Origin of the sequence: Catenovulum agarivorans DS-2 (assembly GCF_000568405.1) — a bacterium.
Taxonomy (GTDB): Bacteria; Pseudomonadota; Gammaproteobacteria; order Enterobacterales; family Alteromonadaceae; genus Catenovulum; species Catenovulum agarivorans_A.
Genome location: NZ_ARZY01000001.1, coordinates 288358 through 346028, shown reverse-complemented (window position 1 = coordinate 346028; position 57671 = coordinate 288358). Strand labels below are relative to the sequence as shown.

The 57671-nt window shown below is 40.5% G+C and carries 51 protein-coding genes (2 of these 51 only partly in view); 11 read left to right on the top strand and 40 right to left on the bottom strand.

Features of this window, described 5'->3' with window-relative positions; genetic code table 11:
• Positions 1 to 3012, bottom strand: the 5' portion of a protein-coding gene (locus DS2_RS01545; RefSeq protein ID WP_035012820.1) for a hypothetical protein. Its footprint begins 1593 nt before the window's first position; 3012 of the gene's 4605 nt are visible here — the first part of the coding sequence; it begins with the start codon at positions 3010 to 3012; its stop codon lies off the left edge, out of view.
• 137 nt (positions 3013 to 3149) lie between these two features.
• Here DS2_RS01545 and DS2_RS01540 point away from each other — a divergent pair, with 137 nt between their 5' ends.
• Positions 3150 to 4481 (top strand): dicarboxylate/amino acid:cation symporter, encoded by a 1332-nt coding sequence (locus DS2_RS01540; RefSeq protein WP_035012819.1) that lies wholly within the window; start codon positions 3150 to 3152, stop codon positions 4479 to 4481.
• Positions 4482 to 4513: 32 nt separating this feature from the next.
• Here the strand turns inward: DS2_RS01540 and DS2_RS01535 are convergent, their stop codons facing one another.
• The 6 genes from DS2_RS01535 to serB form a co-directional block, all read right to left on the bottom strand.
• Positions 4514 to 5827, bottom strand: coding sequence for an RsmB/NOP family class I SAM-dependent RNA methyltransferase (locus DS2_RS01535; RefSeq protein WP_235188515.1), 1314 nt, complete (start codon positions 5825 to 5827; stop codon positions 4514 to 4516).
• Positions 5828 to 5840: 13 nt separating this feature from the next.
• Entirely contained in the window at positions 5841 to 6596 is a 756-nt protein-coding gene (locus DS2_RS01530) for a Nif3-like dinuclear metal center hexameric protein (RefSeq protein WP_035012818.1), read from the bottom strand.
• An 18-nt stretch (positions 6597 to 6614) separates the two neighbouring features.
• Entirely contained in the window at positions 6615 to 7154 is a 540-nt protein-coding gene (locus DS2_RS01525; protein ID WP_035012817.1) for a cell division protein ZapC domain-containing protein, read from the bottom strand.
• A gap of 53 nt (positions 7155 to 7207) precedes the next feature.
• Positions 7208 to 8218, bottom strand: a complete 1011-nt coding sequence (gene pyrD, locus DS2_RS01520) for a quinone-dependent dihydroorotate dehydrogenase (protein ID WP_035012815.1) — start codon at positions 8216 to 8218, stop codon at positions 7208 to 7210.
• Between the two features lie 50 nt (positions 8219 to 8268).
• Positions 8269 to 13098: an NAD-glutamate dehydrogenase gene (locus DS2_RS01515; RefSeq protein ID WP_035012814.1), complete on the bottom strand. Its 4830-nt coding sequence runs from the start codon at positions 13096 to 13098 to the stop codon at positions 8269 to 8271.
• 80 nt (positions 13099 to 13178) lie between these two features.
• The gene (gene serB, locus DS2_RS01510) at positions 13179 to 14213 is read right to left on the bottom strand and encodes a phosphoserine phosphatase SerB (protein ID WP_035012813.1); all 1035 of its coding nucleotides are present in this window, start codon (positions 14211 to 14213) and stop codon (positions 13179 to 13181) included.
• 103 nt (positions 14214 to 14316) lie between these two features.
• Between serB and DS2_RS01505 the strand changes: the two genes are divergently transcribed.
• Entirely contained in the window at positions 14317 to 14883 is a 567-nt protein-coding gene (locus tag DS2_RS01505; RefSeq protein WP_152537517.1) for a hypothetical protein, read from the top strand.
• Positions 14884 to 14900: 17 nt separating this feature from the next.
• Here DS2_RS01505 and tsaA read toward each other — a convergent pair whose 3' ends face one another.
• The 18 genes from tsaA to DS2_RS01415 all read right to left on the bottom strand — a co-directional run bounded on the left by tsaA (position 14901) and on the right by DS2_RS01415 (position 31603).
• Complete coding sequence (tsaA, locus tag DS2_RS01500; protein ID WP_035012810.1) at positions 14901 to 15626, bottom strand: tRNA (N6-threonylcarbamoyladenosine(37)-N6)-methyltransferase TrmO; 726 nt, start codon at positions 15624 to 15626, stop codon at positions 14901 to 14903.
• Positions 15613 to 16848, bottom strand: coding sequence for an outer membrane protein assembly factor BamB (gene bamB / locus DS2_RS01495; protein WP_051479507.1), 1236 nt, complete (start codon positions 16846 to 16848; stop codon positions 15613 to 15615). The genes tsaA and bamB overlap by 14 nt, the downstream gene beginning before the upstream one ends.
• Positions 16848 to 17477, bottom strand: coding sequence for a YfgM family protein (locus tag DS2_RS01490; RefSeq protein WP_035012809.1), 630 nt, complete (start codon positions 17475 to 17477; stop codon positions 16848 to 16850). Before DS2_RS01490 ends, bamB begins: the two co-directional genes overlap by 1 nt.
• 11 nt (positions 17478 to 17488) lie before the next feature.
• The gene (hisS, locus tag DS2_RS01485; RefSeq protein ID WP_081754144.1) at positions 17489 to 18763 is read right to left on the bottom strand and encodes a histidine--tRNA ligase; all 1275 of its coding nucleotides are present in this window, start codon (positions 18761 to 18763) and stop codon (positions 17489 to 17491) included.
• A gap of 90 nt (positions 18764 to 18853) precedes the next feature.
• A complete protein-coding gene (gene ispG / locus DS2_RS01480) occupies positions 18854 to 19972 on the bottom strand; it encodes a flavodoxin-dependent (E)-4-hydroxy-3-methylbut-2-enyl-diphosphate synthase (RefSeq protein ID WP_035012808.1) in 1119 nt (372 codons plus the stop codon).
• A 2-nt stretch (positions 19973 to 19974) separates the two neighbouring features.
• Positions 19975 to 20856 (bottom strand): RodZ domain-containing protein, encoded by an 882-nt coding sequence (locus tag DS2_RS01475; RefSeq protein WP_035012807.1) that lies wholly within the window; start codon positions 20854 to 20856, stop codon positions 19975 to 19977.
• Complete coding sequence (pilW, locus tag DS2_RS01470; protein ID WP_051479506.1) at positions 20853 to 21650, bottom strand: type IV pilus biogenesis/stability protein PilW; 798 nt, start codon at positions 21648 to 21650, stop codon at positions 20853 to 20855. Before pilW ends, DS2_RS01475 begins: the two co-directional genes overlap by 4 nt.
• A complete protein-coding gene (locus DS2_RS01465; RefSeq protein ID WP_035012806.1) occupies positions 21634 to 22758 on the bottom strand; it encodes a bifunctional tRNA (adenosine(37)-C2)-methyltransferase TrmG/ribosomal RNA large subunit methyltransferase RlmN in 1125 nt (374 codons plus the stop codon). The genes pilW and DS2_RS01465 overlap by 17 nt, the downstream gene beginning before the upstream one ends.
• Before the next feature lie 85 nt (positions 22759 to 22843).
• Positions 22844 to 23272 carry a nucleoside-diphosphate kinase gene (gene ndk / locus DS2_RS01460; RefSeq protein WP_035012805.1) on the bottom strand — a complete coding sequence of 143 codons (429 nt, stop codon included), beginning with the start codon at positions 23270 to 23272 and terminating at the stop codon, positions 22844 to 22846.
• A gap of 108 nt (positions 23273 to 23380) precedes the next feature.
• Positions 23381 to 23719 carry an ISC system 2Fe-2S type ferredoxin gene (fdx, locus tag DS2_RS01455; RefSeq protein ID WP_035012803.1) on the bottom strand — a complete coding sequence of 113 codons (339 nt, stop codon included), beginning with the start codon at positions 23717 to 23719 and terminating at the stop codon, positions 23381 to 23383.
• Between the two features lie 2 nt (positions 23720 to 23721).
• Positions 23722 to 25587, bottom strand: coding sequence for a Fe-S protein assembly chaperone HscA (gene hscA / locus DS2_RS01450; RefSeq protein WP_035012802.1), 1866 nt, complete (start codon positions 25585 to 25587; stop codon positions 23722 to 23724).
• 24 nt (positions 25588 to 25611) lie between these two features.
• Complete coding sequence (gene hscB / locus DS2_RS01445; RefSeq protein WP_035012801.1) at positions 25612 to 26130, bottom strand: co-chaperone HscB; 519 nt, start codon at positions 26128 to 26130, stop codon at positions 25612 to 25614.
• Positions 26131 to 26151: 21 nt separating this feature from the next.
• A complete protein-coding gene (gene iscA / locus DS2_RS01440; RefSeq protein WP_035012800.1) occupies positions 26152 to 26475 on the bottom strand; it encodes an iron-sulfur cluster assembly protein IscA in 324 nt (107 codons plus the stop codon).
• 21 nt (positions 26476 to 26496) lie between these two features.
• Positions 26497 to 26880 carry a Fe-S cluster assembly scaffold IscU gene (gene iscU / locus DS2_RS01435; protein ID WP_035012799.1) on the bottom strand — a complete coding sequence of 128 codons (384 nt, stop codon included), beginning with the start codon at positions 26878 to 26880 and terminating at the stop codon, positions 26497 to 26499.
• 17 nt (positions 26881 to 26897) lie between these two features.
• Positions 26898 to 28112 carry an IscS subfamily cysteine desulfurase gene (locus DS2_RS01430; protein ID WP_035012798.1) on the bottom strand — a complete coding sequence of 405 codons (1215 nt, stop codon included), beginning with the start codon at positions 28110 to 28112 and terminating at the stop codon, positions 26898 to 26900.
• Positions 28113 to 28145: 33 nt separating this feature from the next.
• Entirely contained in the window at positions 28146 to 28652 is a 507-nt protein-coding gene (gene iscR / locus DS2_RS01425) for a Fe-S cluster assembly transcriptional regulator IscR (RefSeq protein WP_035012797.1), read from the bottom strand.
• Positions 28653 to 28867: 215 nt separating this feature from the next.
• Positions 28868 to 29836: a GGDEF domain-containing protein gene (locus DS2_RS19550; RefSeq protein ID WP_051479505.1), complete on the bottom strand. Its 969-nt coding sequence runs from the start codon at positions 29834 to 29836 to the stop codon at positions 28868 to 28870.
• A 129-nt stretch (positions 29837 to 29965) separates the two neighbouring features.
• Positions 29966 to 31603 (bottom strand): alpha-glucosidase, encoded by a 1638-nt coding sequence (locus DS2_RS01415; protein WP_035012796.1) that lies wholly within the window; start codon positions 31601 to 31603, stop codon positions 29966 to 29968.
• 246 nt (positions 31604 to 31849) lie between these two features.
• Between DS2_RS01415 and DS2_RS01410 the strand changes: the two genes are divergently transcribed.
• Positions 31850 to 33571, top strand: coding sequence for an alpha-amylase family glycosyl hydrolase (locus DS2_RS01410; RefSeq protein WP_035012795.1), 1722 nt, complete (start codon positions 31850 to 31852; stop codon positions 33569 to 33571).
• 101 nt (positions 33572 to 33672) lie between these two features.
• On the opposite strand, the gene DS2_RS01405 is transcribed toward DS2_RS01410, so the two are convergent.
• From DS2_RS01405 to DS2_RS01380, 6 genes are all read right to left on the bottom strand, one after another.
• On the bottom strand, positions 33673 to 33972 hold the full coding sequence (locus DS2_RS01405) for a PilZ domain-containing protein (RefSeq protein WP_035012794.1): 300 nt from the start codon (positions 33970 to 33972) through the stop codon (positions 33673 to 33675).
• A gap of 100 nt (positions 33973 to 34072) precedes the next feature.
• On the bottom strand, positions 34073 to 37975 hold the full coding sequence (gene hrpA, locus DS2_RS01400) for an ATP-dependent RNA helicase HrpA (protein WP_035012793.1): 3903 nt from the start codon (positions 37973 to 37975) through the stop codon (positions 34073 to 34075).
• A 60-nt stretch (positions 37976 to 38035) separates the two neighbouring features.
• Entirely contained in the window at positions 38036 to 38452 is a 417-nt protein-coding gene (locus DS2_RS01395; protein WP_035012792.1) for a CBS domain-containing protein, read from the bottom strand.
• 98 nt (positions 38453 to 38550) lie between these two features.
• The gene (locus DS2_RS01390; RefSeq protein WP_035012791.1) at positions 38551 to 39006 is read right to left on the bottom strand and encodes a flavodoxin domain-containing protein; all 456 of its coding nucleotides are present in this window, start codon (positions 39004 to 39006) and stop codon (positions 38551 to 38553) included.
• A complete protein-coding gene (gene truC / locus DS2_RS01385) occupies positions 39003 to 39737 on the bottom strand; it encodes a tRNA pseudouridine(65) synthase TruC (RefSeq protein ID WP_035012790.1) in 735 nt (244 codons plus the stop codon). Before truC ends, DS2_RS01390 begins: the two co-directional genes overlap by 4 nt.
• Positions 39738 to 39746: 9 nt before the next feature.
• Complete coding sequence (locus tag DS2_RS01380) at positions 39747 to 40064, bottom strand: YqcC family protein (protein ID WP_035012869.1); 318 nt, start codon at positions 40062 to 40064, stop codon at positions 39747 to 39749.
• Positions 40065 to 40129: 65 nt separating this feature from the next.
• On the opposite strand from DS2_RS01380, the gene DS2_RS01375 reads away from it, so the two are divergent.
• The 5 genes from DS2_RS01375 to DS2_RS01355 all read left to right on the top strand — a co-directional run bounded on the left by DS2_RS01375 (position 40130) and on the right by DS2_RS01355 (position 43305).
• Entirely contained in the window at positions 40130 to 41164 is a 1035-nt protein-coding gene (locus DS2_RS01375) for a DUF3549 family protein (RefSeq protein ID WP_035012789.1), read from the top strand.
• Positions 41148 to 41459: a DUF3301 domain-containing protein gene (locus DS2_RS01370; RefSeq protein ID WP_035012788.1), complete on the top strand. Its 312-nt coding sequence runs from the start codon at positions 41148 to 41150 to the stop codon at positions 41457 to 41459. The genes DS2_RS01375 and DS2_RS01370 overlap by 17 nt, the downstream gene beginning before the upstream one ends.
• A gap of 12 nt (positions 41460 to 41471) precedes the next feature.
• Positions 41472 to 41882 carry a hypothetical protein gene (locus DS2_RS01365; protein WP_035012787.1) on the top strand — a complete coding sequence of 137 codons (411 nt, stop codon included), beginning with the start codon at positions 41472 to 41474 and terminating at the stop codon, positions 41880 to 41882.
• A gap of 136 nt (positions 41883 to 42018) precedes the next feature.
• Entirely contained in the window at positions 42019 to 42378 is a 360-nt protein-coding gene (locus DS2_RS01360; protein WP_051479504.1) for an energy transducer TonB, read from the top strand.
• A gap of 9 nt (positions 42379 to 42387) precedes the next feature.
• Positions 42388 to 43305, top strand: coding sequence for a hypothetical protein (locus DS2_RS01355; protein WP_035012786.1), 918 nt, complete (start codon positions 42388 to 42390; stop codon positions 43303 to 43305).
• Here the strand turns inward: DS2_RS01355 and DS2_RS01350 are convergent.
• A complete protein-coding gene (locus tag DS2_RS01350) occupies positions 43302 to 44141 on the bottom strand; it encodes a LysR family transcriptional regulator (protein ID WP_035012785.1) in 840 nt (279 codons plus the stop codon). The genes DS2_RS01355 and DS2_RS01350 overlap by 4 nt on opposite strands.
• Before the next feature lie 129 nt (positions 44142 to 44270).
• Between DS2_RS01350 and DS2_RS01345 the strand changes: the two genes are divergently transcribed.
• Together DS2_RS01345 and DS2_RS01340 are read left to right on the top strand one after the other, a co-directional pair.
• Entirely contained in the window at positions 44271 to 44501 is a 231-nt protein-coding gene (locus DS2_RS01345; RefSeq protein WP_035012784.1) for a hypothetical protein, read from the top strand.
• Positions 44494 to 45462: an HPP family protein gene (locus DS2_RS01340; RefSeq protein WP_035012783.1), complete on the top strand. Its 969-nt coding sequence runs from the start codon at positions 44494 to 44496 to the stop codon at positions 45460 to 45462. The genes DS2_RS01345 and DS2_RS01340 overlap by 8 nt, the downstream gene beginning before the upstream one ends.
• A 9-nt stretch (positions 45463 to 45471) precedes the next feature.
• Here DS2_RS01340 and msrB read toward each other — a convergent pair whose 3' ends face one another.
• The 5 genes from msrB to malQ form a co-directional block, all read right to left on the bottom strand.
• Positions 45472 to 45876: a peptide-methionine (R)-S-oxide reductase MsrB gene (gene msrB, locus DS2_RS01335; RefSeq protein ID WP_035012782.1), complete on the bottom strand. Its 405-nt coding sequence runs from the start codon at positions 45874 to 45876 to the stop codon at positions 45472 to 45474.
• Entirely contained in the window at positions 45876 to 47402 is a 1527-nt protein-coding gene (gene gndA / locus DS2_RS01330) for an NADP-dependent phosphogluconate dehydrogenase (RefSeq protein WP_035012781.1), read from the bottom strand. The genes msrB and gndA overlap by 1 nt, the downstream gene beginning before the upstream one ends.
• A gap of 210 nt (positions 47403 to 47612) precedes the next feature.
• On the bottom strand, positions 47613 to 49718 hold the full coding sequence (glgX, locus tag DS2_RS01325; RefSeq protein WP_051479503.1) for a glycogen debranching protein GlgX: 2106 nt from the start codon (positions 49716 to 49718) through the stop codon (positions 47613 to 47615).
• Between the two features lie 21 nt (positions 49719 to 49739).
• Positions 49740 to 51929, bottom strand: coding sequence for a 1,4-alpha-glucan branching protein GlgB (glgB, locus tag DS2_RS01320; RefSeq protein ID WP_035012780.1), 2190 nt, complete (start codon positions 51927 to 51929; stop codon positions 49740 to 49742).
• Positions 51930 to 52175: 246 nt separating this feature from the next.
• Complete coding sequence (gene malQ, locus DS2_RS01315; protein ID WP_035012779.1) at positions 52176 to 54356, bottom strand: 4-alpha-glucanotransferase; 2181 nt, start codon at positions 54354 to 54356, stop codon at positions 52176 to 52178.
• A gap of 269 nt (positions 54357 to 54625) precedes the next feature.
• On the opposite strand from malQ, the gene gap reads away from it, so the two are divergent.
• The gene (gene gap / locus DS2_RS01310) at positions 54626 to 55624 is read left to right on the top strand and encodes a type I glyceraldehyde-3-phosphate dehydrogenase (protein WP_035012777.1); all 999 of its coding nucleotides are present in this window, start codon (positions 54626 to 54628) and stop codon (positions 55622 to 55624) included.
• 118 nt (positions 55625 to 55742) lie between these two features.
• Here the strand turns inward: gap and DS2_RS01305 are convergent, their stop codons facing one another.
• The 3 genes in view from DS2_RS01305 to edd are tightly spaced (at most 11 nt apart) and all read right to left on the bottom strand, a layout consistent with a single transcriptional unit that may run on beyond the window.
• Positions 55743 to 56381 (bottom strand): bifunctional 4-hydroxy-2-oxoglutarate aldolase/2-dehydro-3-deoxy-phosphogluconate aldolase, encoded by a 639-nt coding sequence (locus tag DS2_RS01305; protein WP_035012776.1) that lies wholly within the window; start codon positions 56379 to 56381, stop codon positions 55743 to 55745.
• Positions 56382 to 56392: 11 nt separating this feature from the next.
• Complete coding sequence (locus tag DS2_RS01300) at positions 56393 to 57340, bottom strand: glucokinase (RefSeq protein WP_035012775.1); 948 nt, start codon at positions 57338 to 57340, stop codon at positions 56393 to 56395.
• Positions 57341 to 57343: 3 nt separating this feature from the next.
• Positions 57344 to 57671, bottom strand: partial view of a phosphogluconate dehydratase gene (edd, locus tag DS2_RS01295; RefSeq protein WP_035012773.1) — the 3' portion only. 1493 nt of this gene lie beyond the right edge of the window; the window shows 328 of its 1821 coding nt (coding positions 1494–1821); the start codon falls outside the window, past its right edge — the gene reads right to left on this strand; its stop codon occupies positions 57344 to 57346.

Genomic DNA, 57671 nt, shown 5'->3' with positions numbered 1-57671 from the left:
AAAACGCACCGTTTGGCCTTCTTTGTGGTTACCAAATTCATCGACGACTCTAAAATTTAATCGTGCTTTTTCATTACTTCCATTACCTTTTAGGCCGATTGTTGGGTTTTCAGCTAGGTCTACCACTTGTCCGTTAATTTCAACAGATTCAAAAATAACTGAGTCTGCGGAAACCTCACCAAGCTTGAGAATACCTGTAGCTAATAATGAACGCGAACCGATATCTGCCGTCGCAGTTATCTCATCTTGAATAGCACATCCATCCGCAACATAAACAGCTTTAGCAACACCATTAAACGCAGTTACTGTGGAGTCAATTCGAGCTTTTGGATCAGATTCTGATGCACACGCTGAACTAAAGGTTACTTCAACTGGTTGTAAATACGATTGTTTTGTTTCAGCATCTATTATATTTACCTGTAGAACAGCTGTACGGCCCGGGGCTAGTTCGTCTATATCTACACCGTTTACATCTTTGGCTACAATAGTATTTTTAAAATCACCTTCGATTTCATTACCCATTTCGATATTGACAGCTCCGATATCGACTGTTGCTGTTACACTGCCTGAAGCCGTTGATGTTGGCAACGTAACTGTAATCAACCCTGCGCCAGGAACTTCTCCCATAGATATATCGGCGGTGGCATATCCATCCTCATTAGTTAGCACGCGCCCAGTAGATGGGTTTAGAATCCCATTGTCAGTTTCAATATTAACTAATAAATTTGGTATTCCTTGGTTATTATCGGTAACGTGAACAATTATAGTCCTCGGTGAATTGAGACCCACTCTGTTATCTGGTTCATCACAATCACCTTTTTCCTTATCATTACCTTCGCTGCTGCAGTCATAAACTTCAACTGTAACAGAGAAAGCTTTGTCTTGTTTTATTTCATCACCTGCAGAATCAAATGTGGTGATGGCGACTGCATCTTGATAATTAACCTGCGCTTGCCCAGCCCCTCGAACATCACCAGCAGTTAATACGACTCTGGCCTCTCCTTGGCTATCAGTTCTAGCAGTCGCGATGTTTGGAAAAATAGTTCCAAGGCTGCTTGAGAAAGTTAACAAAGCATTCTCTACAGGGGCATTTTTGTTATCGGTTAATTTTGCCCATAGCTCAACCGGTGCGTCTTTACTGACTAAAAAGGTTGGGTTTTCACTACCCGGCTCGTAAGTTTTTAAAGTTAGCTTGTATTGGTCTGTAACAATACTCGCATCATCTCCAAGCGTTTCAAAAATAATTGGCGCGGATGTTACTTGCCCATTTGGCAAGGTAGCTGAAGCCGTTACTTGTCCGCCAGTACGAACGCTGCCCGCTGTCAAGGTTATACGAGCTTGGCCATTTTCATCAGTCACAGCTACGGCACTTGACGGTGAAAGCACCCCAACAGAGCCATTGTTATAACTCACTAAAAACTGTTCACTATCGTCAATTGGCACACCATTTTTTAACACTGATGCAACAACGATTGCAGGATTGTCTTCACTGATAGTATAAATACCGTTAATTTTTGGAAATGCCTCTTCATTTCCATTGTCATTTAATTTGAATAAGTCTATATCGATAGTGTAATTCTCAGCACTCGATATTTGGCCATCACCAGCGCTAATATATGTGATGGTTTCTGATAAATTTTGGCTGGCTAACGTAGCCGTTATCGAACCTTCGCCAGCAACGTCTGTTGCTGCCAAAACAGTTTGAGCTTGTCCGTTTGCATCAGTCACAAGCGCGCCACTAGATAAATTTGCAGCATTAGTATTAAAAGTAAGGATAGCATTTGGTTTAGGCTCGCCATTGACTTTCAATGTTGCGGTTGCTGTTAAAGGTTGAGCGGCAGACAATTGTACATTTGATTCACCTTGTGCATTAGCTAAATTTAACTCAAGTACATATATCTGTTTTTCTAATACATACGCTTGCTCACTCTCAAACCCGTTGAGGGCTGGCAGAGAAACAGTAATAACACCATCGGCTTGAGGTGCACTTAACTCAAAATAGCTTTTACCAACGTTGTCTGTTGTTTGGGTAGAAAATACGACATCACTCGATACTTTCACTTCAAAGTTTTCAATTGGAGACGCAGTTCTTTTGTGCGTTAGCGTGGCCTCTAAAAAATACTTCGAGTCATCTTTTGCGATTGCTGAAATTTGGTTGCAACTAGAAAAATCACCTGCATTGGAATCAAAGTCACTCGTACATTTCAACAGTGTGGTCAACAAGTTATATTCAAATTGTGTTACTTCTACACCATTTACATCAATACTTTCATTTTGACTTGTAATAGAGATAGCTGCTCCACTTTCTTCTCCAACACTTGTTAATTCGAAGATTGCAATACCCTTGCTATCGGTATTCTTCTCACCAATTTCAGGTTTAGATTTAACGCTAGGAGGCAATGATAGACTAACCAATGAGCTTGGTTTAGGCACACCATTGTCGGATAAACTTACCACTAAGTTTACGGCTTGTTTTCCAAATATGCGTTTGGTTGTTGTACAACCTGATAAGTTGTCTAATGAGGCGTTCAAAGTTTCACTACAATAATAAAGGTCTGCAGTTAACTCAATTCCCTCCTCTGAATTAATTCCATCACCTAATGAACTAAATTCCAATGTATCAGAAAGGTCACCTTGGCCATCGGCATCTAGCGTAGCAGTGAGTATCCCTGCACTTTCAACTTGGCCTGGAAATAACTTGATTGTAGCTAAACCGTTTTGTACCAATACGCTGCCTGAAGACGGGGCTAAATTACCGGTATCTGAAACAAAGTTTATCCGAATATTGTTGGCAGCTTTACCATTTTCAGTAACCGTAGCAGTTACAGTTAACGGATTATCTTGACTGGTTACTCGAGAGGACGTACCTTGTGAATCAACCGCGCTTAAACTTATTTGGTAGGTTGGCTCTTCAGAGTCTCCATTACCATTTTCTAAACTACCACCGCCTCCACAGGCCACCATTAACATAGCCAATATAGAAACGAACCAATAGCGATACTGCTTTAGCATTCTCTGCACTCCATGGTCTTAAGTTTTAAATTGTTGTAATCTCGGTAATATTAGCTCATAACTTTATATAGTAACAATCGTTAAAGGTTAAAATAATTAACTATTTTACAATTTGGTAAAGATTTTAGGGGAACAGTTTGCAAAATATAAATAAAAACCTAACGCTACATATTTTAATTGCGATGATTTTGGGGGTAGTTGTTGGACGGCTTTTTAGTTTTTGGGTATCGGAAAGCCAAGATACAGTGGTCAACCTGTTCATCTTTGAGCTTTCAATGAAACAATTTTTTGTTGAAGGGCTATTTAATGTTGGTGGTAGTATATTTATTACCAGTTTAAAGATGCTGGTTGTACCTTTGGTATTTATTTCATTGGTTTGCGGTGTGTGTTCGTTAAATGATTCAGCCAAAATTGGCCGCCTCGGAGCCAAATCGATCGGGCTTTATTTATTTACTACTGCTATTGCTATCACCTTTGCAATCTCTATTGCACTATTGATATCCCCCGGCGAAGGCATGAACTTAACAACTGATCAGACCTATCAAGCTAAAGAAGCACCGAGTTTTGCCCAAGTTTTGATTGATATGTTTCCATCAAACCCTGTTAATGCGATGGCTGAAGGCAATATGCTGCAAATTATCGTATTTTCTTTGTTATTTGGTGTTGCAATGGCCTTATCTGGCAAAGCAGGTGAACGTATTGCTAGTTTATTTGAAGACTTAAATAAAATTGTGATGCGCATGGTTACCATTTTAATGGACCTTGCTCCATACGGTGTGTTTTGTTTAATGGCAAAACTATTTACATATTTAGAGCTTAGTGAAATTGTTCAGCTAGCCCAATATTTCTTTACCGTTCTATTGGTACTGCTTGTACATGCAACCGTTACTTACCCGAGTTTGATGGTGTTGTTAGGTAAGCTAAATCCTGTACCATTCTTAATCAAGATGAAAGATACATTAATGTTTGCTTTTAGCACTGCCAGTAGTAACGCAACTATGCCAATCACTTTAAATACTGTCACCAAAAAATTAGGCGCAAATAACTCAATTGCTTCTTTTACCATTCCACTTGGCGCAACGGTCAACATGGATGGAACAGCAATAATGCAAGGGGTAGCGACCGTGTTTATAGCCCAAGTGTATGGTATAGATTTATCTTTTGCCGACTATGTCGCTGTATTAATTACTGCCACTTTAGCGTCTATAGGGGCTGCAGGCGTGCCCGGTGTTGGCTTGATTTTACTCGCGATGGTATTTCAACAAGTTGGGTTACCAGTTGAAGGTATCGCACTTATTTTGGGTGTAGATAGATTGTTAGATATGACCCGTACAGCGGTTAATGTTACGGGTGATGCTGCTGTTACCTGCTTGATTGCGAAATCTGAAAGCCAGTTAGATGAAAAGCGCTTTGCTGCCAGCGAAACTCAGCTGACAAATATGGCAGGTGACAATGAAAAAACGGCATAAGCCGTTTTTTCATTAATTTTTATTGCATTTACTTATGCAGTTCTGGTTAGAACTGCAACAAACATAGTGTCTGACTCTTGCTCAAAGCCACCGAGTGTTTTTTGAAAGTCTAACTGAAAGTTTTTAAATTTATCTAAAAACCAACTGACTTGAGCTTCGTTCTCAGCAAGTTGCCAACTGCAAGTCGCATAAACTAATTTACCGTTTTTACGCACTGACGCCTGGGCATTAGCCAAAATAGTTTGTTGAATGGCAATTTGCTCTTCGGTGTCTGCTTGCGAGAAACGCCACTTAGCGTCAGGGTTACGCCGCCAAGTTCCAGCCGACGTGCAAGGCGCGTCAACTAGTACCCGATCAAATCCATTTTGCCTTTTTACATCATTGGGTAAATTTAAAGCTTGTTTACCATCCCAAGTAAAGGTACGAATATTAAAGTACCCTGCTCGTTTAGCTCGCTTTTTAAGTTCATCAAGTTTGTAGCTATGCAAGTCGGTTGCGGTTACTGATCCTTTGTTTTGCAAGTGGTCGGCCAGCGCCATCGTCTTACCACCCGCGCCGGCACAGCAATCCCAAACTTTCATACCCGCTCGCACGTCTACCGCTTGAACAATCTGCTGACTCGCAAGATCTTGAACTTCAAATTGGCCTAATGCAAACTGGCTGGTACGGGTCACATCAGCACCGCCATTAACGCTCAACACACCGTGGTTATAGTCGGCTTTAATGTCTTGTGATTTTAGCTCTTTAAATAATTGTTCTGAGTCAACCCCCACTAAAGGCCGCAAATATATGGGTAGTGACATAGCTTGATTTTTAATAAAAGATTTCAGTTCTTCATCCGACCATGACGAAGCTATCGCTCTTTGCGTTAAAATAGGTAACCAACTCGGACGCACACCATATCGCAATGCCAATAACTCAAGTTGAGAATTAATTTTACCCAACAGGCTTTTAAACCACTGCAAGCGTTTATTTTCACCATTGGTGACGCTCGGCTCTTCACCTTGCAATAAGGTCAACCAAAACCAGAATTCTTTGCTTTGAATGTACTGAGCGTTCGACAAATGCCAGTTGCGGTCCCATGCTATTGGATCTAATAACTCACCCTGGCTAAAACTTGCTTCAAAATAGTCTGCCGCTTGAACAAACTTAACCGCAACAAATAGCTCACGGCTGATGGCAAGTTTGTCTTGTCTAGCTAGGTTCCCACTGTGTTTAAATTGTGCTTTTAACCAGCGGTCAAAAGGCTTGAGTTCATCTAATTCGATCCACTTTGACCACAAAGATTTGCGCGCCATAGTGACAATTAATTGCGGATGTGGCGATTTTTTACAGCGTCGTTTCATTTAGGCTCTCGGCTTACGCAGGATTATAAATATCGATAAATTCAACGTCGATATCAGTTTGTTGAGCCAAATGTTCACCCAATGCTTTAATACCGTATCGCTCTGTAGCATGGTGACCTGCAGCAATAAAATGTATCCCCATCTCTGCTGCTATATGTACAGTTTGTTCGCTGACCTCTCCAGTTATAAATAAATCAGCACCTGCGTTGGCCGCTTGTTCGATAAAAGATTGCCCGCCCCCCGTGCAAATCGCAACTTTGTTGATTAAGAAATCACCGCCTGATACGACCAAAGGCTTGCGTTGAAGAGACTGCTCCACAACATGTGCAAAAGTTTTTAAATCTATTGCCTTGTCGGTTTGAGCTTGCATCAAGACGCCTTGAGGTTTTATGCCATCAATTGCGGAGATACTGTTTAAATTAAACAATTGCGCAAGCTGGACATTATTACCAACTTCAGGGTGAACGTCTAATGGCAAATGATAAGCAAATAAACTAATGTTGTGTTTGATTAACTTTTGAATGCGCTGATACTTCATGCCGACTAGCGTAGGTGTTTCATTTTTCCAAAAATAACCATGATGTACTAAGATTGCATCAGCATTTGCTTCAATCGCTGCATCTATAAGTGCTTGGGTGGCACTCACTCCAGTTACCACTTTATTTATTGGTTTGTTGCAATCTACCTGTAATCCATTCGGGCAGTAATCAGTAATGAGTTCTGGTTTTAACCAGCTATTGATCAAATGTTCGAGTTGTTGTGTTTGCATAGATTATGTAAATTGGACTTAAGCTTGGTATTTTCCACGGGTGATAGTTGATTTAGGTAGCGACGAGATTCTATCTTGAAGAACTTTAATGCATTCAAATTGCTTCATTATTTTGCGCTCATCTAACTGTAAAGATTTTGACAATAACATTAAGTTAGCACAGTCTTTATTTTCTTCCAGTATTAAAAATTCAGCGCTAGCATATTGTGACTGTAACAATACAACCTGCTCAAACATAGTCCGCTTGTGGGCATGTTTCTGTGGCACAAAATACCAACTTTTTGGCTGTTCTGGGCGCACAAATTTAGTTTGAGCAACTGCATTTAACGCAATTTGAACACAAGCAGCTTCAGACAACCCTAACTGCTCTTCTATAACGGCGTAGAATTCACAGTAGCTTTGGTTGTCTGCCACGTTAAAAGATTGAGTTTGTTTTGCATTCGGCAACAACTTGCTGGCTTTACAAGCTGTTACAAAAGTAAACTCAGTCATATTTAAACGCAAAGTGTGAGACTCAAGGTCGTAAAACCAATACCAGTCTGCTTTTGCTTGTAGCATGAAAACCTTATTCCTATGGTTAGATTGCGTTCAAGATGTCAAAAAATTATCGTTTATTCAAGTCCTTGGACGATTTCTTTTATTAAATTGGGACCTCGGTAGATAAAGCCAGTATAAACTTGCAATAAATCAGCTCCCGACTTAATTTTTTCGTTGGCAGACTCAGAACTATTAATACCACCGACGCCAACTATTGGCATTTTGCCGTCCAATAATTTTTTCAATTCACTGACAACATGGGTACTTTGCGTTCGGACTGGCATACCACTCAAGCCGCCCATTTCGTCACCATGTTGTAAGTGCTTGACTTTATCACGTGCAAGTGTGGTATTGGTTGCGATAACACCATCAATTTCGTTCTGAATTAGACTATTAGCCACTTGCGCAACTTCGTTGTCATCCATATCCGGAGCGATTTTAACCAGGACTGGTTTATACGCACCATGCTGCTGATTAAGTAGTGCTTGTTTTTCTTTAATTGCACCAAGTAGTTCATCAAGCGCTTCACCATACTGTAAATTACGCAATCCAGGTGTGTTTGGCGAACTAATGTTTACTGTTATATAGCTTGCATGAGGGTAAACTTTCTCTAAACAAGTTAAATAATCGTTTTTGCCATCTTCGTTAGGAGTATCTTTATTTTTACCAATATTAATACCGAGTACACCGTCATATCGACTTTTTTTCACTTGCTCTACTAGGTAATCAACCCCTTTATTGTTAAACCCCATACGATTGATAATTGCGTGGGCTTCAGGTAAACGAAATATTCTTGGTTTGTCGTTTCCTGGTTGAGGCCTAGGCGTAACCGTACCAACTTCAATAAAACCAAAACCCATGGCGGCAAACGCGTCAATACATTCACCATTTTTATCTAAACCAGCCGCTAAGCCTACTGGGTTTTTAAAATCGATTCCAAACAAGTTTACAGGTTTGGCTGGAACATGTTGTCTAAACAAACATTCAAGCGGCCCACCTTGTAGTTTTTTGAGTGACTTTATCGTAAAGTCGTGAGACCACTCAGCATCTTGAGTAAATAAAAAAGATCTTAATAATGGATACATGCTGCCCTCAACTGGCGTCTAAACAGAGGCCTAAGCCTCTAATACAAATTTTATTGCATTGTATCGCAATGATGGCTTAACAGCATCAATTCACGCAAAACAACTGAAAATTTTGCGAATTCATGACTTTGTGTCGCTCTAAAATCCGACAACATGTGTCGCCAACGTGCAAGAATATCAGCATATTGTTCATTCCAACTTTCTAACATACCTTCTGCGGTGCATTGCTCTGTGCACCCTCTCAATACAACAGAGGTAATTGACCTTTGCTGCCAATCGAGTTCTTCTCTGTAGGCGGCTCTAGCAAGCGCCTGCCAATGGTTCGCAACCGGTTGTTTATTGATTTGCTCCAAGAACCAATGTAAATCCATCTCAGCGCCGAGTTTATAATAAACACTCGCGACCAATTCAATTGGACGCTCGCTTTCTTCTACAACCTCTGCGATGTCCATAACCGAGAATAATGTACTGATGCAGGATATTTTCTTAGCAAACTGCTCGTCAACGCCAGCCTCAACCAACTTACTTGCCGCAGCCTCGAGTGAACTCTGCTCTGAGTCTACAAGGTATTTATCTAAGTTCTCGCTGAGCTCAACAAATACAGGACGATATTTTTCGATGGTTTTTTCAATACCAATATTTTTGTTGCGGTGGCGTAAAAACCATCGCGTTGTGCGTCGAATGGTTCGTCTTAACTGGTATAAAACATCTGATTGCACTTGAGCAGAAACCTTATTGTCCCAACGCTCAATTTCAGCCCATATATCACTGAGTCCGAATATTTCTCTGGCAACGGTATAACAAACGGCTATTTCACCTACTGGTGCCCCCGTTTCTTCGCCCATACGATGAACGAAGTTCATCCCCATATCGTTGACTATTTGATTGGTTATTTCGGTTGCAATTATCTCACTACGAAGCGGATGACTTTCCATTGCCGCTTTGTACTTCGTTTGCAAAGCTTTTGGGAAATAGCTGACTAATAACTTACTAATGTGCGGATTGTCGGTAATTTCGCTAATATTCAGTTTATGTTTAAGCACCATTTTGGCGTAGGCAATCAACACGCTCAACTCAGGCCGTGTTAAACCATGCCCTGCCGCCTGCCTTTCGGCAAGTTCGTCGTCTGATGGCAAAAATTCTAACTCTCGATCTAAATACCCTTCTTTTTCTAAAGCATGCAAGAAACGAATTTGTTCTTTAAGCCCAGTTTTAATTTTATATTCAGTAATGGATAAAGAATGTGTTTGGCGATAACAATCTTTTAGTACAATAGCCGCAACGTCTTCGGTCATATCATAAAGCAACTTATTACGCTGCTTTAACGTTAATTCGCCATCTTGCACTAATGAGTTCAGTAAAATTTTGATATTGACTTCTTTGTCTGAGCAATCAACTCCACCAACATTATCAATAAAATCAGTGTTAACTTTAACACCCTTATTTGCCGCTTCAATTCGACCCAATTGTGTACAGCCTAAGTTGCCACCCTCACCGATAATTTTAAATTTAACCTGTTTACCATTAACCCGTACTGAATCATTGGCGCGATCACCAACATCAGCATGAGTTTCTTTGCTTGCTTTGATATATGTACCAATCCCGCCATTCCAAAACAGATCAGCTTGCATTTGTAAAATCAGTTGAATTAATTCATTCGGTGCTAATGAATCAGCTTTGGTGTTTAGCATTTCTTTCATTTGCGAAGAAAGCTTTATTGATTTTGCTGAGCGTAAAAATATTCCGCCGCCTTTGGAAATCAAACTCTGATCATATTCCCCCCAACCTTGTACTGTCTCAAATAAGCGCTGACGTTCAGCATAGCTTTTTTTAGCATCAGGTTTAGGGTCGATGAATATGTGCATATGATTGAACGCGGCCTGCAGCTTAGTGTGCTCGGATAACAGCATGCCGTTACCAAATACATCACCAGCCATATCCCCCACGGCAACACAGGTAAATTCGGTAGTTTGGCAATCAATGTCAATTTCTCTAAAGTGACGTTTAACTGATTCCCAGGCACCTCGAGCTGTAATCCCCATTTTTTTATGGTCGTAACCGACACTGCCGCCAGAGGCGAATGCATCACCCAACCAAAAGCCGTATTCTTGAGAGATAGCATTTGCAATATCCGAGAAGGTTGCGGTTCCTTTGTCTGCTGCAACAACCAAATATGGGTCTTCATCATCATGACGATAAACTGATTTTGGTGGTATGACTTCGTTTTGTTGTATGTTGTCTGTTATGTCTAATAAACCACGAATAAAAATTTGATAACACCGTTTGCCTTCCGCGAAAAACGCAGCACGCTCTGATGGTTTTATATTTCGCTTACATACGAAACCACCTTTGGCTCCAACAGGCACTATCACAGTATTTTTAACCTGTTGTGCCTTAACCAACCCTAAAACTTCAGTTCTAAAGTCTTCGCGTCTATCTGACCAACGTAACCCACCACGGGCTACCTTTCCACCCCTTAAATGCACACCTTCAACATCAGGCGAATAAACAAAAATCTCGTATGCAGGTACAGGTTTAGGTATTTCGGGTATTTTTGCTGGTACTAACTTAATGGATATGTATTCTTTTGCGCCATTGTCGCTCTGTTGATAATAGTTGGTTCTTAATGTCGCCAACATCATGTCAACGAAGCGGCGAATAATTCTATCATCGTCTAAGTTAGCAACATCTTCTAATGATTGCTCAATTCTGACAATCAATGCAGTTTGGTCATCTTTACTAAACTTGCTTGCTGGATCAAAGCGCAGATGAAATAAGTCAACCAACATGCCTGCCAACTCAGGATAACTCGCCAACGCATTTTCAATATAGTTTTGGCTAAAGCTACTACCAATTTGTCGCATATATTTGGCGTAACAACGTAAAATCGCAACTTCTCGACCCGTCATTTCGGCTTGTAAAACTAAACGGTTGAATCCATCATCTTCTAATTGATTAAACCAAACGTTGTTAAAAGCATTTTGGAAGTTATCGCGACTCACCCCTAGGTCAAGTTCATATTCTTCACCCGTGGTCATTGAAAAATCTAAGATCCAATTCACATGTCCATCTAATGTTGTCACTTTATAAGGACGCTCATCTATTACCCGTAAACCAAAGTTTTCCAGCATAGGTAGTACATCAGATAGGTGAATTGGCTTATCACGATGGAAGAGTTTTAATCTCACCATATGTTTGGCAGTTTCATCTTCTTGCGGGCGGTACAACAACATTTCTAGGGTATTGTCTTGGCTCAAACTTTCGAGCTTTTCAATATCAACAAGCGCTGTATTCGGTAATTCATTGTCTTTGTAGCTACGGGTAAATGCACTTTCGTATTTACGGGCTAACGCACGACCTTTTTCTTCGCCATACAAAGACAATAAACTGCGTTCTAATTTGTCTTCCCACGATTTGGTTAATTCAATCATATTTGTTTGTAATTGGTGTTCGTCAATTTCGACATTATTGTTTTCAACTCGAACCATATAGTGGGTTCTAGCCAACGAAGATTCAGACAAGTAGGTGTTAAACTCAACTTCTTTATCAGATGCTAAATAATTTTGCAGCAGTTGCTGTGTTTGTTTGCGCAGTTGGGTTGAATAACGATCACGCGGTACAAACGCCATGCATGAAAAGTAGCGACCATAAATATCTTTTCTAACAAATAATCTTGAGATCCCACGCTCTTGCATCTGCATTATGCCCAATGCAATTTGAGAGATTTCTTGTTCATTCGCATGTAATATTTCTTCGCGTGGATACGTCTCAAGTATATTTTGAATTGCTTTGTAAGAGTGAGAAGAGCCTGTTAAACCACTATTTTCAATAACACGATTAACTTTGTCTTTGATTAATGGAATATCAAACACACTATCGTTGTAAAAATCTGACGAAAACAAGCCGATAAATCGATGTTCACCGCACACCTGGCCTTTTTTATCAAAAATTTTGATGCCGACATAATCCATATATGCGGGTCTGTGCACCTGAGATTTTCGATTCGTTTTAGTCAGAACCATAAGGTCATGACTTAAAGCTTGTGCTTTAGCAGACGCTGGCACATCGTTTAAATATCTTATATTTGGTCCGGTACTGTTTTTCATTAAACCTAAACTGGTTTCAGTTAACCGAGACAGACAATAATCCCCTTTAACCGCCTCTAGTTTATATTGGCGGTAGCCCATAAAAGTAAACTTGCCATCGGCCATCCAATTTAAAAACACGTTCGCTTCATCAATTTGTTGGCGATCAATGTTATCTGGCAAGTCTGCAAGCGATTTTGCTATTTCTGCACATTTAGCTTGCATATCGTGCCAGTCAGTAACGGTTAAATTAACCTGAGTGAGAACATCTGAGATGCTTTTTTCTATGGTATCTATCCGAGCCTTGTCTGATTGACGATCAATTTCAATTAGAAAAACCGTACGTTTTGCTAGTTTTTGTTCAATTTGACCGCTGTGAATATCTAAAACTTCATCATTTTTGCCATTTTTTACACCTATCGTTTGGTAAAGCAACCAATGCGCGGCAATGCCCAAGCGGTTCAACGCCATTCTTAACGAGCCCACTAAAAAAGGTTGATCAGTTGCAACGATTTCAACAATCGTATGATTACTCTGCCAACCATGTTGCGACAATTCGGGATTAAAGACTCGAATACCAGGAGCTTTTTGCCAGTTCGCACTAAAGGTGTGCCATAGGCTTAACGATGCGCCGTATAAATCACTGTCGTTACGATTTAATAAATCATCAGGGGAAATATCTTTGTATATGAGACGAGCAAATTTCTGTACAACTTGAACTTGCTCTGGGGATACTTTGGCTCGTATTAGTTTTTCTACTTGATCTAATAAAACAGATTGTTTGTTCTTGGACATGTAAAAGCCGCCTTTGACTAATCATCTTTTCAATAAGGTTAGCTAAGCGGCTTGAATTATTAAAGTTTTTTGTAAAATTATTAACGAATTAAATATAAAAGAGCATCCAAACCGTGATGGTTAATTGCAACGCTCGCTTTTTGTTGAACTATGGGTTTGGCCTCAAAAGCTACGCCTAAAGCAGAAGCAGCCATCATGGTTAGATCATTTGCACCGTCACCCATGGCTATAGTTTGGCTGTGTTCGACAGCAAACTGGTCTGCTAAAGCCTGTAAAGTTTCAGCCTTAACTTGCGCATCGACAATTCGCCCTTCTACTTCACCTAATAATTTGCCATCAGCGATTTTCAGCGTATTAGCCACTGCAGCATCTAGGCCTAAATCGTTTTTCAATTTGTCGGCAAAATAGGTAAATCCGCCGGAAGCAATCGCTACTCGCCAATCATGCTGTTTCAATACTTTAACTAATCGAGCTAAGCCATGCATTAGCGGTAAGTCATTAGCCACTTTATCTAACACATCAACCGGACAACCTTTTAGCGTGGCAACGCGCCCACGTAGGCTCTCTGCAAAATCGAGCTTACCCTGCATCGCTAATTCAGTGACTTTTGCAACTTCTTCACCGACTCCAGCTAACTTAGCAATTTCATCAATACACTCAATTTTTATTGTGGTTGAATCCATATCCATCAACAACAAACCAGCTTGTTGAATTTGCGGACGGACAGCCGCTTGCCATATTTCAATTTGAGAGTTAGCCGCAAATTCAACTAAAGCTTGCTTTTTATCGTCAGGTAAAGTCTCTGTTAATTGCCAAGCTAAGCCGATTGCACCTTGATTATCTCCAGCTGTGATAACACGTAACCACTGGTTGGCGTCAACGCTATCAGCCAGCAATTGACTGATTCCAGCGATTTGTGTACTGGTGAGTTGTTGTGCATAAGCAATCAATTCAAGTTTGTTTTGGTGGCCTTGGTAGGCTTGAATTTGGTACTGAGTCAAATCTTGCGGATTTAACACAACTTGCTGCTCGGCGTTTAAATCTAAAGACTGAATCAAAGCTTGATTAAGCACTATGTTTGCAGGTGATACTGCAAAAGATTGAAAGTTTTCCACACTGGTACTCTTTTTAGAAATTTTATCTGTAATTGTACTGAATATTGCAGCTGATTCATATAACCTATACTTATATGTGAAACCAACTTGTTCGAGATTTTAAGTGTCTACATCGTACGCTGTTGCTAATGCAAGTCCAAAACGCTGGGTAGCCCGTAAATTTATTCAGGCCCTGCTAGGTGGTACATTGATTATGATTGCCTCTGTGGTGTGGTTTAACCATCAGCAAGCACAACAAGCTAAAATGCGTACAGTGCATTATCAAATGGCCTCAGCTTTGGCAAACACCTTTGCAGCTCAACTCGATTTAACCAATTTGGCCGATAGCGCAAATTTACTCTTTAGCTTTTCAAATAAGCCAGATTGGCTTCACAATGTCAGCCTCCATGGACCACAAGGCAGAGTGGTGTTTGATTTATCTGAAGGAGATATACAGTCTCAAACGGGGATCACAAAAGTAAATGACACAAGGCTTATACCAATTGTGATTGAACTAAAGAAAGAACAAGAAATTGCTGGTTACCTTCGTGTTGCGGTTAATCTAAAACCGATTAAACAGGCTCACAGTGCTATGTTGGTTGATGCAAGCTCTAACACTCGGCTAGTGTTTTTCTTGATTGCGATTGCTGCTTTGTTTATCAGCCGAACCTTTTACAAAAGCACATCATAGTGCTAAATTTATGCTCGCTACACAGGCTCAATTTCAACAACTGTGCAGATATGCGCATTAACCACAAAACGAATATTCCATTTTGCTAGCGTTACACCGTAAGTTTTATCATCGTCTTTACTGCGTTTATAAACTGGTCGTGGGTCTTGTGCTAAAACCTGTGCAACAAACGACTCAAACCCTGGATATTCAGCTTCACATACCGACAACTTACTGACTAAAGCAGGTGCAAATACCACATCTAACAACGCGTCTGGAGGTTGTTGGGCAAAAGTACTGGTTGCTTGTTCAATTCTATCTACATATGGCACATAAGGTTTAATATCAACAATAGGCGTGCCGTCAACCAAATCGATTCCTTGTACATGCAACCGAGTTTGATGTTTATTAACTCTTTCAACATGGCAAAATTGTACACAAGACAATCCAATTGGGTTTGGTCTAAAGGTTGAACGGGTCGCTAACACGCCCATCTTTTTGTTTCCGCCTAATCTTTGTGGTCGAACTTTAGCTTTCCACCCCTGCTTTGCTGTTTGGTGAAAAACAAATATTAACCAAATATGACTAAAGTGGTCGATTCCATCGAATAAATCTAAATTGGCGTATGCACCGTCTAATCGAATATACCCTTTAGCACAAGTGACTAAATTAGGTTGGCGAGGTACTGAGAATTTTTCTTTGTATGGGGAATGTACATGGCCGATGATATTCAACGGCCATGAAGTTAGATTATTCGCTGTCATCTTGTGTTATGCGCAAAGCATAAACTTTCCCATCTCTGGTTTGAATATACGCGATATCTTCAACGATTTCTGCTTGGGCAAGCAACTCGTCTGAGCTAAGCTGCGTTGAATATTTGATTTCACCATTGGCCATGTCGAGGAAATATATATATCCTTCAAAATCACCAACAATAACATAACCGTCCAACACTGCTGCCCCCGTTAAACGGCGATTGCGTAATTTTGTATTTGCCCACTTTTCTACACCATTGCGGCTATCAACAGCGTACACAACACTATGATCATCGCTTAAAATCAATGTGCCAGTGTACATGTACATGTTTTGATAACCACGATATTCGCGAGTCCAAGCAACTCTTGCGTTGCGAATATCAACCATGCTGAGTGAACCACCAGCGGATAACGCATATAGGTTAAAACCAGAAATGAGAGGCGTCGCATCGATATCTACAATTCGAGCCAATTCAGTTGCACCTTTTGGTTTAGCAATCGCTAAATCCCATGCTAACTGGCCATTTTTTGCATTATAGGTAATAACCTTGCCACCTGCACTACCAACAAAAACACCACCTTGAGTGTATGCTGGTGTAGATACACCGCGTAAAGTCAATGATGGAACATCAGACACAGAGGTCCAAATTTCTTTACCATCTTTTGCGTCTAACGCTGTGGTTTTACCCGAGCCTAGATTGACAATGACTTTACCATCTTCAGCAATTGCTGGCGCGAGTACTTCGCCTTCAACATCAGCACGCCACTTTTCTTCGCCAGTTTTCTCATCTAACGCAATGATTTGCCCGTTTTCAGTACCGACATAAACATGCTCGTACGAGGCTACCATCCCAGAAACTCTAGCGGCTGGTGCTAAGTTAATACCAAACCAATTTAACCAGCTACCATCTGGCTTACGAACGTCAACCTCCCATACGGAATCGCCGGAGTCGAGTTCTAATGCTGCGACTTCACCTTCGCGGTCTGCAACAAATAGCTTGCCATAACCTGATGCTGGTTTCAGTCGAGAATAATACCCTTCAACACCATCACCAACACTTTCACTCCAGACTTTTTTAACTGAAATTTGATTGTTCACTTCCGGTCTAGGAGCGGGTTGAGTATCAGGGTTGTCATCGTTTGAAGCACAACCAGATAACAGACTAAACATGAGTACTGCTGGCGTTGCAAACGCTGTTTTTCTACCCACTAAACGTAGAATATTGTTCATTACAACGCAACCGTACCATTATCTGTCGCCAAGTTATCCAGCTTCATTTTTAAGCCTGGGTTACCAGTTAAGCCGTCATTGTCTGCTGCCAATTGATATTGTTCGCGTGCTTGATCAATCCGACCTGCTTTGTAATCAATATCACCTTTTAACTCAGCAAATTGAGCGACAAAAGCTTCCGTTTTAGGTGCTGATAAAAGTGTATATGCTTGCTCAGATTGACCTAGTGCGATTTGAACTCTTGCAAGCCTAACTGTCGCTAAATCAACAACAGATGCATCTTCACTATTATTGATAACCCATTTTAACTGTTCTGCTGCTTTGTCAAATGCTTGTTCTTCTACAAATGCTTTTGCTAATTTAAATGAAGCCAACACTGCAAACCCTGATTCGCTATTTTGTACTACGAACTCAGCTGCTTGCTCTTTGTTTAAGCCAGTTTCACTTTCAATTTGAGTAAATTCTTGAGACATTGCTTCTTGATCTGCAATGGTTTTATCTTGATACCAGTTATAACCATAAATGCCGACTAAACCAGCAACAAAACCACCAATTATCGCATTGCTGTATTTAGATAAAAAATTCTTAATCGCTTCTTCTTGTTGTTCTTCAGTAGAAAAAATTTCCATCGATTGACCTCTTATAGCGCTTGATTTAAATAATCGACAAGCTGTTCTTGTTCTATAGTTGATTGTTCTTCGTTACTTCTTAAGGGTTTGATAGTGACCTTGCTTTCAATGATTTCTTGCTCACCGAATACCAACGCTATATCTGCACCGCTTTTATCGGCTTTCTTAAATTGTTTCTTAAAATTACCACCGCCACAGTTTAATTGAATTCGCACATCAGGCAAGCAATCACGCAATTGCTCAATCACAGCTGGTGCTTTTAATTCAGCTTGTTCACCCAACATAACCACGAATACATCAACGGCTTTACGTACGTCTTTATCTAAGCCTAAAGTTTCCATTAGTAAGACCAGACGTTCTAATCCCATAGCAAAACCGACAGCTGGGGTAGACTTACCACCAAGTTGTTCAACTAGCCCATCATACCGGCCACCAGCACAAACGGTACCTTGCGCGCCTAAGCTGTCGGTAACCCATTCAAATACGGTGTGATTATAATAATCTAAGCCTCTAACTAATCGGGAGTTTATTGTATATTCAATGCCCAAAGCTTCAAGGCGAGCACATAAGCCTTCAAAGTGCGCTTTTGATTCATCACCAAAATAATCACTTAAACTTGGTGCGTCTTTTAACACGGCCTGAATGTCAGCGTTTTTTGTATCTAACACGCGCAATGGATTGCTCACCATGCGTCGCTTACAATCTTCATCCAAAATGGATTCATGTTTTTGCAAAAAGTTCACTAAAGCATCGCGATATTCTGCCCTTTCTTCATTTGAGCCTAATGAATTAAGCTCTAACTTAACCTTGTCTGCGATGCCAAATTCTTGCCAAAAACGCGCTGTCATTGCAATCACTTCAGCGTCGATGTCTGGCCCCTGCATACCAAAGGTTTCAACACCAAATTGATGAAATTGACGATAGCGGCCTTTTTGCGGTCGTTCATGGCGAAACATTGGTCCCATATACCATAGACGTTGAATTTGGTTGTACAGTAACCCATGCTCGTTGCCCGCCCGTACACAACTTGCTGTGCCTTCAGGGCGTAGCGTTAAGCTGTCACCATTACGATCTTCGAAGGTGTACATTTCTTTTTCAACAATATCAGTGACTTCTCCTATCGAGCGCTTAAATAGCTCTGTCATTTCAACGATAGGCATTCTAATTTCACTATAGCCGTAGCGACTAACAACATTGCGTAAAACACTTTCTACTTTCTGCCACACTGGCGTTTGCGCTGGCAAACAATCGTTCATACCTCGAATGGCTTGAATATTTTTTGACACTTTAAAATCCTGTGAAAATTCTTGTTAATCGCGGTCGGAGCAGACCAAACCGCGAATTATAGGAAACTTCTAATCAAAGATACAACCCTGTTATTCAACAGTTTGTACGTCTATGCGTTTTGCATCATCTAGCTTATTAGCTTTTGCACGAATATGTTTTTCGAGTGAATCGACTATATTAGTGTTATCAATCCGTTCTTTTTGGCGCTCTCCATCAAGATAGAAACCACTTTTGTTTTGAGCACCAGCCAAACCGATATCGGATACGAGTGCTTCGCCAGGTCCATTCACTACACAACCAATTACTGATACTGTCATTGGGGTTGTGATATCTTCTAGGCGCTCTTCTAACGCATTCACAGTTGAAATCACATCAAATTCTTGACGAGAGCAGCTTGGGCACGCAATAAAGTTAATACCGCGAGAGCGAATGCGCAGTGATTTTAGAATATCAAAACCAACTTTTACTTCTTCAACTGGGTCTGCCGCCAAAGATATGCGCAACGTATCACCAATACCTTCGTTTAATAAGATACCTAAACCAATCGAGGATTTAACCGCTCCAGTGCGCGCACCACCCGCTTCTGTGATACCTAAATGCAATGGATTATCAATTTGCTTTGATAACAACCGATATGAATCAACTGCTAAAAATACGTCTGACGCTTTAACACTAACCTTAAAATTGTCAAAGTTAAGCCTATCGAGTATATCGACATGGCGCATCGCTGACTCCAGCAGAGCTTCTGCTGTCGGTTCGCCGTATTTTTCCTGGATATCTTTTTCTAAAGAACCGCCGTTAACGCCAATACGAATCGGAATGTTTTTGTCACGAGCACAATCCACAACAGCTCTAATTCTGTCTTCTTTACCTATATTTCCAGGATTAATTCGCAAACAATCGACGCCGTACTCAGCAACCTTAAGTGCGATACGATAATCAAAGTGAATATCGGCTACAATTGGGATATCAACTTGCTGCTTAATCAATTTAAAAGCTTCTGCTGCATCCATGGTCGGCACTGATACTCGTACAATATCAGCCCCTGCCTGTTCAATTCGCTTTATTTGCGCAACTGTGGCTTCAACGTCTGTAGTCAAAGTATTCGTCATTGTTTGTACTGCTATCGGTGCATCACCGCCGACAGGCACTTTACCGACCCAGATTTTTTTCGTCTGTTTGCGTTTAATCGGAGTTTCACTAAACATATTTATTCATGTCCTAACGGTAAACTAAATCGTGCAACCATGCCTTGTTTAAATTGGCTCATATCTAGGTTGTCTTGTTGAAAAACAATGTCAACAACCTCTGGTGCACCTAGGGTAATTTGATATGGTGGTATTGCGTCAAGCTTGATAACTCGGCCTTTCTCTTTAACGCCAAATGCAACTCGCTCACCTGTCGCATCCAATATATTTATCCAACAATCTCCTCTAAATGTTAGTTCAAGATTGTAGTTGGCTGATTCACTTACCTGTGTGCTGACACTTGTCTCTTGTTGCGGCGTTAAGTTGACTGGCGTTTGCTCTGCAACATCTTTAATTGGCTTTATCGGCTCTTCATTCGTGATGCTTTCCACTAATTCTGCAGGTTCATTTATCTCGGCTAACTCAGGCTCTAACTTAACTTGCTCTACAGACTGGTTATCTTCTGCGGTCTGAACCACAGCCTCACGCTGAAACCACCAAACAACAATCAAAGCAATTAATATCAGCACAATGCCATAAGTAACCAGCATTAACCGATTGTCATGCGCTTGCTGACTGGTTTTTTTAGAAAAGCTCTTAAGTTTGTTTTCGGCATTGTACTCAACCGGCTGTTGTTGATAATAAAGTGCAATCACAGCTTGTTCATCAAGAGACAGTAGCTTTGCATAAGCTCGAAGGTAACCTTTAATGTATGTTGGCACGGCTACTGTCGAAAAGTCATCATTTTCTATGCCTTGAATGATACTGACTTTTAGATTTAAACTACCTGCGACATCTTGCTCAGATAGCCCTTGTTTTACCCGAGTTTGCTGCAACAACAAACCAACACTTACATTTGTTGTGTCTTCTGCTGAATTGTGCGGTTGCTCGATTAAATCTGTCATTGAGTTAATGCTTGCCTTAATTGTTGAGTTTGTGGGCTTTTGGGAAAGTCGATAAATAATCGTCGTGCATAGCTACTCGCCCCTTTGTGATCACCTAGCTGTTCCGCCAACTGATAAGCGCGATAAATAGTAGCAGGGTTATTTTGCTGAAGTAACTCTAACTTTTTCACATAGCCATATGCTGCTTGTAAATTGTTGTTGGCTAAATTTAGCTCAACTAAAGTAGACAAAGATTTTGGTAATCTGGCGTTATAACCTAAAGCACTGATGAGATATTTTTCAACCTCGTCTCGATACTTTTCTTCACCCGAATCATATAAACACAAACCTAAATTTTCATAAGTTTGCGCAACTCTGATATAGCTATCGATTGCGACGGCTTGCAAAAAGTGCTCTTTGGCTTGCTGGTATTTCCCTTGCTGACATAAAAACGCACCATAATTATTTAGTGCATCACCGTTTTTACGATCTAGCGAAACAACACGTTTATACGCGGCATCAGCTTTTTCAATTTCACCAACCACCTGGTAATAATAAGCGAGTGAATAATGTGCTTCTGGTAGGTCTGGCGCAAAACCCAATGCTTTATCTAAATTAAACTTTGCTTGTGCAGCATTGCCTTTTTTTAAATAGGTTAACCCAAGTGCAATACGGTTTTTTGCAGCTTCAACTGGCGTTGACTGTTTTTCGACAACGGGCTTATCACTACCAACGTAAGTTTTTTGGCTGACACAGCCCGCTATCAACGCAGCAGAAATGGTGATAATAAAAGCTTGCTTAAACCATTTTAACATTTAGGTTTTGACCTTTTTCCTTTTTCTTCAGCATACGTTTAGTGCGGTCAACAACATCACCGACTAATTGACCACAGGCAGCATCTATATCATCACCACGGGTTCTGCGGACCACAGTGGTTAAACCATACTCTGTCAACACCTTGGCGAAACGATCGATTCTAGAGTTACTTGAGCGTCCGTATGGACTACCAGGAAATGGATTAAATGGGATCAAATTTATTTTCGACGGTGTATCTTTTAGTACTTTAGCCAATTGATGTGCTTGGTCCATACTATCATTTATATGATCAAGCATGACATATTCAACCGTTACTTTTTCATTTGCCTTTGATCCCTCGATATAACGTCTCGAAGCAGCTAAAAAGGTTTCAATGTCGTATTTTTTATTGATAGGTACAATTTCATTGCGCAACTCATTGGTTGGAGCATGTAATGAAATGGCTAAAGCAACATCAACTTTTTCTTTAAGCTTGTCTAGTGCTGGTACGACACCTGAAGTACTCACGGTAACTCTGCGCTTCGATAAGCCAAAAGCCAAATCGTCCATCATAAGCTCTAACGCTGGAACCAAGTTAGTCATATTGAGTAAGGGTTCACCCATCCCCATCATCACAACATTAGTAATGGGACGTTTATTTGTGACTTTTACCGGCCCAATATCTTTTGCTACTCGCCATACTTGGCCAATAATTTCGCTAACCGACAAATTACGATTAAACCCTTGCTGTGCTGTTGAACAAAATGTACATTCGAGTGCGCAGCCAACTTGACTAGAAACACAAAGCGTTGCTCGGTCACCATCTGGTATCCACACAGTTTCTACCTCTTGGCCACCGCGCAATTTCATCGCATATTTAATCGTACCATCACTACTTTGCTGTTTTACTGCAATTTCTGGCCCTTCAACAACACATAACTCAGATAACTTAGCACGCAAATTTTTGCTGAAGTTACTCATCTCCTCAAAATTATCCATACCGTAGTGGTATATCCATTTCATTGCCTGATCAGCGCGAAAAGACTTTTCGCCCAAAGAAGCAAAAAATTCACGCATCTGCTGACGTGACAAATCTAATAGATTTATTTTTGAGGGTGATGCTGACATATAAAATTACCTAAACTGCAAATTGGTTGGCAATTTTACGGCATTCACCAGCGAATGCAAAGCGTTCTAATGACTGTTTGCACTGCTAATATGTGTTAACTTCGCTATCTGCAAAAAAGTATGCAATTTCTCGAGAAGCACTTTCTGGACTATCTGAGCCATGAACTGCATTAAATGTCACGTTATCACCACCAAAATCAGAGCGTAAGGTTCCGCATAATGCTTCAGCTGGATCAGTTGCGCCTGCAATCTCTCGGTAAGCGGTAATTGCAGAGTCACCTTCTAACACCATAGTCACAACCGGTGCCGAGGTCATAAAGTTAATGAGTTTTTCAAAAAAGGGTTTACCGTCATGTTCTGCGTAAAAACCTTGTGCTTGCTCTAGCGTCAGTTTAACCATACGCATTGCAACAACTTTAAGGCCAGCTTGTTCTAAACGGTGAATGATGGCGCCAATGTTGTGCTCAACAACGGCGTTAGGTTTGATAATAGATAGGGTGCGCTCAATAGCCATGTATACGTCCTGTTATTGTTTAACACACCCTCATCATAACAACATTGAAAAAATATTGAACTGATATATGTCTGTTATTTCAGAATTTTTCTAAGCTGTTGTTTTAGATCAATGATTTTCACTTACCATGTTAATGGTATATTTCGGAATTTCGACAACAAGGTCCTCATTGTTAACACAAGCTTGACAACCTAAACGGCTTTCAGGCTCTAATCCCCAAGCTTTATCTAACATATCGTCTTCAAGTTCATCACTTTCTGCTAGTGAGTCAAAACCTTCTCGCACAACAACATGGCATGTGGTGCAAGCACACGACTTTTCGCACGCATGCTCAATATCAATTCCAGATTTTAACGCTGCATCTAAAATTGATTCACCGTTTTCACACTCAACTACCGCGCCATCTGGGCATAATTCGTCGTGTGGTAAAAATATTATTTGTGGCATGTTTAAATCTCGTCTACTTGTTGACCCTGCAATGCTTTTCTAATGGAGTCATCCATTCTAGCTGCTGCAAAATCTTGGCTCTTATTATCAATGTGTTCTATTTGCTCTTTAATAGCTTGCTCATCATCGCCTTCGCATAAGCGGGCCAAAGTATTTAAGTCAGCTACTAAATCCTCGTAAGCTTGCTCTGATAACAGGTGTTTGTCTTGCTTCAACGCATTGCCTAAAGATTCAAGCATACGCTTAGCTTCGACAATTTGCTCAGCTAATTTTCGTGCATTAACATCTTCTTTTGCATTTTCAACTGAAGCCTGCAACATTTGCAAGATCTCTGATTCTTCTAAACCGTAACTCGGTTTCACTTGAATGCTTGACTGAATGCCTGTTGATTTTTCCATTGCGGTGACAGATAGCAAACCATCAGCATCAACCTGGAATGTTACTCTGACATGCGCGGCCCCTGCGGCCATCGGCGGAATGCCACGCAACTCAAATTTAGCTAACGAGCGGCAGTCTTTAACCAATTCACGTTCGCCTTGCACAACATGCACTGCCATAGCAGTTTGACCATCTTTAAATGTGGTAAATTCTTGTGCTTTAGCTACTGGTATTGTGGTGTTACGTTGAATTATTTTTTCACATAACCCACCCATGGTTTCAAGTCCCAAAGATAATGGGATCACATCAAGCAACACCATGTCTGAGTCAGGTTTGTTGCCTACCAGGATATCAGCTTGCTGGCTAGCCCCAATGGCGACCACTTGATCTGGGTCAATTGAACTTAACGGTTGTTTAGAGAAATAGTCAGCAACACGCGCTCTAACAGCTGGAACTCGTGTTGAACCGCCGACCAAAACGACATCTTTGATGTCTTGCGCTTTTAGCCCAGCATCTTTTAATGCTCTGCGACACGCTATAAGTGTACGCTTTATAAGTGGTTCTACCAGAGATTCAAATTCGGTTTTGCTTAAACTAAAGTCAAGTTCAGAGTTGTCGTCGAGCGCAAGGGTAAAGTTAACGGTTTCAGCATCCGAAAGTTGTTCTTTAACACTTTTAGCCGTTTCCTTAATGACACGTCGCATGCGTGAAGATAAAGTCCCTGGAAGTTTACCTGAAGCTTTAATCCAATCAATAATTGCTTGGTCAAAGTCATCTCCCCCAAGTGCAGAATCACCGCCTGTAGACAAAACTTCAAATACACCTTTTTCAAGTTTTAAAATCGATATATCAAAAGTTCCGCCTCCCAAGTCATATACGGCAATTTGCCCTTCTTGTTTAGAGTCTAAACCGTAAGCAATAGCTGCAGCAGTTGGTTCATTCAATAAGCGTAAAACTTTTAGTCCAGCTAACCGAGCAGCGTCTTTGGTACATTGACGTTGCGCGTCATCAAAATAAGCAGGAACCGTAATTACCGCACCTTGAATTTCATCACCTAAAGCTTGTTCTGCACGATTTTTAAGCGCTGACAAAATATCCGCTGAAACCTCAATTGGTGACTTAACACCTGCAAGAGTGGCTATGCGTGCAAGTTCTTTTGGCTCACCTACAAAATTGTAAGGTAATTCTGGGTATGTTTTAACTACATCTTCAACTGAACGTCCCATAAAACGTTTAGCTGAAATAATGGTATTTTCTGAATCTGATGCTGCGTTTTCTAATGCGCTGTAGCCAACAACAATTTGCTCTGGCGTGTACCTTACAACTGAAGGTAAAATGGTTCTGCCCGCTTCGTCTGCTAATGTTTTAGCTTCACCGCTTCGAACAGTCGCAACCAATGAATTGGTTGTTCCTAAATCGATACCGACAGCAATTCTGCGCTCGTGTGGGGCATCTGTCTGTCCCGGCTCTGAGATCTGTAATAGTGCCATAATAATTAAATATCAGTTGTTGGTTTAAATTTCGCTGGCTTCGTCTTCAAGCCGTTCTAATTCAGTTTGAAGCTTATTGACAAATTTAAGTTTGCGAACCGCATTCGCCGCTTGTTCATAGTGCGCCGACTTTAACTCTCTGCCAATCAAGGCTTCTAACTCTGCTTGCTCTGCTTCTAATTCTTCTTCAAAAGCAACAATTGCATCATAAGGATCTGATAATGCGGAGATGTCTTCAAGCCTTTCTCGATACTCCATTTGTTGCATCAAAAAGCTCGGGTCTTTAACCGTTGTCGTTTCGTGGCTAATATCTAAACCCGCAAGTTTTAGTAAATATTCAGCTCGGCTTGTTGCTGACTTTAGCGTTGCGTATGCATCGTTGATCTCAGTCGCTTTTCTAAGTGCTAATAATTTTTGCGATTCGTTGGCACTTGCGTACTGATCAGGGTGAAAAGCCCGCTGAAGATTTTTATAGCGGGCTGATAATGTGTTTACATCTAAATCGAAAGCCGGTTCGAAGTCAAAAATTTCGAAAAAGTTCATAAGCTCACTTATTTAATGGCTTTATACGTGGAAACTCTCTCCGCAACCACATTCATCTTTTACGTTCGGGTTGTTGAACTGAAACCCTTCGTTAAGTCCTTCTTTGGTGAAGTCTAACTCAGTGCCATCCATGTATACTAACGACTTGGCGTCAATGATAATCTTGACGCCATTTTGGTCGAAAACCTGGTCATCGTCGTTCAACTCGTCAACAAACTCAAGTACATAAGCCATACCAGAGCAACCCGAAGTTTTAACACCTAAGCGTAAACCTATGCCTTTCCCTCTGTTATCGAGAAAATGCTTAACGCGAGACGCTGCAGCTTCTGTTATGGTAACGGCCATACATATACTCCTAATAATTTGTTACGAACTGTGCTTGGTTTTGTAATCGTCAATCGCCGCTTTGATTGCGTCTTCAGCTAAAATTGAACAGTGAATCTTAACTGGAGGCAATGCTAGCTCTTGAGCGATATCAGTGTTTTTAATCTCTGAAGCTTCTTCTAAAGATTTACCTTTTACCCACTCAGTCACTAACGAACTTGATGCAATAGCAGACCCACAACCGTATGTTTTGAATTTTGCGTCTTCAATCACACCAGAATCTGAAATTTTTAATTGCAATTTCATTACGTCACCACATGCTGGTGCACCAACCATACCCGTCGCTATTTGCGGATCATTTTTATCAAAACTACCCACGTTACGTGGATTTTCGTAATGATCGATAACTTTATCACTATAAGCCATAATTAAAACCTCACTACTTAGTGGTGTACCCACTCTACATTGTTTAAGTCGACACCATCTTTGAACATCTCCCAAAGTGGAGACATTTCTCTTAATTTATCAATCGCGTCTTTAATTACACTTACAACGTAATCAATTTCTTCTTCTGTGGTAAATCGACCGATACTGAAACGAATTGAACTATGTGCCAACTCGTCGTTTAATCCTAATGCTCTTAAAACATAAGACGGCTCTAAGCTCGCTGAAGTACATGCAGATCCAGAAGATACTGCCATATCTTTTAATGCCATGATTAAAGATTCACCTTCAACAAAGTTAAAACTAACATTTAAGTTACCTGCAACCCTGTGCTCTAAAGAACCATTTACATACACTTCATCTAGGTCTTTTACACCTGATAGAAGTTTTTCACGCAAAGCTAACAAGCGTTGATTTTCACTTGCCATTTCTTCTTTTGCGAGACGAAATGCCTCGCCCATCCCAACAATTTGGTGGGTTGGCAAAGTACCTGAACGGAAGCCACGCTCATGACCACCACCATGCATTTGGGCTTCTAAACGAATGCGTGGTTTACGGCGTACATATAAAGCACCGATACCTTTGGGGCCATAAATTTTGTGTGCCGAGAATGACATTAAATCAACTTTTAATTCAGCAAGGTCAATCTCTACTTTACCTGCACTTTGCGCAGCATCCACATGAAACACGGTTTTGTTTGCACGGCAAAGCTCACCTATAGTTTTAATGTCTTGGATAACACCAATTTCGTTGTTAACGTGCATGATACTGACCAACACAGTGTCTTCACGTAAGGTGTTTTTAAACACCTCTAAATCTACTAATCCATCTTTTTGCACGTCTAAATAGGTTACTTCATAACCTTGACGCTCTAATTCACGGCAAGTATCTAACACAGCTTTGTGCTCAGTTTTAACCGTAATAATGTGCTTACCTTTTTTCTTGTAAAAATTAGCTGCACCTTTGATAGCTAAATTGTTTGATTCAGTTGCACCTGAAGTAAACACAATTTCACGAGGATCGGCATTAATCAAATCTGCGATTTGACCTCTTGCTATATCAACTAATTCTTCAGCTTGCCAACCAAAACGGTGCGAACGAGATGCAGGATTACCAAAATTTCCGTCCATAGTCAGGCACTGCATCATTTTTTCGGCAACTCTTGGATCAACAGGCGTTGTTGCTGAGTAGTCCAGATAAATAGGTAACTTCATTTAAATCTCCGCTTAAAACTTTTATATGTGCGATTACATGCCAGAGTCTACATCTAATTCTTCAAGAGAAATTTGCCCTAATGCAAACGCAGAATGTGTTCTTTGCTTCTTATTTTGGCGCTCGGCAACTTGCTTAACCTCTTGCTTCTCGACTAACTCTTGTAGAGTTATGTCATTCAAAAAGTTTGCGATACGATCGCTCAGTTCGTGCCACAAGCTATGAGTCAAACACTGCACCCCACCTTGGCAACCTTCTTTGCCTTGGCAACGGGTTGCATCCACCGACTCATCAACTGCCGCAATAATTTGCCCAATTGAAATATCGTCTAGCTCTCGTCCTAATAAATATCCGCCACCTGGGCCACGAACGCTAGAAACCACACCCTGTTTACGTAAACGAGCAAACAATTGTTCAAGATAACTTAGAGAAATGTCTTGGCGCTCTGAAATATCAGCCAAGGGTACAGGACCATTTTTAGCGTGCAAGGCGACATCTAACATGGCTGTCACCGCATAACGACCTTTAGATGTTAATCTCATAAATCTTTCCACTTCTCTAAGTTGACGCTAGTAATTATCACTAATCCGAGTGTTTTAGTCAAGTATTTACCTTAGTAAAACACTCAAGTATTTGAGCGGTATCAGAAAGAAGAGGTAGGAAAAGCTAACTTGATTGCTTAAATTAGCGCGCAGTATAACTGCATAAGAATCATTCGCAAGTCTATTTCACGTATAACTTATATGAATTTAGGGTGCTATAGCTGCACTAATGTGGCCGTAGAGTGTTGTTTATAATGATATGGTTGCTCAGTTTCACCTGATAATACAATACAGTTACGCCCAGCCTGTTTAGCTGAATATAGTGCTGTGTCTGCATCATTGAGCGATTCTTCAAAACTTAGCTTGCAGCTAAGTTGTTTGATACCAATAGACAGAGTTTTATGTATGTAATTTCCATCTATACTAAAAGGGCTATTTCGATAAGTATCTAGAATTCTGTTAGCGACACGCTTGGCTGTCGATTTATCCCCTTCTATAACAACTAGAAACTCTTCCCCGCCATAGCGAAAGGCAAAATCTTGTTCGCGTATTTCTTCACTAATAACTTTAGCAGCATGCTGAATTAACTTATCACCATGCAAATGCCCGTATGAATCATTAAAAGATTTAAAGTTGTCCAAGTCTATCATCACCAAGGATAACTTTTGCATTGCGAAATCTACTTCATCTAACTGTTTCTTGAAACCATCGTTTAAAAACCGACGGTTATATAGTTGGGTCATCGGGTCTTTGTTGCTTACAGAGGTTAAGATAACCTTCTGTTCTTGTAACGTTTTAATTTGGCCTTTGTAACGTATTGACCATTTAAATAATGCATAGGTCAATACGAGCACACCGAGATTATTTGCGGCATTTTCCAATACAAACGAAATGACAAGTGGGTTTATTGAGATAAATTCATCTAATAAATCATGAGTATGGCCGCACAATAATAACAGCAAACCAATAAAGAACCATTTTCCATCATCGGCATCATAAGATCTTTTGGCTAGGCTAATATTTACAGCCAGCATAGCCAACAAAAATAGTAAATTGAATATTTCGCTACAAACATCAAAAATATTCTGATCAGCAGGCAGAACTGCTTGGCTACTAGTAAGTAAATGAATTGACCAGTAGCTAAGTGTCGCAATAAAAATTATGAGTATTCGAACCTGCGTCATTTTTGAATAAACCGAGTAAAACGAGCGGGTATTGTGCCGACACTAGATGACAATTTTATTGCAAGGTTCAAATTAAAACTAGAGGTTAACGAATGAGGGTCATTTTATCGCTAAAACGACCCTTGGATGTTAAATTTCAGCGTAAAAACATCCATATCTACCAATAGATAAGGCGTTGTATTCTATCGACGCACTGTCTAAACACGCAGGCGAAATTTTGCGTTTACATTTTATTTCACCTAGGTCTATATCCAACGCTTGATTTGATAAGTTAAAACAGCACAAGATCCGTTCCGCTGATATTGGGTCATAACGGTAAAACGCCAACACATCGCTATGTAAATCAATAAATTCAATTTCTCCTGATTTTAAAACCTGCGACTGGCTGCGCCATGCCATAAATGCTCTGTAGGTATTCAATACCGAGTCTGGGTTTTGCTCTTGTAAATCGACACTATGTTCAGCATGGGTTGAGTCAACTGGCAACCAAGGTTTACCATTGGAAAAGCCTGCATTAATAGCTTGGTGTGACCATGGCATAGGCGTTCGACAGCCATCTCGACCTTTAAACGTCGGCCAAAATTCTATGCCATAAGGATCTTGAAGGTCTTCGTATGCAACTTCTGCTTCTACTAAGCCTAGCTCTTCACCTTGATACAAACAAACACTTCCGCGTAGCGAGCACACCATGGCTGTAACCATCTTGGCGAATTGTTTTTGCTCAAAAGCATCGCGGCTTTGACCCCAACGACTGACCACTCGCTCAACATCATGATTACCAACCGCCCAGCATGGCCAACCATCACCCAATGCATTTTCTAATGTCTCTACTGTTGAGCGAATATAATCAACTGAATAATCTTTAGTTAATAACTCAAAACTATAGGTCATGTGCAATCGACTATCACCTTTAGTGTATTCTGCCATAGTTGCTAGCGAATCTTCCGATGCCACCTCACCTAAAGAAACGCTGCCTGGATAACGATTCAATAACGCACGTAACCGTTCAATAAACACAATGTTTTCTGGTCGGTCATTGTTATAATAATGATATTGATAAGCGTAAGGATTGTCTTCACTAAAACCTCGCCCTGCTCTTTCATTTTCAGGTTTAGCCGGATTGTCACGGAGCAATTGGTCGTGAAAACAGAAAGTAATAGCGTCTAAACGCAAACCATCGACGCCCTTTTTCAGCCAAAATTCAATGTTATCCAATACAGCTTGCTGCACTTGTGGATTATGGAAATTTAAATCTGGCTGACTATCTAAGAAATTATGCAAATAATACTGTCGACGACGTGAATCCCACTGCCAAGCAGGCCCACCAAAAATAGATAACCAATTGTTTGGCGGTGCTCCACATGGTTTCGGGTCGGCCCAGACATACCAATCAGCTTTGTCATTATCTTGCGACTGTCGACTTTGGTTAAACCATGCGTGTTGGTCCGAAGTATGGCTCAACACTTGATCTATCATGACTTTAATACCTCTTGCATGAGCTTGCTCAATCAGTTGCTCAAAGTCACCTAAATCACCAAAGATGGGGTCAATTGCCCGATAGTCACTAATGTCGTAACCAAAATCTTTCATAGGCGATTTAAAACAAGGAGATACCCAGATAGCATCCACCCCTAAGCTCGCAATGTAATCTAACTTTTGGTTAATCCCTGGAATATCACCAATACCATCATGATTACTATCCATAAAACTACGTGGATAAACTTGATAAATAATGGCACCACGCCACCAATCGAGATTAACAGACATTAAACAACCCCATGACTTGTAGACGTAATACACGTCTAATATCTAAAACATTAATAAACTGACTTTCATTGTATGTTGAGCGATTGTTAAAGAGTAGTTTTGCCTGATTGAATACGTTTGCAGTCGGCCAAGACGCTGTTTTAACGGTTTAAATACACTGAATACGTATGCAAATATTGTTGTTTTTGTAAAAGTGTTACTAATATTTAGCTGTCAATTGTAACAATCCCTAGGTATTTCAAAATTATGAAGAAAAAAGCACTTACTCAGGCTATCAAAGTAGCTTTGTCTGCATCCGCATTGATGCTGACCTCATGTGCTGTTACCAAATCGACTAACAGCACCGTCACGACTAATGGCACAAGCTATTACGGAACTTTAGAGGCATTTGCCAAAGAAAATGTCTATTTTGTTCTGACCGACCGCTTTGTAGATGGCGATCCCAACAACAATTACCCAAATCAAGGTGGAGATGTTAATTACACCTTTAATCGTCCACTTAAAGGCCCTGATGGTAAAGAAGCAAACGTTGGATATTTAGGTGGTGATTTACTAGGGGTATATCAACAAGCCGATTATATTAAAGATTTGGGCTTCACCTCAGTTTGGATAACTCCAATTGTAGATAACCCAGATGAAGCTTTTACGGGTGGAGAAGTCATCGAATTTGGTGGCATGTTTAAAGATGGTGGTAAAACAGGTTACCACGGTTATTGGGGGGTAAACTTTTTTGTTGAAGACGAACATGTTGTTTCTGAAAACTTCAAATTTAAAGATTTCACCAAGGCGATGAAGTCCAAAGGCATTAAAACCGTGTTGGACATTGTCGCAAACCATGGTTCACCAGCTTACACTATGCCAGAAGATCAACCTAAGTATGGTGAGATTTATGACAAAGACTGGAATTTAGTTGCCGACCACAAAAATAAGCACCCAACCGAACTAGACCATAATGACCCACTTGAGCATTTCTACAAACAAAAGCCTGATCTAGCTCAACTTGGTGATACAAATTACGATAACCCTGCTGTATTGGACTATTTTGTTGAAGCATATTCTCAGTGGATTGATCAAGGGGCTGACGCTTTTCGGATTGACACCATTCGCCACATGCCACATTTTTTCTGGAAAAAGTTTGCAGACCGAATCCGCGAAAAACATCCAGACTTCTTTATGTTTGGCGAGAGTTTTGTTTACGATGCCGACTTTATTGCGCAACATACTTTGCCTGAGAATGGCAAAGTCAGCGTACTAGACTTTCCCGGGCAAGAAGCAATTACCAGTGTATTTGGTAAACCGAAAGAAGGCGAAAGCGAAAAATCATTCGCCGATCTATTGGATTACTTGTATTTAGAACAAAGCCCATACCATAATCCATATGATTTGATGACATTCTATGACAATCATGATATGGCACGAATGAACGCAGATGACAAAGGCTTTATCAATGCAAATAACTGGATATTTACCAGCCGAGGCATTCCCGTTATTTATTATGGCTCTGAGACTGCATTTATGGCCGGCACCGCAGAACATGGTGGCAACCGCAACTATTATGGAATAGAAAAGGTAAAACAAGCTGAAAATCACCCAGTCGCGCAGTCAATGAAAAAAGTTGCAAACTTGCGTCTACAATCAGTTGCACTGCAAAGAGGTTTGCAACTTAACTTAGATTTTGCTCAAGACACAGCTTCATTTTACCGAATTTACCAACATGATGGTGTGATTGAAAATGCATTGGTTCTGTTAAACAAATCTGATTCTGCAAAAACAATTACGTTATCTAACTCACTTCACCAAGGAAGTTATAAAGACGCATTTTCAGGCAAAACAGTAACAGTAGGTAATGAATTAAGCTATTCAGTACCTGCGAATGGTGTGGTGGTTTTAATTAACAAAACACCCATTACAGACAAAACCATTAAAGCTAAACTTGAGAAACTAAAAGCGGTCGTTCCAAGTGCTTAATCCGACCCAAGGCCTTATGATGTTAAGGCTAGTATTGGCGTAACAAAAAAGGTTCAGCGTTTAGCTGAACCTTTTTAAATTGTTACAAACAATATTATTGCTTACGCTAGGTCAATTATTTCAATGCCCACAATAAATGTGGTAGATGTTTCGGGTGCACACCTCAGTACCTTGCCCCGAGCGGTCAGTGATGGAATTTGCTCACTTGCCGAACTAATTCGTATACTAATTTCTTTCCCTACATCAATAGATTCTTGTAATTCAATTGCCATTCCATTTGCACTTAAATCACGGCATATCGCAGTAAACTCTTGAGGTGATTCTAGATTATCTACTACAACTAAACAGTCCGCATTGACCATCATACGATAATACGAACGTTGATCATCTCTTCCAATCATTCCAACCCTCTCCTGACTCTATTAAAACCTTCACAACCCATGTTAGTTTTTAACTCAAGCAGTGTAAACAACTTTTTAACATGCATTTAATCTGCCATTGCTACAGCAAACCGTCTTTTGTTGCCGAGTCTATAAATTGCTGTACACGCTTTGGTGATATCGGCATGCTAGTCCCCAAGTTTTGCGCAAACAGTGAAATTTTTAATTCCTCTAACATCCAACGCAATTGCTCTAATGTATGATTTACCGCTTCGCCTTGCAGATTTGCTTGCAGTTTAGCCGCATAGTTATCTGCAATTTTATTCACTTGTTCACGATTCAGCCTATCTCTAACAGGGTCTATTGGCAGTTTTTCTAATCGCCTATGTATTCCCTGCACATAACGCTCAATATCCTTTAGTTTGTTGGCGCCAAAACGTGTAATAAATCCTTTAAACACTAGCTGAGATAAATGCTGCTTAATTTCAGATTGCGCTTGCACCAACTCAAAACTGGTTTTGCCTTTAAGCATTTTATTGATTGCATTGACCTTGACCAATATCGACTCGACTTGTTTGGCTATTTGAAGGACACGCTCTGCCAACTCGCCACGTATATCTTCTCTAGCTTGCTTGTATTCTTGCTCATCACGCGGAATGGTATTCTTTTCAGCTAACAATTGCTGAATAGCGGCAAAAATGCAGTCCTGCAACAAGTCATCTATTTTGCCAAACGGGTTAAAATACAAGCCGAGTTTTGCTTTATTAGGCAATTTTTCTTGCAGGTAACTTCGTGGTGATGGCAAGTTAAGATATAACAACCGAGTAACGCCTTGCAGCATATTCCAATCTGCATCGGTTTGATTATCAAATAATTTAATCGACACTTCAGCTTGGTCATCAACTAAAGCTGGATAAGCTTTGATCTCATAATGTGCTTGCTTTTTTGTGTATTCGGCTTCCAGCGCTCCAAATGTCCACTCGCGTATACCTTGCTGCTCAATACCTTCATCTGCCACTTCTGTTAGTGTATCAGCAACTTTACCTTGCAACTTGCGTTTAAGCTCGGCTAAATCTTTGCTGATACCCAAAACAGAGCCTTTCTCGTTAACCACCTTAAAGTTTATTCTAAGATGACTTGGTACTTGGCTATAATCCCACTGCTGAGGATCAATTTTAGTCCCCGTCATACGTAAAAGTTGTTTTGCCAATACATGCACAAATGGCTCATCCGACACTTGGATGGCCTGCAAACAAGCAGTTGCAAAATCAGGCGCTGGAACAAAATTCTTGCGCAAATTTTTTGGCAAAGATTTAATCAGTGCAACCGCTAAGTCATGTCTATAACCGGCAATTCCCCAATCAAAACCTGTATCTTTAAGTTGATTAAGCAATGCTAAAGGCACAATCAAATTAACACCATCTGCATCTTCAGTCGGTTCAAATACATATTCAAGTTTAAGGACTAAACCATCCTGATTCCACGTATCGGGAAACGCGTCTTTGGTTATAGATGATGCATCATGTTTCATTAAATCATCTAAACTAAAGTTGAGTAAATTTGGCTGTGTTTTTTTGTTTTTGCTCCACCACTTTTTAAAACGAACCGTATCAAATACCTCTTGAGGTATGCGTTGGTCATAGAATTCAAATAAGTTTTCTTCGTCAACCAAAATGTCACGTCGACGCGATTTGGCTTCTAACTCATGGATTTCATCTAACAAATTTTGATTATGCTGGATAAATGCGTCATTAAGTTGAATTTGGCCATTAACGAGTGCTTCACGAATAAAAATGGCCCTACAGGCAGTTGGGTCTATTCTGCTGTACTGAACTTTTCGTTTGTGAACTATGCTCAAACCGTACAATACTACATTTTCGTAGGCTACAACTGAGCCACGTTTTTTCTCCCAATGGGGTTCAGAGTAATTACGGTTGACCAAATGCATCGCGTAGGGTTCTATCCATTCGGGCTCTATTTTTGCGACTTCGCGAGCAAATAAACGACTAGTTTCAACTAATTCAGCAGCCATAATCCATTTGGCTTTAGTTTTAGCCAGCCCGCTGCCAGGGAAAACTACAAAGCGGCTGTTTCGTGCACCGAGATACCCTTGTTGGTTGTCTTTATTGCCAATATGACTCAATAACCCAGATAAAATAGCTTGATGAATCGCAGCATAATTAGCATCTTGGTTGTTGAGCTTCCAACCTTGCTCCTTAGTAGCTTCGGTTAACTGATAAACAATGTCTTGCCATTCGCGTATGCGTAAATAATTTAAAAACTCCTTTTTACATAACTTTCGAAACTGATTTTGGCTCAGCTCTTGCTGCTGCTCTTCTATGTATTGCCACAAATTTAAGTAGCTTAGGAAGTCCGAATCATTACTTTCAAAACGCTTGTGTTGCTCATCTGCAGCTTGTTTCTTTTCGTTTGGTCGTTCTCTTGGATCTTGAATGCTTAAACCTGCAACAATTGTGATCACTTCCCGCAAACAAGATTGCTCGTTCGCTGTGACCACCATTTTGGCCAATCTAGGATCAACTGGGATCCTTGATACAGCTCGGCCCAACTCAGTTAAACGAGCCTTTTGTTTATTTTTATGCTGCTCTAAAGCACCGATTTCTTGTAACAACAAGATACCATCATTAATCGCTCGATTATCAGGCGGTTGAATAAAAGGGAAAGATTCAATATCGCCGAGTCCGAGTGAATGCATTTGCAGTATCACAGAAGCTAAATTGGTCCGAAGAATTTCTGGGTCAGTAAACTCAGGTCGGTTGTTGAAGTCGTCTTCACTATACAACCGAATACAAATACCAGCCGATACACGACCACAGCGACCCGAGCGCTGATTAGCACTCGCTTGTGAAATAGGTTCAATTGGTAAGCGCTGCACTTTAGTTCGGGTACTATAACGAGAAATACGTGCAGTTCCAGGATCAATTACATATTTAATCCCAGGGACCGTCAGCGAGGTCTCAGCAACATTAGTTGATAAAACAATACGTCGGCCCGAATGTGATTGAAATATTCGATTTTGCTCGGCCGCAGATAGACGCGCATACAAGGGCAGTATTTCGGTATTACGTAACTTCAGTTTATTTAAGCCATCTGCCGTGTCTCTGATTTCTCGTTCACCATTGAGGAAAATCAGAATGTCTCCTAAACCCTCTTTAGTTAGTTCCTTGACCGCGGCATAAATGCCTTCCAATTGATCTTTGTCGTCTGATTCTTCACTAACTAAATCTTCAATAGGTCGATAACGAATATCTACTGGAAAGGTTCTACCTGAAACTTCAAAAACAGGCGCGTGGTTAAAATGTTTTGCAAACCGCTCCACATCAATAGTTGCTGAGGTAATAATTAACTTTAAATCAGGACGTCGTGGTAATAACTGTTTTAAATAGCCCAAAATAAAATCAATATTTAAACTGCGCTCGTGTGCTTCGTCAATTATGATGGTGTCGTATTGGTTTAAAAATTTATCTTGCTGAATTTCAGCCAGTAAAATCCCATCCGTCATCAGTTTAATATAAGAAGAAGCTTTGACTTGTTCATTAAACCTAACTTTGTAACCAACAACTTCTCCTAACGGCGATTGCATTTCTTCTGCAATGCGGCTGGCCACGCTTCGAGCGGCTAATCGCCTTGGCTGGGTATGGCCAATCAAACCACGTTCACCACAACCAGCTTCTAAACACATTTTCGGTAACTGAGTTGTTTTGCCCGACCCCGTTTCGCCTGCAATGATAACGACTTGATTCTCACGAATTGCTTCAATGATATCTTGGCGTTTTTGGCTAACGGGTAAATCTGGATAAGTAGGTGTTGGTTTGTTATTGACGCGGTTTTGATAAAATTGCCATGACTGCTCAACGGCCGCAGTCCAATTGTCAAAAGCTTGCTGCTTTTTTTCAGCTTGCTTGATTTTATCTATTCGATAAAGCTTATTTTTCAACCTAAAAAAATCGGCTGGATAGACTTTTTTTAGTAATTTTAGAGAATTTTTAACCAACTCAGACAAGAAACATACCCCCGAAAATAATTCGCGGGTATGCTAGCAAATCACAGTCGAATTATGAAGTTAAACCATATTGTATGCATCGTGCAATTGGGTATCAATCGCTCGCATTACCTGATGCCGGTTGATAGTACCAACTAAATGACCATCATCGTCGATAACGGGATAAATGCGCGGCCTGGATAACGCCATTTTTTGTGCAACTTCCAACACTGACGAGTAAGGTCGTAAAGATTTAACATCCGTTGCCATTATATCGCCGACTTTAGCTACTTGCTCTCGGTAATAAGTAGACTCAATCATCTGTGTTATGCAGTCTTGCTCAGACAAAAATCCCACAACTTTGCCGCGGCTATCTAACACTGGCCCACCAGACTGGTCTATGTCCAAAATACGTTCCACAGCTTCGGCGATATTCATATCAACAGAAAAAGTCACCGGTCTTTTATTCATGTAATCTTCTACTTTTAGTGATTTCATAAGTACTCCAACTTTAAAACAACCGCTGTTTCTTTAAATACTAGTAGAAAGAAAAAAGATAGCTATGTTTTTGATAAAAATTATTTTATTTCGGGCTATTACTGTTTTATTTTGTCGACTAGTTGACCAATCCAAGCTGCAGATGCGGCTGCTGTATCCATAGTTTCGCAAGCATCAATTTCTAAACGGTTTACTAAGCGTTTGGCCATAGTTTCGTACATAGCTTCATCAAATTGTTTGCCAGCTTCGCAGAATGTTTCACGATATGACGAGTCGCCCATACAAATCACTGCATAGCCAGTTTTTGATAAGTTTGGCACTGTATCTCGCAAGCCGGTGTAGACATTTTCAATATTTTGAGGAATGTCACCCGAGCCTGTGGTGCTGCTAATAATCAGCCAGTTTGGTGCGTTGGCCGCAAGTACATCGTCTAATTCACAATCTGAAAACAGCTTCACGGCGAATCCTGCATCTTCCAGGCGAGATGCGCTCGTTTCTGCCAATTCTTCAGCACCGCCGTATACAGAGCCATACAAGATAGCGATATCTGTCATAAATTCCTCTCATCTATCATAGGTAATTGAGTTAATTGTAATATTTGTTGAAAGCCTTGATCAAACCCTGCGGTAATCGTTAGCATTTCGCCAGTAATTGGATGAGGTATCTCAACCTTAGCCGCATGAAGTGCCAATCTAAATTGATTTAATTGCTGGCGTAGATAACGATTATATTTATTGTCACCATAATTTACATCACCCAGGATTGGATGGCGTAAATGCGCCAAATGACGACGAATTTGATGTTTTCGTCCATGGATAGGCATTAATTTAACTAGGCTAAATCTCGACTGTGGATATCGATTAATTTCAATATCAAGGGTCGATTTTGCCAAGGTTTCAAACTGAGTAATCGCCTCTTTTGCTGGTGGGTTGAGCTGCATTTTTTTATCGGAAATTTTATCCGGCTGTTCAACTAAAGCTTTATCAATAATGCCTTGCTCTGGTGTATGGCCGCGGGTAATTGCGTAGTAGGTTTTACTCATTTTACGCGCTTCAATCACCGCACAGACTAATTTAGCGGTTTCTGAACTGAGCGCCATTAACAACACACCAGAGGTGGGCCTATCCAACCTGTGCACAGGATAAACATACTGACCTATTTGGTCGCGTACCATTTGCATAGCAAATTGAGTTTCGTGTTTGTCGATTAAAGATCTGTGCACCAACAGACCAGAAGGTTTATTAACCGCAACTAAATGCTCATCTTGATACAAAATTTCTAACACAATCACTCCTTAAGCAAATAACGCGTCAATTTGCTTTATTACCGCCAGTATTTTGCCTTCCGGCGCTGTCTGTTCATTAAATGCATCTTCAGCGATCGGCGATATGCATAGTTGGCTAGGTAAGGTTAATTGCTGCTCAGCAATAATTTGCATTTTTTCAATAAAAATAAATTGCAGCCATTGATGAAAATCTAACGTGTCGATACAAAATGGTTGTGAGCTGTTTAAAGCTTGTGCACTTGGTCGATGTTGCTGCCATAAATTTGCCGCCTGTAGTGCGGCCGCAAGCTCAGTTAATAAACTTGCTATCTGCTGATGTTTACTCAAAGCAATGCGTTCCAATTAAAAAAGCGCTATTATAACGCTTTTTTAATGCTTTATTGGGTCGATTAATGCAAAACATTTCAACTTTATATCAACTTGTGCAGTATGCAGGTTGTGATTATTGTGTTTTTGATGTGGGCAGAAGAGTTATTGATATAGACAAAACAACCTTCGAACAATTTGAAGATGGCCAGCAAGCCTACCCCTACCCAATCCAAAGTCAGGCAAAATTTGCACTTGTTTATTGGCCAATCGGGCAAACAGACAACCCATATATCTGGTTTTTAAATTTGCCATTAGATGAAGAAAGCCAAGTTATCCCGGGCTCACGCAACCATTTTGTTGCGATCATTCAAGAAGCTTTGGGCAATGACTTTGCACAACAAACAGACGAGCAACAACAACTGCCAGACAACCCTTATATCAAATTGCCTGAACAAACTAAGGTCGCTATAGTGAATGCGCGTATAAAAGATAAATTTAACCGCAGCTATTCCGAGCTAGCACAGGCTTGTTTGGACTATTTAGACCAAAGCGATAAAGCACAGTGGCGCAATTTAACCGTGCAAGGTTGGGCTGATATTTTGGTACAAAAAGATCCTAAAGTGCACAAATTATTGCAAAATGAGTTTTGGCAATTACCCGATGAATTGCAAAACCAACTAATTCCAATTTTAGAGCACTGTGAGCTCCCTAAAGTGCTCGTAAACAAATCGATACGCTATCTGGAAAATGAAAACAGTGAGGAAAAACAGCTCGCGATTTTACGTGTGCTAGCAGGATATTGTGACCAAACAAGTGTGCAAACCTGGCTAACTAAACAAGTGAGCACTGATAAACCCGCTGAGGATATTTTAAACTTATTATTAATCGTCGGCGCGCGCTGCTGGGTTTCGTTAAAAGACCCGTTGCTGCTAAGCGTCTATTTAGAAAAAATAGCTGACCTTCCAGCAAATAATTTTGAAGCACTATTTAGAGATGCAATTGCTCTACCTTCGTTACGCAGGCCCATTTTAGCTTTAATGCAGAACCCCAATGCACTGCCAAAAACCCGAATAGCCGTTAGCAATATGATAAAGGCAAGTTATGGTACAACTCATTGATATCTTAGTTATAGCGCTACTAGTAGCAGTTATTTTGCAGTTTTGGCTACTACGTAAACAAAGCGAAGCGGCGCTTGCGTACGCTCAGGATTATTGCGAGCGCAACGGCTTACAGTTTGTTTCAGCCAGTCGCAAACGGACACGTATAAAGTTGTTTCAACGAAATTTAATTGAATGGCATAGCCAATTTGCTTTTGAATTTAGTGGCAATGGTGAAGATTTATGTCAAGGTCAGCTATCATTAGTAGACCAAAGATTAATTGACGTAAAAGCGGAAGCTTATCGAATAAATTAGAGGTCAGTGATTATGTTTTCATCTCGCAGAAACAATTCATCACAAAGACGAGCGCAAAAATCACGCAGTAAAAAGTTGAGTTTGCTGGATGAAAACATAGACAGACAAATTCAAGCTATTCATGGTGCCATCGCACAAAAATTATTAACATCAGCTGAACTTAGGTTGCTGGCACGAGATAAAATTGAAGCCAAGTTTAAGCTCGGTCAATTACGTTACAGCGAATATTTACACTGGATCAGCACCTTAGACAATTTTGAACTGACCGATACTTTCATTTTAGGTTTTACTGAATATAGCCCACAGCTTCGTCGCTGGCGAAGAAATACTCCATTCACGGGGATACTGACAGAAGAAGAGCGCGAGCAAGCGCTTGAACAAAATGCATTAGGTAAAATAAACTCAGTTGTGATTGGCGGATAGCTTTTAAATAAATTTTTTGTGGTAGGTTTTATAAAATACAGTACCGACTATCGCAAATATAATCGTGCAAAACCTTTGACTAAATAATCTAAATAAGTGCATTATTTGTGCTCACCAATCAGCAAGGAATCGAGCTATGAAAATTTTTGTTTTATTACTTACTTCAACTTTATCTTTTGCTAGCCTAACGGCAAATGCAAAAGTTTATCTAGCGTCAGAGCTTACAGCAGACGTACAGCCTATTGTTAGAGTTGCTCCTCGTTACCCTGCAAAAGCCGCACGTAATGGTGTCATCGGACATGTTGCACTTAAGTTTGTTATAAACGAATATGGTGCAGTAACGAATGTTGAAGTGACTGAATCTATGCCTGAAGGCGTGTTCGACCGTGAAGCAATTAAAGCCGTGAGCAAGTGGAAATACAAACCGGCTATCATAGATGGGGCACCAGTAAAAGTCATGCAAGAAACCCGCTTAGATTTCAGCTTAGGTAAATAGCCTAACAATATGTTTTTATTAAAAAAGCTTATTAAACAATTTAGCTACATTGTGGTTATTCTTGCAGCTTCAAGTAGCTTAACTGCTGTACTGGCTCACCCAACTGGTAACCTTGTTTCTATTGGCGGCACAGCGTACTTTCCGTACGTAGTTCCAATAGACCATCCAAATCACAAATCATCGGTATTGAGTTGGCAAATGGGCGGTCAAGTTGAAGTTGTTTTAACTTCAGAATATACCGCCAGTGATTTTATGTTATCAGCGCTCGATAATAACCTGTATATTATCGAGCGCCGATATCAACACAGTAATAGCAAAAATTATATAAGGTTATTGGAGTTACAATCAGACAATAGCACAAATACCATTTGGCCATGGTTTGAAGACAAATGGCGATTAGGTGAAGGTGGATTTCATGTTCAATCTGACCAACAAGTCATATTTGTTAAATATCCTGATGTGTTGCTACATAAAGCAGATGGCTCTGTCGACCAGGCCTTTGAATTTCCCCATCCTGTCAAACGTCTCAGAAAAGTCGAACAAGGTTTATTATTACTTGGGGAAAACCAAGCATGGTTAGTGGACCAACAGGGCAAGATAAAAAGGCAATGGGATAATCTGTTAAATCAAGCTGCAGCCAATGCCCCTCTTAACCGTAATCAAATTTTTGATATTGATTACCAGCAAGGTCGCTTATTAGTCGCGAATTGGGGAAACAGAAGCTTTGATATTGTTAGCCACAATAACCGACAAACTAGCCTAATGCACGCGGTTAAAACACCCTATACAGCACATTGGGTGACTCACTTTAATCATGGCTATTTGCTGATGGCATCCACTATTACCTTTGATGGTAATAACCCACGGCCACTTTTAATTTTTAAAGCAACCGCTGACGCTCAAGCACAAATAATTTGGCAAGATTAAAACCAATTATGCGTTTGCTCAAACACCTCAAGTAAATGCACTTTTAACTGTTCAAATGGTAAATCGTTGCGCCGATTGTGCACAAAATATACAGGATATGAAAACTCAGGCGCTTGCGGTGTTAATTTTAGCTGTCCAGAGCGCAGGTAGCGCTGAATTACACGCGTTCTAAAATAGCCACTTCCACCACTATCTAAAATCATTTGTAATGCTACAGGACCTAGTGAAATCGACAGCTTTTTGATAGCAAGCTCTGGTAACGCTTGATCATGAAGTTTTTTAAAAGTTTCTCCCCAGTCGATAAATATATACGGCAGTGCACTATCACTTGACTGGACTTGAACTAACTTTTCGTCGAGTAGATGGTCTATTTGAGTATTTTGACTATAAAAAGTTTGATGTGAAATAACGATATCAATCAAACCATCTTGCATTTTTTCATACAAGTGTTTTGAGTCATTCACATCCATGGTAATAACTAAATCTGGCCAATGTGTTTGAATAGCTGTCAGCCATTTTGCCGCAATTGGATTCCATAAAGTTAAATCACACCCGATCGCCAACCGATTATCCAAATCATACGGCAATGGAATATTACGTTTGATCGCCAATGAAGTTTCAACAATTTGCCGAGCGTATGGCTCAAAATGCAGCCCATTAGCCGTAAGCTTAGCACCTCCCTTATTTCGTACAAACAACTTACAACCTAATTGCTGTTCAAGATTTTTGATTCTAGCGGTTACAGTGGTTTGAGTGACGTGCAACATTTGCGCAGCAGCACTAAAACTGTGCACCTGGCAAATAGTTAAGAATGTTTTGGCATTTATATAGTCCATACACGCCTCATTATTATCAATATATTTGTTACTAATTAACAAATATATTCATTATACCTAATCCATATAAATTCATACAATAAAAACACCAATTTAGTGCAACAATCACCATCAAGGTGCGTACGATTTATGGCTAAAAATTCAATTAATTTACAGCGATTAAAAATTGCCAATAGAGTAATGTTTTTCAGCATAGTGACGACGCTAGTGCTAATAACTTTCATCTATGGATATGAACAATACCTCTCGTTAACTCAACAAATTGTTGGTCATATTTCAATCATGATATTACCTGCAATATTCAAAGTATCTTATGTGGTTAGATTAACTTGCCTTAGAGCGCTAAATTTAAATGATTAATAAAAACCTGTTAAAGCATATTTATTTATATTTTGGCGCAACCGAGTTACGCGCTTCAAAGTCTGAAGTTGTTGCCACAGCAATCACATCTATCGTTGGGATTACTTGTGTTTTATATTTTGCAAAATTAATTGGTAGTGAGATTGGCTCAACTGCTTTAGTTAAACAAAATGCCTATGTTGTTACCTCGATAGCCGCGACTGCAGTTTTAGTATTTGCTGTTCCGCATGGCACCTTTTCCCAACCTTGGCCGGTGATTGGTGGGCACTTAATCAGTGCTATATTGGGTGTAAGCTGCGCCACTTATATTGAAAATAACTTGTTAGCAGCAATCATTGCCGTATCACTTGCAATATTGTTGATGCAACAGTTTCGTTGCATCCACCCTCCTGGCGGTGCAACAGCGTTAGGTGCGGTGTTTAGCGAAGATGTTGTTGCAACGATTGGTTATGGCTATGTAATCTACCCTACACTGGTTAGTTGCGTAACCATCGTTTTAGTCGCATTTGCGGTTAATTACCTATTCAATTGGCGCCGATACCCAGCACATTTATTTTTCAGTAATTCACGTAAAACAATAATAAGTCCAGCCGACAGAAAAAACGAAATTACTAATGAAGATTTTTTTAAAGCGCTGCAAGATCACGATTCATATATTGACCTATCTGCTGAAGCTTGGATGGATATTTTCGACAAAGCGGCCAACCATGCTGAGGTGGATAGTCACCACCCAGAAAAAGTACAAGTCCAACGCTTTTATAGTAATGGTAAGCTCGGTATAAATTGGCAAATCAGAAAGGTGCTGTATGTCAGTAGGCTTGGCAAAGTTCACTACAAAGTCATTGAAGGTACGGGAAAAAATGAACGTGGAGTTTGCGCTAAAGCCAACTTTGTCACTTGGGCCAAATTTGAGGTGCGGAAAAACGCTGCTGGAGTCTGGCAAAAGTTAGCAAACGACTAACAAGAAACCTCAACCTTTAATCGGCTTTACATTCTCAGCTTCATTAAAGTCCAAACAAACTGAGTTAATGCAGTAACGAATGCCTGTCGGCTCTGGTCCATCATCAAATACATGGCCTAAATGCGCATCACATTCACCGCAGCGCACTTCAGTGCGGTGCATACCATGGCTGTCATCCATTAAAAACTTAATTTTCTCTTTATCTAACGCATCAAAAAACGCCGGCCAACCACAACCAGAATCATACTTTTGTTCAGATGTGAACAACGGCGTTTTACAGCATACACAATGATAAACACCAGTTTTTTTGTTATTTAATAACTTGCCAGTAAAGGGGTATTCGGTGCCCCCTTGCCTTGTTACTCGATACGTTTCCGCATCGAGTGTTTCTAACCAGTGTTTATCATCTTTCATTATTTTATACGAACAATTTCTTTATCACTTGACCAGTTTAAATGATAGAACTGACCTCGTGGTTGGTCAACCCGCTCAAAGGTGTGTGCACCAAAGAAATCGCGCTGACCTTGCAGTAAGTTTGCTGCTGTCGTAGCGCTGCGATAAGAATCGTAATAAGCTAATGAAGATGTAAAACAAGGCATAGCAACGCCTAAACGCACTCCATCAACAATTGATTCACGCCAGTTTGACTGGAATTTTTCAATTTGCCCCGCAAAGAAATCATCCATTAATAAATTAGGTAGTTCTTTGTCTTTGTTAAATGCATCTGTGATTGATTGCAAGAATACCGCACGGATAATACAACCAGCACGCCAAATCTTCGCAATTGCAGCAAAATCTAAATCCCAACCTTGTTGCTCGCCAGCTTTTTTCATTAACTCAAAGCCTTGTGCGTACGCACAAATTTTTGAGCAATACAGTGCATCATGTACACGTTGGATATAGGCTTCTTTTTCGCTGTCCGCGACTTTAGCCACTTCAGGTCCTTTAAGAATACCTGCCGCCTTAACACGGTTATCTTTTAAGCCTGATAGAGCACGAGCATATACAGACGCGGTTACCGCCATAGCAGGTGAGCCAACTTCTAGACTACCAATAGCAGTCCATAGACCAGTGCCTTTTTGACCAGCAACATCTAAGATTTTATCCACTAACGGTTCGCCCGTTACTGGATCATCTTGCTCTAAAACTTCAGCTGAAATCTCGATTAGGTAACTATTTAATGGGCCTTTATTCCACTCACGGAAAATCGCTGCAATCTCTTTTGGTGATAAACCTAAAGCGCTACGCAAGCTCTGATATGCTTCACAAATTAATTGCATATCCGCGTATTCGATACCATTGTGAACCATTTTCACATAGTGACCAGCACCAGTTGGACCAATATACGCAGCGCATGGCTCGCCTTCTGTCACTGGATTGCCAGGTTCGTTGTTAACTAAAGGCAACCCTGTATTTGGATCAACTTTTGCTGAAATAGCTTCTAGTACAGGTTCTAAACGAGCCCAACCTGCTTTGTCACCTGACGGCATTAACGAAGGTCCGAAACGAGCACCAACTTCACCACCAGAAACCGCACAACTAAAGAAGATAAACTTACCATTGTACTGAGCTTCACGCTCTACTGTGTCGGTCCATAAGCTGTTACCTGTGTCTACCACTATGTCGTCTTGTGATAGGCCACATTCCATCAATTTACCACATACGATGTCTACTGGTTTACCAGCAGGAATGGATAAGATAATTAGGTAAGGTTTTTCTAATTTACTGAGCATGTCTTCGAATGAAGTACAGCCAGTGATTCGAGCTGGCTGGTTGCCACGCTCTATTTCGTCTTGAGTTAAGATGCCTTGTACTTTTTCTGCATCTAAGTCAAACGCAGCCACTGAGTAGCCGTTGTCTGCAAGGTTAAGACCTAGGTTTTTACCCATTACGCCTAACCCAATCAGACCAATCTGACATTGTTGAGTCGTGCTCGACATATATTTTCCTATTTGTTTGCCTGCTTTAAAAACTGCGCGATATTCTAGCTAAAAAGGGCTCGAGCGACCATAGAGATTGGGCTGAAAACGGGTTAGATTAGATAAGGTAAGATTATAAGGATAATAACTTCGATAAATACGGATGATAATGGCAGCAAAGTTAACAAACCAATTACTTAACCATTACCTCCGATATACAAGTCTTGATAGTTAGACTTGTTTGCGCCTAACAATAAAGCTTAAACTATGTGCTTCCTGCCAATAGCCTGCTTCTAATTTGACCTCTGATTTTTGCAATCCATCTTCTGTTGCTGTGTCGAAAACTAAGCTCCAAGCATGGTTATCTGGCAATTGTGGTAACTTAAAGTGAACATCAACATGACTTGCGTTGAATAGTATCAGTACACGGTCACTAGTTTCATCATGCTCATTGTCCACCCAAGACAGCTCCACAGCAACCGCGGCATTGTGCGGGTTATGCCAGTCATCATCTCGCATTAATTCGCCAGCATCATTAAACCAACACACTTTATGACAGTTAGCGCGGCCATAATAACCGTCATCTTCTAAATTAAGCGAATGCAACAATGGACAACCGTGGCGTAAGTTAATGAGTCTTTTAACAAACTCGAGTAACTTTTTATCAGCAGGGTTTAACTGCCAATTCAGCCAGCTAATGGCATTATCCTGACAATAAGCATTATTGTTACCAAGCTGAGTACGGCCAATTTCGTCGCCTGCTAAAAAGTGCGGCGTACCTTGTGACAAAAACAACGTAGCTAGCAAATTACGCTTTTGTTTTTGTCTAAGCTTGTTAATTTTTTTGTCTTCGGTTGGACCTTCCACGCCATAGTTGTTTGATAGGTTATGGCCATGACCATCTCGGTTTTGTTCGCCATTTGCATCATTGTGTTTATTGTTATAACTCACTAAATCGTGCAAGGTAAACCCATCGTGGTAAGCAATGTAATTGACACTGGTATTTATTGACCTTAGGCCCTTTAAAAACACATCTCTAGAGCCCATCAAGCGCGTTGCAAAGTCAGGTAACAAACCTTCTTGACCTGCCCAAAACCCGCGAACCGTATCTCTAAATTTGTCATTACATTCATGCCAGTTTTCTGGAAACTGACCTAGCCTATATCCACCCCAGCCGATATCCCAAGGCTCAGCAATCAATTTTACTTGGCTTAAAACTGGATCTTGGAAGAGTACTTTGAAAAAGGCTGAGTAATTATCAAAGTCATTACCCTCTCGCGCTAAACTAACGGCTAAATCAAACCTAAAGCCATCAACTTGCATTTCTTCCACCCAATATCGAAGTGATTGAGTAACCAACTGTAAGACGTACGGGTTATCTAAATTGATACTATTGCCGCAGCCGGTATTGTTGACATATCGACAGTAATCTTTATGACCGTCACTCTCTTCAAACATGTAAAAATTTCGATTATCAAAACCTTTAAACGACAATATCGGCCCATCAAAGCCACCTTCAGCACTATGATTGAACACAACATCCAGTATGACTTCAATGCCGGCTTTGTGTAATTCACGAACCATAGTTTTAAACTCTAAAGTAGAGTTTTTAGCAGCGTATCTTGGGTCTGGGGTGAAAAAATTAATTGGGTTGTAGCCCCAATAATTGACTAAGCCAAGTTTAGCCAACCTTGGCTCACTCATAAAAGCCATAACTGGCATTAGCTGTAAACTTGTTACACCTAATTGTTGTAAATACTTAATCACCTTAGGTTGAACTAAACCTAAGTAAGTACCTTTGTATTCATCTTTAACTTGAGGGTGCACCTGGGTGAACCCTTTAACGTGTAATTCGTAGAGAACTGTGTCTGAATCTGGAATGTAGGGTTTCTCGGCGCCTTGCCAGTCAAATTCACACTCATCCTGTACAATACATTTTGGCACCATGTATTGTGAGTCGCCTTGATATAATCGTTCATTCCACTCAACAGGTCGGTTTAGTCCTTTAGCGTACGGATCAATCAACAGCTTGTGATTATCTTGGAATAAACCATGCTCAGGTGCATTTTGGCCAACCACACGATAACCATATAATTGCCCAGGTTTAACGTTGTGAACAAACGCGTGCCACACCCGCCCTTTTTTACCAGGCATTGTAATTCGACAAATTTCTTCTTCATTTTTGTCAAACAAGCATAGTTCCACTTTTTCAGCATACGGGGAATAAACCGCAAAGTTAGTCCCCCGACCCTCCAGATATGTTGGACCCAGAGCTTTAGCCGAACCAAGTGAAACCTTGTATCCTTTCACTTCAAACAAAATGTCTTGAGTAGGCATATTCACGCGTTTGTATCTCCGTTAATCTTCGTAAACGATATACAGCGTAGCTAGTGGTGGCAAATCTACCAAGATAGAATGGGATTGATTTTGCCAAGCTTTTTCTTCAGCTTGAAACTCCCCATTATTTCCATAACCGCTACCCCAATATGATTTATCGTCGGTCGATAACAATAACTTGTATTTCCCCGCATCCTTTACGCCTAAACGATAGCCGTCGCGTGGGATCGGCGTAAAGTTACACACAACATAAACCTTTTGATTAGTATCGTCAGCTTTACGGACAAAAGACAAAATACTTTGACCCGCATCTTGATGCTCAACCCACTCAAAGCCACCTGGTTCATGATCTTTTTGATACAGTGGTGCATATGTTTTATACAGGGTATTTAAATCACGGTATAACTTTTGAACCCCTTGGTGTTTAGGATAATCGAGTAAATGCCATTCCACTGAAGATTCATGATTCCACTCATGACCTTGCCCGATCTCATTACCCATAAAGTTGAGCTTTTTGCCTGGATGACCAAACATAAATGCTGCATAACAACGTAGATTCGCCGCTTGCTGCCATTCATCACCTGGCATCTTGTTCATCATTGAACCTTTACCATGCACAACTTCATCATGCGAGATTGGCAGGATGAAGTTTTCATTGTAGGCATATACCATTGAGAAGGTAATCTCGTTGTGATGATATTTACGATAAGCTGGGTCTTTAGAAATAAAGTGTAAACTGTCGTGCATCCACCCCATATTCCATTTAAAGCCAAAGCCTAAGCCACCTTCAAATACTGGACGTGACACCTTAGCAAATGCGGTTGACTCTTCAGCTATGGTGAAAGCGTGAGGGAAATTTTTGTAAACCTCTTCATTGAACCAACGCAATAAACTAACCGCTTCATAATTTTCGTTGCCGCCATCGACATTAGGCACCCATTCACCTTCATTGCGTGAGTAGTCCCAATACAGCATGCTGGCCACCGCATCAACTCGCAACGCATCAACGTGGAATTTATCTAACCAAAACAATGCGCTGGCAACTAAAAATTGGCGAACATTGTCTTTTCCAAAATCATAAATACAAGAATTCCAATCTGGATGCCATCCACGACGAGGATCTTCATACTCATAAACGAATGTACCATCAAACCTTGCTAGGCCATGGCCATCTTCAGGGAAATGAGCAGGTACCCAATCGACTATCACGCCAATACCATTTTGGTGACATTGGTCTACAAAATATTTGAAGTCATCTGGTGTGCCAAAGCGGCTGGTCGGTGCAAACATACCAACTGGCTGGTAGCCCCATGAACCATCGTATGGAAATTCAGAAACAGGTAAAAATTCAATATGGGTGTAACCCATGTCTTTGACATATGGAATTAACTCGTCAACCATTTCCCGGTAGCTCAATGGTGTACGTCCATTATTGTCATAACGAGCTTTCCAGCTGCCTGCATGTAACTCATAAATTGACATTGGAGTTTTGTATCGGTCAACTTTTGCTTGCGCTTCTAACCAAGCTTGGTCATTCCATTGATATTTACTGTGATCATATACAACCGACGCATGTGATGGATATTGTTCTGCACAAAAACCAACCGGATCAGCTTTATGCGGCAACCTGTTTCCTACAGGATCTTTAATTTCGTATTTATATTTTGTGCCTGGCTGCATTCCTGGAACAATTAACACCCAGTGACCACATTGGGTTTTTTCCATTGGATGAAGTCGACCATCCCAATAGTTAAAGTCACCAATTAAGCTCACTGCCGTTGCATTGGGCGCATATACCGCAAATCGAGTTGCTGGAATTGTGCTACCATCCAACAATTTAACATCAATTAACTGCGCACCTAATTGTTCGTAAAGGTTTTGAGGTTTCATTGTTACATAATGAACTGCATGAAACGCTTCTTCCTTAAATTGATATGGGTCGATGACTTCGTAAGTGTGTTCTGTATTTGAAATGCGTAGCTTGTAGTTAAATGCTTCGTTGACGTTAAAATCGCCTTCGAACAACCCACTATCGTCTACTTGATTTAAGAAGCCGAGTGACTTCTCTGTGCCCAATTCTACAACCTCAACTTTTACCGCAGCCGGAGCCCAAGCGTTGAGATGGTAACCACCTTGTTTTTTATTTTCAGTTAATCCTAAATAGTTGAAAGGGTTATGTAAATTGACTTGTTCGAGTTTGTTTACAAGCATACAAAGTTCCTATTGTACTGTTTCTAATAAATTTTAATTTCCTGCTGCATTAATGCGTATGTCGTGTAGTTGCCCTAAATAAAATTTAGAAACTTACCATTTGAGTGTGCGCGATAATGCCTTAGCTTTCAATCCCCTACTATGGTTAAATCAGTAAGAATTGCCTAATTTTTATTAAATTTATAATAATGCAAAACCACGTGAACATTTTTTAAACAGGGGGTTCACGTGGTTTCAAAATTTAATTTAAATACTCGATTGTCGAGCTTCCACTAGCGCTTGAGTTAAATGATTTATCTCAGCAATTGCAAAAATATCTTCAATATCTTTGGTCAGTTTTCTACGCCAATTTGGGTATTCGTCGCAAGTTCCGGGAACATTGACAGGTTTATCCATTTCTAACCAATCTTCCAACTGAAGTGCCAACAAAGATGATTTTGCTTTTGCCATATGAACTTGCATCGCGTAATTTAAAGATTGATCCATACCAACATAGTGTGCATCGTGTGAAATTTCGTTAGGGATTGCGCCATGCCCATGCAAACTATCCAAGATTCTTTGCTTAGAAACATGTCGCGCATGAAATAAGCCCTCTAGTTCATTGTCATCTTTGTAAATGCCAAGCTCTTTGCCTAATTTTAAATCATCACAGTGCCAAAAACCTTTCAGCGTCGCCATGTCATGGGTCGTTAATGTCGCCATTGCTTGTTCTGGATAATGCGAAGGTGAATAGAATCCACCATCAGGAGCTGTTTCGAAGAAAAATACCCGGTAAGACAATACGTTGTTTTCAGCAAAAATATCGCGTATGCCAGCTGGTACAGTTCCCAAATCCTCACCAACAATCATACATTGGTTTCTATGACTTTCTAAACATAATAAAGCTAGCAGATCATCCAATGGATAATAAACATAAGCGCCTTGTGTCGCATGTTCACCCTCTGGCACCCACCATAAACGTAATAATGCCATAACATGGTCGATCCGCAACGCACCGCAAGATTGCATATTGGCCCGATATAAGTCGATTATTGGTTGATAGCCTTGTTCATAAAGTCTATTCGGCTCCATTGGTGGTAGCCCCCAACTTTGTCCTTGAGGTCCAAGTGGATCGGGTGGCGCGCCTACACTGATATCTGCACAATACAAATCTCTATTTGCCCACACTTCAGCGCTACCTGAACTAACCCCTACAGCTAAATCACGATAAATACCCAGCGTCATACCTAACGCTTTCGCTTTTTGTTGGCACATCTCAAGTTGAGTGGCTGCTACCCATTGACACCAAGCATAAAAATTAACTAAATCAGCGTTTTGTTCAGCAAACTTTTCAACATCAGGTTTGTGGTATTCATTCAAGTTTTCTGGCCAACTTGGCCAACCCCAAGCAAAAATACCCTGCTGATGTAAATTATCTTGCACCGCATCAAATATCGCTTGCTGTGTTAAAGATTCACCACCTTGCTCAACAAATTGCTCAAATTCGTTTTGTGCGCACTGCTCCTTAAAGTATTTAAATAAGGCCTTCAACACGGGTAATTTTATATGTGCAACTGCACTGTAGTCGACATGCTCAACGTCGCGAGCGTGCTTTTTAGTTTGCTGAAAGTTGTCGCTCGTTATAATCGACTGCACCTCGGATGACTGTGAAAATCCAGGCACAAGTTCTGGATCTATATACCACAAGTTTAACCATCGTCTTGACGATGGGCTATACGGACTGCAGCTATCAGGGTTAGATGGATATAAGGCGTGAATTGGATTTAGGCCAACAAAATCTGCACCTCTGGCTGCCATTTTTTCAATTAAAAAGGCTAAATCAGTAAAGTCACCAATTCCCCAATTTCGCTTCGAGCGTAAACAGTATAACTGAATACTCGTGCCCCAAATCTTTTTGCCATGAGCGATATCAGGAGCGTCATAACATCGAGCGGGAGCCACCACCAAAGATTGGGCAGACAATAAATTATTTTCCGAATCAATCAACTCAAGTTCATGGTATCCCCATGGTAAGGCTTGTGGTATCGCAATTAAATATTCTTGGTATTCAATATCCTGAATCACCACAACATCCAACATTTGACCAGAAACTGGCGAAAATACATGTTCGATACGCTCGCCACTTTCCAACAAAAGATTTATGGTGAATTGGTCATTGGCGTGAATAATAGGAACACGAACTTCGATTTCAATCGCCTCGTGCTCACGTACAATTTTGACTGGGTTAATATAACCGAGCCAATAATTTAACTTTTCCTTTTCTAGCTGTTGTTCTAGTTCACTTTGGTTATCAATTGCATAACCCATAGCCTTGAGAATTTTTGCTTGGCTACTGTCATCAACGCTCTCTTCCTTCCCCCATGCATTTACGTATTTAGTTTCAATGCCCCTAGCTTTGGCGATATGCTCAATAAGTTCGTTGTTCATCATGAATCCTAGTTAGCTGTTTGTGTTTAGCATAAACGAAATTACAGATTTTTCACGGTTTATTCAGTTTTCGCATACGAATTCAAAAACTAGCTAAATAGTGAATATATATGTATTTGTAGCAAAAAATTTAGGGTTTTTGTCCGCTATTTTTTGTATAATACGCCCCAGTTTTTACGCTATAACAAAATCGATGTCACTCTAACTTAAACAAAACTGTTTAAGTTAGGTTACACATAATGATTCAAGTTAAATAATTAGGAACCACTATGACTATTAAAGTAGGTATCAATGGTTTTGGCCGTATTGGTCGTTTCGTTTTCCGCGCTTCAGTTGAGCGTGACGATATCGAGGTTGTTGGTATTAACGACCTTATCGATGTTGACTACATGGCTTACATGTTGAAGTACGATTCAACTCACGGTCGTTTCCAAGGTGAAGTTGAAGTTAAAGACGGCAACTTAGTTGTAAACGGTAAAACAGTTCGAGTAACTGCAGAACGTAATCCTACAGATTTGAAATGGGATGAAGTAGGCGCAGAAATCGTTGTTGAGTCAACGGGTCTATTCTTAACAGACGAAACAGCGCGCAAGCACATTGAAGCTGGCGCTAAGAAAGTTGTTATGTCTGCACCTTCTAAAGACTCAACGCCTATGTTCGTATGTGGCGTTAACCTAGACGCTTACGAAGGACAAGACATTGTATCTAATGCTTCTTGTACAACTAACTGTTTAGCTCCATTAGCAAAAGTATTAAATGATATTTGGGGCATCAAAGATGGCTTAATGACAACTGTGCATGCAACAACAGCAACTCAAAAAACAGTTGATGGTCCTTCTGTAAAAGACTGGCGTGGTGGCCGTGGTGCTGCTCAAAACATCATTCCATCTTCAACAGGTGCAGCTAAGGCTGTGGGTAAAGTAATCCCTCAGCTAAACGGCAAATTAACCGGTATGGCTTTCCGTGTACCAACACCTGACGTTTCTGTTGTTGACTTAACCGTTAACTTAGAAAAAGCTGCTACTTATGAAGAAATCTGTCAAGCAATGAAAGATGCTTCTAACGGTGCATTAAAAGGTATCTTAGGTTACACAGAAGACGAAGTTGTTTCTAACGATTTCATCGGTGAAAAATGTACTTCTGTATTCGATGCGAAAGCAGGCATCGCGTTGACTGATACTTTCGTGAAAGTTGTATCTTGGTACGACAACGAAATTGGTTATTCAAACAAGGTATTAGATTTAGTTGCGCACATTGCTAAAAACTAAGTTTAACCTGTTTTAACTCCAATAAAAAAGCCGTCTGCTATGACGGCTTTTTTGTATCTGTACTTTATATTTGTACAAGGGAATTGCAACAAAGCGCAATCCCCCTAGCACACTAAGATTATGCTTGCGAAGCTGCTTTAGCTAATTCAGTGATTCGTTTCCAATCACCTGCTTCAACAGCATCTTGTGGAACCAACCATGAACCGCCCGCACAACGAACGTTTGGTAAAGCTAAATAATCTTTAAGATTATTTGGGCTGATGCCACCTGTAGGACAGAAATTGATATGCGGGAATGGACCACCAATAGATTTAAGTGCATTCACCCCACCGTTTGCTTCTGCTGGGAAAAACTTAAAACAATCGTAGCCGTGCTCAATACCAACCATTAATTCAGAAATAGTTGCAATGCCAGGGATCAAAGCCGTTTTACTTTGATTAGCAGCATCTAATAACTTTGGCGTTAAACCAGGGCTGATTGCAAATTTAGCACCTGCATTTTCAACAGCTTGTAACTGTTGAGCATTAATTACAGTGCCTGAACCAGTAATTGCTTCTGGTAATTTCTGTGAAATTAACTCGATAGCGTCTACTGCACACTCTGTACGTAAAGTAATTTCAAGAACATTGATACCACCTTCCATCAAAGCTTCTGCAACTGGTACTGCATGCTCTAATTTTTTAAATACTAATACAGGTACAACTTTTCCTGCATTCATCACGTCTAGGGGCTGCATAGCCCAATTTCTTGTTGCCATTTGTTTAAACCTTATGTGTTCTGCGCAATATAAGCAGCTGCGCCTAATAACCCGGGCTGTTCTTCCGTGACTATGTATACGGGTATAGATTTATTTAGTTTCTCAAAACGGCCTTTTGCATCAAAACGGTTTCTAAAACCACTTTGCACAACGTAGTCGATAAAGCGTGGAACAATTCCCCCTGCTATGTAAACACCACCTTGAGTTAATAAATTCAGCGCCAAATTACCACCAAAGCTACCGAGCGTATCACAAAATACATCGAGTGCCTGTTTACACAGTGCACATTGCCCAGCAAGCGCCCTTTCGGTAACTTCTGCAGGCTCCAATGATTTTACTTCCGCATCATTAATATGAGCTAAGGCACGGTATATATTAGCGATACCCTGTCCTGATATTATTCTTTCTGCCGATACATGACCCAACTCGTCAGCCAAAAAAGCTAATATTTTGGCTTCGATGTCTGTGTTTGTTGCAAAGTCTACATGGCCACCCTCACCCGGTAGTGGTACCCACTTATCCGCAAACGGGACAACATGAGCCACACCTAAGCCAGTGCCGGCACCGTATACTGCAATCGGTTTATCCAGTTGAGGTTGTTCGCCACCAACTTGAATTTTTTGCTCATCAGCAAGGAAAGGAACCGACAAAGCCACTGCGGTAAAATCATTAATCACATACAGGGCTTCAACAGCTAATTCTTGCTGACTTTGGCGAATAGAAAATGACCATGAATGATTTGTCATGGTTATTTGATCGCCTGCCACCGGACATGCAATTGCCATACAAACATGTGTAGGCTGAGCACAACCAGTATCTTTAATATACGCTTTGATTGTATCCACAGGTGACGCAAAATCCGTCACCTTATACTTTTTAATATCGCGAATGCTATTAATACCATCCGTTTGTGCGATACGCATATTGGTACCGCCGATATCCGCTACTAATCTAGTCATTGTTTAATCCTGATAAAACAAACAACATGCACCTTCTTCGGCACCTGTCATTCTAGAGCGCATTGAACCGAAAAACTCACGCCCCATGCCTTCTCGTTCTTGAGAGACTAATTGAGGAATGGCCGCTTCTCGTTTATCAAGCTCGTCTTGATCAACCAACAATTCTACTTTACCGTTTGCAGAGTCAACTAGCATCATATCGCCATCTTTAACTTTAGCGATAAGACCACCATCGATAGCTTCCGGCGTCATATGAATAGCGGCTGGCACCTTACCTGATGCACCAGACATTCTACCGTCCGTGACAAGCGCTACTTTTTGACCACGGTCT

Excerpts from the sequence above, each read along its gene's own strand:
- pyrD (WP_035012815.1), bottom strand. The coding sequence starts at position 8,218 with ATGTATCCATTATTAAGATCTTTTTTATTTACTCAAGATGCTGAGTGG.
- DS2_RS01395 (WP_035012792.1), bottom strand. The coding sequence starts at position 38,452 with ATGAAATCACTAAAAGTAGAAGATTACATGAATAAAAGACCGGTGACT.
- DS2_RS01365 (WP_035012787.1), top strand. The coding sequence starts at position 41,472 with ATGTTTTCATCTCGCAGAAACAATTCATCACAAAGACGAGCGCAAAAA.
- DS2_RS01370 (WP_035012788.1), top strand. The coding sequence starts at position 41,148 with ATGGTACAACTCATTGATATCTTAGTTATAGCGCTACTAGTAGCAGTT.
- malQ (WP_035012779.1), bottom strand. The coding sequence starts at position 54,356 with ATGAACAACGAACTTATTGAGCATATCGCCAAAGCTAGGGGCATTGAA.
- glgX (WP_051479503.1), bottom strand. The coding sequence starts at position 49,718 with ATGCCTACTCAAGACATTTTGTTTGAAGTGAAAGGATACAAGGTTTCA.
- fdx (WP_035012803.1), bottom strand. The coding sequence starts at position 23,719 with ATGCCACAAATAATATTTTTACCACACGACGAATTATGCCCAGATGGC.
- DS2_RS01345 (WP_035012784.1), top strand. The coding sequence starts at position 44,271 with ATGGCTAAAAATTCAATTAATTTACAGCGATTAAAAATTGCCAATAGA.
- DS2_RS01305 (WP_035012776.1), bottom strand. The coding sequence starts at position 56,381 with ATGGCAACAAGAAATTGGGCTATGCAGCCCCTAGACGTGATGAATGCA.
- DS2_RS01515 (WP_035012814.1), bottom strand. The coding sequence starts at position 13,098 with ATGTCCAAGAACAAACAATCTGTTTTATTAGATCAAGTAGAAAAACTA.
- gap (WP_035012777.1), top strand. The coding sequence starts at position 54,626 with ATGACTATTAAAGTAGGTATCAATGGTTTTGGCCGTATTGGTCGTTTC.
- DS2_RS01475 (WP_035012807.1), bottom strand. The coding sequence starts at position 20,856 with ATGACAGATTTAATCGAGCAACCGCACAATTCAGCAGAAGACACAACA.
- iscU (WP_035012799.1), bottom strand. The coding sequence starts at position 26,880 with ATGGCTTATAGTGATAAAGTTATCGATCATTACGAAAATCCACGTAAC.
- DS2_RS01535 (WP_235188515.1), bottom strand. The coding sequence starts at position 5,827 with ATGAAACGACGCTGTAAAAAATCGCCACATCCGCAATTAATTGTCACT.
- ndk (WP_035012805.1), bottom strand. The coding sequence starts at position 23,272 with ATGGCTATTGAGCGCACCCTATCTATTATCAAACCTAACGCCGTTGTT.
- iscA (WP_035012800.1), bottom strand. The coding sequence starts at position 26,475 with ATGGCCGTTACCATAACAGAAGCTGCAGCGTCTCGCGTTAAGCATTTT.
- DS2_RS01390 (WP_035012791.1), bottom strand. The coding sequence starts at position 39,006 with ATGACAGATATCGCTATCTTGTATGGCTCTGTATACGGCGGTGCTGAA.
- hscA (WP_035012802.1), bottom strand. The coding sequence starts at position 25,587 with ATGGCACTATTACAGATCTCAGAGCCGGGACAGACAGATGCCCCACAC.
- iscR (WP_035012797.1), bottom strand. The coding sequence starts at position 28,652 with ATGAGATTAACATCTAAAGGTCGTTATGCGGTGACAGCCATGTTAGAT.
- DS2_RS01300 (WP_035012775.1), bottom strand. The coding sequence starts at position 57,340 with ATGACTAGATTAGTAGCGGATATCGGCGGTACCAATATGCGTATCGCA.
- DS2_RS01405 (WP_035012794.1), bottom strand. The coding sequence starts at position 33,972 with ATGATTGGAAGAGATGATCAACGTTCGTATTATCGTATGATGGTCAAT.
- tsaA (WP_035012810.1), bottom strand. The coding sequence starts at position 15,626 with ATGACAGCGAATAATCTAACTTCATGGCCGTTGAATATCATCGGCCAT.
- DS2_RS01410 (WP_035012795.1), top strand. The coding sequence starts at position 31,850 with ATGAAGAAAAAAGCACTTACTCAGGCTATCAAAGTAGCTTTGTCTGCA.
- DS2_RS01360 (WP_051479504.1), top strand. The coding sequence starts at position 42,019 with ATGAAAATTTTTGTTTTATTACTTACTTCAACTTTATCTTTTGCTAGC.
- hscB (WP_035012801.1), bottom strand. The coding sequence starts at position 26,130 with ATGAACTTTTTCGAAATTTTTGACTTCGAACCGGCTTTCGATTTAGAT.
- gndA (WP_035012781.1), bottom strand. The coding sequence starts at position 47,402 with ATGTCGAGCACGACTCAACAATGTCAGATTGGTCTGATTGGGTTAGGC.
- ispG (WP_035012808.1), bottom strand. The coding sequence starts at position 19,972 with ATGTTTAGTGAAACTCCGATTAAACGCAAACAGACGAAAAAAATCTGG.
- bamB (WP_051479507.1), bottom strand. The coding sequence starts at position 16,848 with ATGAACAATATTCTACGTTTAGTGGGTAGAAAAACAGCGTTTGCAACG.
- DS2_RS01415 (WP_035012796.1), bottom strand. The coding sequence starts at position 31,603 with ATGTCTGTTAATCTCGATTGGTGGCGTGGTGCCATTATTTATCAAGTT.
- DS2_RS01430 (WP_035012798.1), bottom strand. The coding sequence starts at position 28,112 with ATGAAGTTACCTATTTATCTGGACTACTCAGCAACAACGCCTGTTGAT.
- DS2_RS01490 (WP_035012809.1), bottom strand. The coding sequence starts at position 17,477 with ATGGAAATTTTTTCTACTGAAGAACAACAAGAAGAAGCGATTAAGAAT.
- pilW (WP_051479506.1), bottom strand. The coding sequence starts at position 21,650 with ATGTTAAAATGGTTTAAGCAAGCTTTTATTATCACCATTTCTGCTGCG.
- DS2_RS01350 (WP_035012785.1), bottom strand. The coding sequence starts at position 44,141 with ATGGACTATATAAATGCCAAAACATTCTTAACTATTTGCCAGGTGCAC.
- msrB (WP_035012782.1), bottom strand. The coding sequence starts at position 45,876 with ATGAAAGATGATAAACACTGGTTAGAAACACTCGATGCGGAAACGTAT.
- DS2_RS01525 (WP_035012817.1), bottom strand. The coding sequence starts at position 7,154 with ATGCTACAAGCAAAAGCAGACTGGTATTGGTTTTACGACCTTGAGTCT.
- DS2_RS01465 (WP_035012806.1), bottom strand. The coding sequence starts at position 22,758 with ATGTCAGCATCACCCTCAAAAATAAATCTATTAGATTTGTCACGTCAG.
- DS2_RS19550 (WP_051479505.1), bottom strand. The coding sequence starts at position 29,836 with ATGACGCAGGTTCGAATACTCATAATTTTTATTGCGACACTTAGCTAC.
- DS2_RS01375 (WP_035012789.1), top strand. The coding sequence starts at position 40,130 with ATGCAAAACATTTCAACTTTATATCAACTTGTGCAGTATGCAGGTTGT.
- DS2_RS01530 (WP_035012818.1), bottom strand. The coding sequence starts at position 6,596 with ATGCAAACACAACAACTCGAACATTTGATCAATAGCTGGTTAAAACCA.
- DS2_RS01340 (WP_035012783.1), top strand. The coding sequence starts at position 44,494 with ATGATTAATAAAAACCTGTTAAAGCATATTTATTTATATTTTGGCGCA.
- DS2_RS01355 (WP_035012786.1), top strand. The coding sequence starts at position 42,388 with ATGTTTTTATTAAAAAAGCTTATTAAACAATTTAGCTACATTGTGGTT.
- glgB (WP_035012780.1), bottom strand. The coding sequence starts at position 51,929 with ATGCTTGTAAACAAACTCGAACAAGTCAATTTACATAACCCTTTCAAC.